The sequence below is a fragment of the Mesorhizobium tamadayense genome (assembly GCF_003863365.1).
GTDB lineage: Bacteria > Pseudomonadota > Alphaproteobacteria > Rhizobiales > Rhizobiaceae > Mesorhizobium > Mesorhizobium tamadayense.
Genome location: NZ_RQXT01000039.1, coordinates 1 through 52,304, shown reverse-complemented (window position 1 = coordinate 52,304; position 52,304 = coordinate 1). Strand labels below are relative to the sequence as shown.

General features: G+C 64.7%; 63 protein-coding genes and 1 pseudogene. 26 read left to right on the top strand and 38 right to left on the bottom strand.

The annotated features are described in order from the left end of the window. Window positions 1–86: 86 nt before the first annotated feature. On the bottom strand, window positions 87–839 hold the full coding sequence (locus EH240_RS26010; RefSeq protein ID WP_125003972.1) for a tryptophan 2,3-dioxygenase family protein: 753 nt from the start codon (window positions 837–839) through the stop codon (window positions 87–89). Between the two features lie 136 nt (window positions 840–975). On the opposite strand from EH240_RS26010, the gene EH240_RS26005 reads away from it, so the two are divergent. Continuing rightward, on the top strand, window positions 976–1,443 hold the full coding sequence (locus EH240_RS26005; RefSeq protein WP_125003970.1) for an Lrp/AsnC family transcriptional regulator: 468 nt from the start codon (window positions 976–978) through the stop codon (window positions 1,441–1,443). A 393-nt stretch (window positions 1,444–1,836) separates the two neighbouring features. On the opposite strand, the gene EH240_RS26000 is transcribed toward EH240_RS26005, so the two are convergent. The 3 genes and pseudogenes from EH240_RS26000 to EH240_RS25990 form a co-directional block, all read right to left on the bottom strand. After that, entirely contained in the window at window positions 1,837–2,196 is a 360-nt protein-coding gene (locus EH240_RS26000; RefSeq protein WP_125003968.1) for an SPW repeat protein, read from the bottom strand. 356 nt (window positions 2,197–2,552) lie between these two features. Further along, window positions 2,553–3,611: a sensor histidine kinase gene (locus tag EH240_RS25995; RefSeq protein WP_245436374.1), complete on the bottom strand. Its 1,059-nt coding sequence runs from the start codon at window positions 3,609–3,611 to the stop codon at window positions 2,553–2,555. A 213-nt stretch (window positions 3,612–3,824) separates the two neighbouring features. After that, window positions 3,825–4,235 (bottom strand): annotated as a pseudogene (locus tag EH240_RS25990) (HD domain-containing protein). A gap of 249 nt (window positions 4,236–4,484) precedes the next feature. Here EH240_RS25990 and EH240_RS25985 point away from each other — a divergent pair. The 4 genes from EH240_RS25985 to EH240_RS25970 all read left to right on the top strand — a co-directional run bounded on the left by EH240_RS25985 (window position 4,485) and on the right by EH240_RS25970 (window position 5,811). Beyond that, window positions 4,485–4,688 (top strand): CsbD family protein, encoded by a 204-nt coding sequence (locus EH240_RS25985; protein WP_125003966.1) that lies wholly within the window; start codon window positions 4,485–4,487, stop codon window positions 4,686–4,688. Between the two features lie 177 nt (window positions 4,689–4,865). Beyond that, window positions 4,866–5,051: a hypothetical protein gene (locus EH240_RS25980; protein ID WP_125003964.1), complete on the top strand. Its 186-nt coding sequence runs from the start codon at window positions 4,866–4,868 to the stop codon at window positions 5,049–5,051. Between the two features lie 225 nt (window positions 5,052–5,276). Next, a complete protein-coding gene (locus EH240_RS25975) occupies window positions 5,277–5,519 on the top strand; it encodes a hypothetical protein (protein ID WP_125003963.1) in 243 nt (80 codons plus the stop codon). A 64-nt stretch (window positions 5,520–5,583) separates the two neighbouring features. Beyond that, window positions 5,584–5,811, top strand: coding sequence for a hypothetical protein (locus EH240_RS25970; protein ID WP_125003961.1), 228 nt, complete (start codon window positions 5,584–5,586; stop codon window positions 5,809–5,811). A 9-nt stretch (window positions 5,812–5,820) separates the two neighbouring features. On the opposite strand, the gene EH240_RS25965 is transcribed toward EH240_RS25970, so the two are convergent. Further along, entirely contained in the window at window positions 5,821–6,021 is a 201-nt protein-coding gene (locus EH240_RS25965) for a hypothetical protein (RefSeq protein ID WP_125003959.1), read from the bottom strand. Between the two features lie 241 nt (window positions 6,022–6,262). On the opposite strand from EH240_RS25965, the gene EH240_RS25960 reads away from it, so the two are divergent. Then, window positions 6,263–6,775: a YciE/YciF ferroxidase family protein gene (locus tag EH240_RS25960; RefSeq protein ID WP_125003957.1), complete on the top strand. Its 513-nt coding sequence runs from the start codon at window positions 6,263–6,265 to the stop codon at window positions 6,773–6,775. An 88-nt stretch (window positions 6,776–6,863) separates the two neighbouring features. After that, entirely contained in the window at window positions 6,864–7,229 is a 366-nt protein-coding gene (locus EH240_RS25955) for a low affinity iron permease family protein (RefSeq protein ID WP_125003955.1), read from the top strand. On the opposite strand, the gene EH240_RS25950 is transcribed toward EH240_RS25955, so the two are convergent. Next, a complete protein-coding gene (locus EH240_RS25950; RefSeq protein ID WP_245436372.1) occupies window positions 7,226–7,564 on the bottom strand; it encodes a low affinity iron permease family protein in 339 nt (112 codons plus the stop codon). The genes EH240_RS25955 and EH240_RS25950 overlap by 4 nt on opposite strands. 219 nt (window positions 7,565–7,783) lie before the next feature. Between EH240_RS25950 and EH240_RS25945 the strand changes: the two genes are divergently transcribed. Then, window positions 7,784–7,993 (top strand): hypothetical protein, encoded by a 210-nt coding sequence (locus tag EH240_RS25945; protein ID WP_125003943.1) that lies wholly within the window; start codon window positions 7,784–7,786, stop codon window positions 7,991–7,993. Window positions 7,994–8,121: 128 nt separating this feature from the next. Here the strand turns inward: EH240_RS25945 and EH240_RS25940 are convergent, their stop codons facing one another. From EH240_RS25940 to EH240_RS25930, 3 genes are all read right to left on the bottom strand, one after another. Beyond that, complete coding sequence (locus EH240_RS25940; RefSeq protein ID WP_125003941.1) at window positions 8,122–9,174, bottom strand: YihY/virulence factor BrkB family protein; 1,053 nt, start codon at window positions 9,172–9,174, stop codon at window positions 8,122–8,124. A 394-nt stretch (window positions 9,175–9,568) separates the two neighbouring features. Beyond that, a complete protein-coding gene (locus EH240_RS25935; RefSeq protein ID WP_245436371.1) occupies window positions 9,569–9,898 on the bottom strand; it encodes a hypothetical protein in 330 nt (109 codons plus the stop codon). A gap of 18 nt (window positions 9,899–9,916) precedes the next feature. After that, complete coding sequence (locus tag EH240_RS25930; protein WP_125003939.1) at window positions 9,917–10,906, bottom strand: SDR family oxidoreductase; 990 nt, start codon at window positions 10,904–10,906, stop codon at window positions 9,917–9,919. Window positions 10,907–11,444: 538 nt separating this feature from the next. Here EH240_RS25930 and EH240_RS25925 point away from each other — a divergent pair. Further along, a complete protein-coding gene (locus tag EH240_RS25925) occupies window positions 11,445–11,747 on the top strand; it encodes a DUF982 domain-containing protein (RefSeq protein ID WP_125003937.1) in 303 nt (100 codons plus the stop codon). Window positions 11,748–11,754: 7 nt separating this feature from the next. On the opposite strand, the gene EH240_RS25920 is transcribed toward EH240_RS25925, so the two are convergent. Next, on the bottom strand, window positions 11,755–12,474 hold the full coding sequence (locus EH240_RS25920; RefSeq protein ID WP_125003935.1) for a Crp/Fnr family transcriptional regulator: 720 nt from the start codon (window positions 12,472–12,474) through the stop codon (window positions 11,755–11,757). Window positions 12,475–12,831: 357 nt separating this feature from the next. Here EH240_RS25920 and EH240_RS25915 point away from each other — a divergent pair, with 357 nt between their 5' ends. Beyond that, window positions 12,832–13,743, top strand: a complete 912-nt coding sequence (locus EH240_RS25915) for an alpha/beta fold hydrolase (protein WP_125003933.1) — start codon at window positions 12,832–12,834, stop codon at window positions 13,741–13,743. Here EH240_RS25915 and EH240_RS25910 read toward each other — a convergent pair. Continuing rightward, window positions 13,721–13,954 carry a hypothetical protein gene (locus EH240_RS25910; protein ID WP_125003931.1) on the bottom strand — a complete coding sequence of 78 codons (234 nt, stop codon included), beginning with the start codon at window positions 13,952–13,954 and terminating at the stop codon, window positions 13,721–13,723. The genes EH240_RS25915 and EH240_RS25910 overlap by 23 nt on opposite strands. 399 nt (window positions 13,955–14,353) lie before the next feature. Here EH240_RS25910 and EH240_RS25905 point away from each other — a divergent pair, with 399 nt between their 5' ends. From EH240_RS25905 to EH240_RS25895, 3 genes are all read left to right on the top strand, one after another. Next, window positions 14,354–14,869, top strand: coding sequence for a hypothetical protein (locus tag EH240_RS25905; RefSeq protein WP_125003929.1), 516 nt, complete (start codon window positions 14,354–14,356; stop codon window positions 14,867–14,869). Between the two features lie 187 nt (window positions 14,870–15,056). Then, a complete protein-coding gene (locus EH240_RS25900) occupies window positions 15,057–15,266 on the top strand; it encodes a hypothetical protein (RefSeq protein WP_125003927.1) in 210 nt (69 codons plus the stop codon). A gap of 82 nt (window positions 15,267–15,348) precedes the next feature. Next, the gene (locus tag EH240_RS25895; protein ID WP_125003925.1) at window positions 15,349–15,666 is read left to right on the top strand and encodes a plasmid stabilization protein; all 318 of its coding nucleotides are present in this window, start codon (window positions 15,349–15,351) and stop codon (window positions 15,664–15,666) included. 38 nt (window positions 15,667–15,704) lie between these two features. Here EH240_RS25895 and EH240_RS25890 read toward each other — a convergent pair whose 3' ends face one another. From EH240_RS25890 to EH240_RS25875, 4 genes are all read right to left on the bottom strand, one after another. Next, window positions 15,705–16,208 (bottom strand): hypothetical protein, encoded by a 504-nt coding sequence (locus EH240_RS25890; protein ID WP_125003923.1) that lies wholly within the window; start codon window positions 16,206–16,208, stop codon window positions 15,705–15,707. A gap of 154 nt (window positions 16,209–16,362) precedes the next feature. Further along, window positions 16,363–18,453, bottom strand: coding sequence for an EAL domain-containing protein (locus EH240_RS25885; protein ID WP_125003921.1), 2,091 nt, complete (start codon window positions 18,451–18,453; stop codon window positions 16,363–16,365). A gap of 312 nt (window positions 18,454–18,765) precedes the next feature. Further along, window positions 18,766–19,923 (bottom strand): M20 aminoacylase family protein, encoded by a 1,158-nt coding sequence (locus tag EH240_RS25880; RefSeq protein ID WP_125003919.1) that lies wholly within the window; start codon window positions 19,921–19,923, stop codon window positions 18,766–18,768. Window positions 19,924–19,935: 12 nt separating this feature from the next. Continuing rightward, window positions 19,936–21,132 (bottom strand): diaminopropionate ammonia-lyase, encoded by a 1,197-nt coding sequence (locus tag EH240_RS25875; RefSeq protein ID WP_125003917.1) that lies wholly within the window; start codon window positions 21,130–21,132, stop codon window positions 19,936–19,938. Window positions 21,133–21,233: 101 nt separating this feature from the next. On the opposite strand from EH240_RS25875, the gene EH240_RS25870 reads away from it, so the two are divergent. Beyond that, window positions 21,234–21,707: an Lrp/AsnC family transcriptional regulator gene (locus EH240_RS25870; RefSeq protein WP_125003915.1), complete on the top strand. Its 474-nt coding sequence runs from the start codon at window positions 21,234–21,236 to the stop codon at window positions 21,705–21,707. A 237-nt stretch (window positions 21,708–21,944) separates the two neighbouring features. On the opposite strand, the gene EH240_RS25865 is transcribed toward EH240_RS25870, so the two are convergent. Together EH240_RS25865 and EH240_RS25860 are read right to left on the bottom strand one after the other, a co-directional pair. Continuing rightward, the gene (locus EH240_RS25865; RefSeq protein WP_125003913.1) at window positions 21,945–22,481 is read right to left on the bottom strand and encodes a hypothetical protein; all 537 of its coding nucleotides are present in this window, start codon (window positions 22,479–22,481) and stop codon (window positions 21,945–21,947) included. A 103-nt stretch (window positions 22,482–22,584) separates the two neighbouring features. Further along, window positions 22,585–22,911, bottom strand: coding sequence for a DUF1330 domain-containing protein (locus tag EH240_RS25860; protein WP_125003911.1), 327 nt, complete (start codon window positions 22,909–22,911; stop codon window positions 22,585–22,587). Between the two features lie 177 nt (window positions 22,912–23,088). On the opposite strand from EH240_RS25860, the gene EH240_RS25855 reads away from it, so the two are divergent. Continuing rightward, window positions 23,089–23,781 (top strand): winged helix-turn-helix transcriptional regulator, encoded by a 693-nt coding sequence (locus EH240_RS25855; protein WP_125003909.1) that lies wholly within the window; start codon window positions 23,089–23,091, stop codon window positions 23,779–23,781. Window positions 23,782–24,000: 219 nt separating this feature from the next. Here the strand turns inward: EH240_RS25855 and EH240_RS25850 are convergent, their stop codons facing one another. The 7 genes from EH240_RS25850 to EH240_RS25820 form a co-directional block, all read right to left on the bottom strand. Then, a complete protein-coding gene (locus EH240_RS25850) occupies window positions 24,001–24,987 on the bottom strand; it encodes a branched-chain amino acid ABC transporter permease (protein WP_125003907.1) in 987 nt (328 codons plus the stop codon). A 1-nt stretch (window position 24,988) separates the two neighbouring features. Further along, window positions 24,989–25,876, bottom strand: coding sequence for a branched-chain amino acid ABC transporter permease (locus EH240_RS25845; RefSeq protein WP_125003905.1), 888 nt, complete (start codon window positions 25,874–25,876; stop codon window positions 24,989–24,991). A gap of 7 nt (window positions 25,877–25,883) precedes the next feature. Further along, window positions 25,884–26,588, bottom strand: coding sequence for an ABC transporter ATP-binding protein (locus EH240_RS25840; RefSeq protein ID WP_125003903.1), 705 nt, complete (start codon window positions 26,586–26,588; stop codon window positions 25,884–25,886). Continuing rightward, window positions 26,581–27,333, bottom strand: a complete 753-nt coding sequence (locus tag EH240_RS25835; RefSeq protein ID WP_125004014.1) for an ABC transporter ATP-binding protein — start codon at window positions 27,331–27,333, stop codon at window positions 26,581–26,583. Before EH240_RS25835 ends, EH240_RS25840 begins: the two co-directional genes overlap by 8 nt. A gap of 44 nt (window positions 27,334–27,377) precedes the next feature. After that, window positions 27,378–28,586: an ABC transporter substrate-binding protein gene (locus EH240_RS25830; RefSeq protein WP_125003901.1), complete on the bottom strand. Its 1,209-nt coding sequence runs from the start codon at window positions 28,584–28,586 to the stop codon at window positions 27,378–27,380. A gap of 346 nt (window positions 28,587–28,932) precedes the next feature. Beyond that, the gene (locus EH240_RS25825; protein WP_125003899.1) at window positions 28,933–29,637 is read right to left on the bottom strand and encodes an SDR family NAD(P)-dependent oxidoreductase; all 705 of its coding nucleotides are present in this window, start codon (window positions 29,635–29,637) and stop codon (window positions 28,933–28,935) included. Between the two features lie 147 nt (window positions 29,638–29,784). Beyond that, a complete protein-coding gene (locus EH240_RS25820) occupies window positions 29,785–30,381 on the bottom strand; it encodes a YdeI/OmpD-associated family protein (protein ID WP_125003897.1) in 597 nt (198 codons plus the stop codon). A 387-nt stretch (window positions 30,382–30,768) separates the two neighbouring features. Here EH240_RS25820 and EH240_RS25810 point away from each other — a divergent pair, with 387 nt between their 5' ends. Together EH240_RS25810 and EH240_RS25805 are read left to right on the top strand one after the other, a co-directional pair. Beyond that, window positions 30,769–31,203, top strand: a complete 435-nt coding sequence (locus tag EH240_RS25810) for a type II toxin-antitoxin system HicB family antitoxin (protein ID WP_125003895.1) — start codon at window positions 30,769–30,771, stop codon at window positions 31,201–31,203. 123 nt (window positions 31,204–31,326) lie between these two features. After that, window positions 31,327–32,055, top strand: coding sequence for an SDR family oxidoreductase (locus EH240_RS25805; protein ID WP_125003893.1), 729 nt, complete (start codon window positions 31,327–31,329; stop codon window positions 32,053–32,055). Here the strand turns inward: EH240_RS25805 and EH240_RS25800 are convergent. After that, window positions 32,006–32,947: a LysR family transcriptional regulator gene (locus tag EH240_RS25800; protein ID WP_125003891.1), complete on the bottom strand. Its 942-nt coding sequence runs from the start codon at window positions 32,945–32,947 to the stop codon at window positions 32,006–32,008. The genes EH240_RS25805 and EH240_RS25800 overlap by 50 nt on opposite strands. A gap of 6 nt (window positions 32,948–32,953) precedes the next feature. Beyond that, window positions 32,954–33,856 (bottom strand): S1C family serine protease, encoded by a 903-nt coding sequence (locus EH240_RS25795; RefSeq protein WP_125003889.1) that lies wholly within the window; start codon window positions 33,854–33,856, stop codon window positions 32,954–32,956. A 238-nt stretch (window positions 33,857–34,094) separates the two neighbouring features. On the opposite strand from EH240_RS25795, the gene yghU reads away from it, so the two are divergent. Next, window positions 34,095–34,964, top strand: coding sequence for a glutathione-dependent disulfide-bond oxidoreductase (gene yghU, locus EH240_RS25790; RefSeq protein ID WP_125003887.1), 870 nt, complete (start codon window positions 34,095–34,097; stop codon window positions 34,962–34,964). 160 nt (window positions 34,965–35,124) lie between these two features. Here the strand turns inward: yghU and EH240_RS25785 are convergent, their stop codons facing one another. After that, window positions 35,125–35,670 (bottom strand): YbhB/YbcL family Raf kinase inhibitor-like protein, encoded by a 546-nt coding sequence (locus EH240_RS25785; RefSeq protein WP_167484160.1) that lies wholly within the window; start codon window positions 35,668–35,670, stop codon window positions 35,125–35,127. Between the two features lie 110 nt (window positions 35,671–35,780). Beyond that, window positions 35,781–36,569, bottom strand: a complete 789-nt coding sequence (locus tag EH240_RS25780) for a hypothetical protein (protein WP_125003883.1) — start codon at window positions 36,567–36,569, stop codon at window positions 35,781–35,783. A gap of 192 nt (window positions 36,570–36,761) precedes the next feature. Here EH240_RS25780 and EH240_RS25775 point away from each other — a divergent pair, with 192 nt between their 5' ends. Continuing rightward, entirely contained in the window at window positions 36,762–37,070 is a 309-nt protein-coding gene (locus EH240_RS25775; RefSeq protein WP_125003881.1) for a hypothetical protein, read from the top strand. Window positions 37,071–37,461: 391 nt separating this feature from the next. Here the strand turns inward: EH240_RS25775 and EH240_RS25770 are convergent, their stop codons facing one another. Further along, a complete protein-coding gene (locus tag EH240_RS25770; protein WP_167484162.1) occupies window positions 37,462–38,649 on the bottom strand; it encodes an aminotransferase-like domain-containing protein in 1,188 nt (395 codons plus the stop codon). A 273-nt stretch (window positions 38,650–38,922) separates the two neighbouring features. Here EH240_RS25770 and EH240_RS25765 point away from each other — a divergent pair, with 273 nt between their 5' ends. The 3 genes from EH240_RS25765 to EH240_RS25755 all read left to right on the top strand — a co-directional run bounded on the left by EH240_RS25765 (window position 38,923) and on the right by EH240_RS25755 (window position 40,569). Continuing rightward, the gene (locus EH240_RS25765) at window positions 38,923–39,663 is read left to right on the top strand and encodes a sulfotransferase family protein (RefSeq protein WP_125003877.1); all 741 of its coding nucleotides are present in this window, start codon (window positions 38,923–38,925) and stop codon (window positions 39,661–39,663) included. Between the two features lie 271 nt (window positions 39,664–39,934). Beyond that, a complete protein-coding gene (locus EH240_RS25760; protein WP_125003875.1) occupies window positions 39,935–40,249 on the top strand; it encodes a GYD domain-containing protein in 315 nt (104 codons plus the stop codon). 23 nt (window positions 40,250–40,272) lie between these two features. Continuing rightward, window positions 40,273–40,569 (top strand): antibiotic biosynthesis monooxygenase family protein, encoded by a 297-nt coding sequence (locus tag EH240_RS25755; RefSeq protein WP_125003873.1) that lies wholly within the window; start codon window positions 40,273–40,275, stop codon window positions 40,567–40,569. A 216-nt stretch (window positions 40,570–40,785) separates the two neighbouring features. Here the strand turns inward: EH240_RS25755 and EH240_RS25750 are convergent, their stop codons facing one another. From EH240_RS25750 to EH240_RS25730, 4 genes are all read right to left on the bottom strand, one after another. Next, window positions 40,786–40,941, bottom strand: a complete 156-nt coding sequence (locus EH240_RS25750) for a DUF1127 domain-containing protein (RefSeq protein ID WP_125003871.1) — start codon at window positions 40,939–40,941, stop codon at window positions 40,786–40,788. Between the two features lie 413 nt (window positions 40,942–41,354). Then, window positions 41,355–42,578, bottom strand: a complete 1,224-nt coding sequence (locus EH240_RS25740) for an amidohydrolase family protein (RefSeq protein WP_425374835.1) — start codon at window positions 42,576–42,578, stop codon at window positions 41,355–41,357. 353 nt (window positions 42,579–42,931) lie between these two features. Next, window positions 42,932–43,387, bottom strand: coding sequence for a GFA family protein (locus EH240_RS25735; protein WP_125003867.1), 456 nt, complete (start codon window positions 43,385–43,387; stop codon window positions 42,932–42,934). 205 nt (window positions 43,388–43,592) lie between these two features. Beyond that, window positions 43,593–44,144 (bottom strand): isochorismatase family protein, encoded by a 552-nt coding sequence (locus EH240_RS25730; protein ID WP_125003865.1) that lies wholly within the window; start codon window positions 44,142–44,144, stop codon window positions 43,593–43,595. A gap of 142 nt (window positions 44,145–44,286) precedes the next feature. Between EH240_RS25730 and EH240_RS39195 the strand changes: the two genes are divergently transcribed. Together EH240_RS39195 and EH240_RS25720 are read left to right on the top strand one after the other, a co-directional pair. Then, window positions 44,287–44,487, top strand: coding sequence for a hypothetical protein (locus EH240_RS39195; protein WP_245436369.1), 201 nt, complete (start codon window positions 44,287–44,289; stop codon window positions 44,485–44,487). Window positions 44,488–44,654: 167 nt separating this feature from the next. Next, window positions 44,655–44,951 carry a hypothetical protein gene (locus EH240_RS25720; RefSeq protein ID WP_125003863.1) on the top strand — a complete coding sequence of 99 codons (297 nt, stop codon included), beginning with the start codon at window positions 44,655–44,657 and terminating at the stop codon, window positions 44,949–44,951. A gap of 41 nt (window positions 44,952–44,992) precedes the next feature. Here EH240_RS25720 and EH240_RS25715 read toward each other — a convergent pair whose 3' ends face one another. The 3 genes from EH240_RS25715 to EH240_RS25710 all read right to left on the bottom strand — a co-directional run bounded on the left by EH240_RS25715 (window position 44,993) and on the right by EH240_RS25710 (window position 48,740). After that, window positions 44,993–47,023, bottom strand: coding sequence for an amidase (locus EH240_RS25715; protein ID WP_125003861.1), 2,031 nt, complete (start codon window positions 47,021–47,023; stop codon window positions 44,993–44,995). Between the two features lie 143 nt (window positions 47,024–47,166). Continuing rightward, window positions 47,167–47,700, bottom strand: a complete 534-nt coding sequence (locus tag EH240_RS39190) for a WD40 repeat domain-containing protein (protein ID WP_245436368.1) — start codon at window positions 47,698–47,700, stop codon at window positions 47,167–47,169. After that, the gene (locus EH240_RS25710) at window positions 47,601–48,740 is read right to left on the bottom strand and encodes a WD40 repeat domain-containing protein (protein ID WP_245436366.1); all 1,140 of its coding nucleotides are present in this window, start codon (window positions 48,738–48,740) and stop codon (window positions 47,601–47,603) included. The genes EH240_RS39190 and EH240_RS25710 overlap by 100 nt, the downstream gene beginning before the upstream one ends. Before the next feature lie 334 nt (window positions 48,741–49,074). Between EH240_RS25710 and EH240_RS25705 the strand changes: the two genes are divergently transcribed. Both EH240_RS25705 and EH240_RS25695 read left to right on the top strand, forming a co-directional pair. After that, a complete protein-coding gene (locus EH240_RS25705; protein WP_125003859.1) occupies window positions 49,075–49,179 on the top strand; it encodes a putative RiPP precursor in 105 nt (34 codons plus the stop codon). A 226-nt stretch (window positions 49,180–49,405) separates the two neighbouring features. Beyond that, a complete protein-coding gene (locus EH240_RS25695) occupies window positions 49,406–49,513 on the top strand; it encodes a putative RiPP precursor (protein ID WP_125003855.1) in 108 nt (35 codons plus the stop codon). Between the two features lie 236 nt (window positions 49,514–49,749). Here EH240_RS25695 and EH240_RS25690 read toward each other — a convergent pair whose 3' ends face one another. Together EH240_RS25690 and EH240_RS25680 are read right to left on the bottom strand one after the other, a co-directional pair. Continuing rightward, complete coding sequence (locus EH240_RS25690; RefSeq protein WP_125003853.1) at window positions 49,750–50,931, bottom strand: hypothetical protein; 1,182 nt, start codon at window positions 50,929–50,931, stop codon at window positions 49,750–49,752. Window positions 50,932–51,297: 366 nt separating this feature from the next. Continuing rightward, complete coding sequence (locus tag EH240_RS25680; RefSeq protein WP_125003851.1) at window positions 51,298–52,071, bottom strand: exodeoxyribonuclease III; 774 nt, start codon at window positions 52,069–52,071, stop codon at window positions 51,298–51,300. Window positions 52,072–52,304: the final 233 nt, after the last annotated feature.

The window sequence follows — 52,304 nt, the reverse complement described above, 5'->3', positions numbered from 1 at the left end:
CTGGCGGGACAGCGCCCCCTCTGGCCTGCAGGCCAGAGGGGGCGCGAAGGAACTCGGCATGCGATTGTCCAGCGCGCCGTGCGCCCCTACCCTGCCTTCGCCTGCGGATGGCTGATCGACTCCCGCACGGTGCCGTAGGCGGCGCCCCAGCGGTCGGTCATGTCGCAGCGTATGTCCCAGAGCTCGGGGAAGAAGCGGTGGCGGGCGCCGCCTTCGAGGATCTCCACCGGCCGGCCCTTCAGCGACTTCGCGCCAAGCCCGATCGAGCGGTGGATGAGATAGAGGTGGTTGGCGCGGAACTTCTGGAACAGCTCATCGAACTCGATCAGCGCCTCGGCCACGACGTAGGCATCGCCATGATCGTAATGGGCATCGTAGATATCCTCGACCGAGAGCCCGCGGCCGTCGAGGTAGGCGTGCTTGAAGGCGCGCCAGAGGTCCGGCGGCAAGCGCAGGATCAGCTTGAAGCCCGGCGATTCCTGGCCGCTGCCGTTGCCGAGCTCGAGGCGGATCTGCTGGTATTCCTTGGGCGACATGGTCTCCAGGAGGTCGAGCTGCGACGTCATCATGCGCACCAGCCGGTGCACGCGGCCCATCAGCGTGACGATGCGGTGCGTGTCCTGCTTTTCCAGATAATCGAGGACATCGACCAGCGTGTAGGCGATGAGCTTCATCCACAGCTCCTCGACCTGGTGCACGATCTGGAACTGCAGCTCGTCGGCATTGACCATGTCGGCGAGCGGCTTCTGGCAGGAAAGCAGCTGGTCGCATTTGAGGTAAACGCCGTAGTCGCGCATTTCGGGCGCCTCGATGCGGGCGTGATAATCCGACTTGTCCATGGCTCATCTCCTCGCGCGGGCGTGGTTCGAGCCCAAGGATAGCGTCTTTGGCTTGAACATTGTTCCTTTCTGTTATCCAATTGGTCGAAATTGGAGGACGATTATCGTCCTTTTCCGCAACATTGGAGAACGGAATATGCTGGATGCGCTCGACCGCAAGATCGTGGCCGCGCTGGAGCGCGACGCGCGCGTCTCCTTCGGCGAGCTCGCCGAGGCGGTGGGCCTGAGCAAGACGCCGTGCTGGAAACGGGTCAAGGCACTAGAAGACGCCGGCGTCATCCGCGGCTATTCCACCCGCATCGATCCGGCGGCGATCGGCTTCGGCATCGAGGCCTTCATCCAGGTGTCGATCGACTTCGAGGTGTCGGACGCCTTCGAGGCGGCGGTGAAGAAGCACCCGCTGATCCGCCGCTGCTACGCCACGACCGGCGAGGCCGACTATCTCTTGCAGATCGTCACCGTCGACATGAGGGCGCTGGACAGGATGCTGCGCGAGGAACTCAGCCGGCTGCCCGGCGTGCGCCGCACCGTGACCTCCATGGCGATGCGCGAGATCAAGGGCGACATCTCGTTCGCGGAAGCGGCGGCGCATGCGCTGAGGTAGTTTCGGAGCGGAACGATCGAGACGTCGGCGTGGAGAAGGAACGCGGCGGCACGGTGTTCACGTCAACAGAGGCTGGCTCTTCACGGCCGCGCGCCGCCTCTTCCCTCTCGGCATCCGCCTTGCGCTTGGGGCACGCCTCGAAATCATGGTCGCGGCCGCCGCAATAGGAGCAGCATTTGGCGGGGGTATCCTGGTGGAGCATCGAGGCCATCCCCAAGAATGCACGAAAAGCTTGCCGGTTGCAGCATTTCGTGAAGTCGCCGCAACCGCTGCTTAGCCCCGATGCCCACGCAATTCCCGGCGGAAATCCTGACGGAAAACCGCGCACACTTTCCTGGAATTGCTTTCAAAGGAGCTCGCCGCTTGCGCGGCGGGCTCCCGTTCAATCACCGCTCACGCGTGTGCGTGCGGATGACGGACGTCCCAGACGGCCCAGGCCGACGCCGCGACCACCAGCACGCCGAGGACGACATGCGTGATCATTACATTCCTGTCGGCGGCGAAGCCCAGCAACCAGGGCGAGGCGATCAGCCAGAGCCCGAGGACCAGATTTACCCATTCTTCCCATTCAGCGAACACCGAAAGCGTTGCCAAGGCCAGAGCGCCGAGCGCAACGCCTACAATCCAGGCGTTCCACGCGGGCACCATTGCCGCGGTAAATCCGATGACCCAAGGTGAGATGAACAGGCAGATCGCGAGGACCAGAGTAATCCAGTCCTTGCTCTTCCGTTCTTCCATCAGTTTGCTTGCCATGACAACCTCCATTGATGAAGCTTGGCCAAGAGCAACTGCAGTCGCGTGCGATACGCACGCTCTGTTAAAAGATGTAATACACTTTTACGAACCTGCAAGGGGAGGCGCTCGGCGGCAGCCGCGCTTGCGCGCTGCCCGGTGCAGACGGCAATACCCCGCCGCCTGCCTCTCAAACGCTGAAGTCGCTGTCGGTCTCGGCGCCGAGCTGCGGCACGACGATGGCCTCGAGCGGCGCCGTCAGCGTCCATTTCATCTCGCCGGGCGATCGTTTTTACGGACCTGCAAGGGAGGGGCCTGCAGCAGCCACGGCTTGCGCGCTGCCCGGTGCCGACGGCAAATATCCCGTCGCCTGCCTCTCAAACGCTGAAGTCGCTTGCGCCCTCGGTGCCGAACAGAGGCACGATGATGGCCTCGAGCGGCGCCGTCAGCGTCCATTTCACCGCGCTGGGCGATCGTTCGAGGCTGGAGGAGCCGCCAAGCGATTGCGGCGCCACCCGCTGCAGCACCACGGTGCCGAAGCCCTTGCGCGCGGTCTCATTAGCCTCGCCGCCAGCATGAGCATTCGACGTCTCGCGCCAGACAAGATGAAACAGGCGCTGCGCCTCGGGCCCGGCCTCGACCGTCCAGGTGATCTCAATGCTGCCGCCCTCGCCCGCCAGCGCGCCGTATTTCGACGAGTTGGTGCCAAGCTCGTGGAAGGCCATGCCGAGATTTTGCACGGCGTTCGACTGCAGCGTCAAAAGCGGGCCGGAAAGCGAGATGCGCTCCTCATGGCCGAACGGTTTCAGATGTTCCTGGATGAGGTCGAAGAGACTGGCGCCTGCCCACTCCGATGTGACCAGAAGATCGTGCGAGCGCGACAGCGCCATGATGCGCGAGCGGATCAGCTCCTCGAATTCGCCGGGGTGGGTGGAGCGCTTGCTGGTCTCCCTGATCATGGATAGGATCACCGCGAACTGGTTCTTCACGCGGTGGTTCACCTCGCGCATCAAGAGCCGGATGCGGCGCTCGCTTTCCTTGGCCGCGCTGATGTCGCGGGCGATCGTGGAAGCGCCGATGATCTTGCCGGAATGGTTCCTGATCGGCGACACCGTTATCGAAACGGCGACCAGGGAGCCGTCCTTGCGCTTCCGAGTCGTGTCGAAGCTTGCCACGCCCTCGCCCCTGCGGATACGGCCGATGATGTCGGTTTCCTCGTCGTGCAGATGCTCGGGGATGAGGATCAGCATCGACCGGCCGATGGCCTCCTCGGCGCTGTAGCCGAACATGCGCTCGGCCGCATGGTTCCAACTGGCGATGATGCTGTTCAGATTCTTGCTGATGATGGCGTCATAGGAGGAATCGACGATGGCGGCCAGCCGCGCATCGGCGCTAGCGTCCTGTCGAAATGTTCCCCCTGTGGTCGTCATGGGCATCAGTTAGAGCGCGATTGAATCAAGGCAACGGCCTAAGCCTTGGAATTATCAGTACTTCCTTCGGCCTTGTGTGTCGACAAGCCGCAGCACGCGGCTTTGATTTGACGCAGTTCCGGGCGGAAAACCGTTTCACACTTTTCCTGGAATTGCTCATCTCTTTGTTTTGACGCAATTCCGGACGGAAAACCGTTTCACACTTTTCCTGGAATCGCGCTAGTTGCGGGCGAGCCCATCCAGCAACTGCAGCCCGATCTCATATTTCGCCGGCGAAACCCCTGCCTGGTGCGCCTGCCAAAGGTTGTCCTTGAGGTCCGCCTCCTTGACGCGCAGCGCGACCTCGTTGGACGCCGCACGGTAGACGAAACCCTGCTCGCTTTCGTCCAGTCTTCTCGTCAGCGCGTCGACAGCTGCGACAACCGAAAAGCCGAAGCCCGCCGCCTCGAGCCGATCGAACGTCCACCCCTCGCCTTTCTCGACCACGTCATGCAGGTAGGCGACGGTTTTCTCATCCAGCGTTTCGACCGCGTCGGCGACGCGTCTCAGATGTTCGATCTAGGGGCGGCCGGTCTTGTCTTTCTGGCCGCGATGGGCCTCCTCAGCGATCTTCGCCGCCTGGTAAAGCATGATCTCTTTCGATCTCTCAATTTGGAAGCCCGCCCCGGCGGGGACATCCGGAGCGGGCTGGATCGGGCTCTGGATACCCAGTCCATCAGCGCGCCCGCGCGGGGGGTGTGCGGGGACTGCGCGCCATGGGAAGAACATCGGCAGCGTCCAAATGTTCCCTCGCCATGTCGCGATTCCAGGGTCCGGCCGAAACAGGAACCTCCAGTGAGTGCCGCCGTTAGCCCTCTACAAGATCAAGGAGGTGACACCATGGATTGGAACCGCGTTGAAGGAAACTGGAAGCAGGTGAAGGGCAAGGTCAAGGAACAGTGGGGCAAGCTCACCGACGACGACCTCGACCGTATCGCCGGCAAGCGCGAGCAGCTCGAAGGCAAGATCCAGGAACGCTACGGCATCGAGAAGGATCGCGTCCGCCGCGACGTCGACGACTGGGCGCGCCGCCAAGGTTGGTAGGCCCGGTTTCCACGATCGATGAAGAGGGACTGGGTCGCAACCCCTCTTCCAGCTCGAAGTCGGTATAAGACTGCTCACACCAACGTCGCGCTGCCCGGTGCTTCAAAGTCGGAAATTTGGATTTTCGAACAAAGCTATTATATTAGTTGACTAAGTGATTCATGGCACGATGAACCGATGGCCAAGAAGAAATCGAAACCGGCCTTGTCCGTCATAGCGACAGCCTCCCGGTCGGAGGCCACCGAAGCCGATTATTTTGCCCGCAAGTGCGGTCTCACCCCTGACGAAGCGCTGCGGATTATGCGCGAGGCGTATGAGGCGTCGGGGAACAAGGTTGCAGACAGCGGAAAGCCGAAGCGCTAGCCTTAGCCTAGCCTTCGCTTGAAAGCTCCGCCAAGCTGGCGAGCTTGGATTTCGCCATTCCCTCTCTCCACCTCTTTCGATTCGGACAGGAAGGCCCGAGGTCTCGACCGATGGCATGGTGATACAATAAGTGACCCGCCGCCCCGGTTCGCCCGCAACTCCACAACATAAACCAGCGTTTAAAAAAGCGGACCACGCTTTCGCCTGTGAAAAGGAGAGAGAGCAATGGTTTTATCAAATATCCTTTATCCGGAGGACTTGGCGATCCTCGTAGCCGCCCTCGATGACTACTGCCGCATATTTCATATTCAAATGGAAAGCGACGAGCGGCTTGAGGCTGCAAGGTGCGCGCTAATTTGGTTTGAGAATGGCTGTCGCGATCCAGCGGCTTTGAGTGAGAGGCTTGCGGCCAGGCGCAAGCAGTCGCCAGAGCCCGCCAGCACCTGCGTGGCCGGCTTTGATGACTAGCAGCCTCCGCGTTCGCGCTAAACTGGAGCACCGAGCCGACCAACCGGCTGTCAGTGCATGGCCGATGAAACATATCGCCGCCTTGACGGTTTCCCGACAAAGGAAGCGTCACATGGCTGGAGACGATCGAAAAGCAGTCTCGCAGATGGAACCCGATGTTGAACTGCACGCCCACCGACCGGCGAGGGATACGGACATCTCGGAGGGCGAGGCTCGCGAGCTGATCAAGCTGATCGGCACCGACTGGCTTTCGCTGCTGCGCGAGGCTCGGTTCCTCAAAAGCCGACACTGAGCCAGCCCGTTAGCCAGGCGACCGATTTTCGCGATTCTTCGCGAGATCCTTCAATGCCTTGAGAAAGATCGGCGCCGCCAGATCGCATTTGTATTTGGACGGTCCATTGGTGTGGATGACGGTCTCGGCCTGCTTCAGAGTCAAGCCGTGCTTTTGGGCGAATTCGAGCGGTTCATAGGCCCGCTCCCAGCCTGGCCCTGTCTTCAGCATCGTGACGGCTTCCTCCCGCGATCGGTTGATACGTGAGGCAACGCATTCGGCTGCACAAGGTTTCAATGGCTTGCAGCTGGCTTTGAGAGCGCTCGTTTCCATATCCTCAGCCTGCGACCGGCACCAATAACGAGGGTCAATAACAAATGATCGTTTTCGGCTTTGTCACGGCTGAAATTCTTTTTGGAACAAGTCGTTTCGGGGCGAATTGAGGCTGACCAACCATCAGGAGATCCAAGGCATGGCAACGACCAAATCGGCCTCGAAGAAAGGCCTGAACGAACTTTTCCACGACACGCTGAAGGACATCTATTTTGCCGAGAAGAAGATTCTCGCGACGCTTCCCAAGATGGCCAAGGCGGCGCAAAGCGACGATCTGAAGGCTGCTTTCGAAAAGCATCGCGACCAGACCGAGGAGCATGTCGCGCGGCTCGAGGAAGTGTTCGACGTGATCGACAAGAAGCCGGTCGGCAAGACCTGCGCCGCGATCGTGGGCATCACCGAGGAGGGTGCCGAGATCATGGAGGAATACAAGGGATCGCCCTCACTCGACGCCGGCCTGCTGGCGGCGGCGCAGGCGGTCGAGCACTACGAGATCTCGCGCTATGGCACGCTCAGAACCTGGGCCTCTGAACTCGGGCTGACCGAGGCGGTCAACCTTCTCGACAAGACACTCGGCGAGGAGAAGGAGACCGACGCCGCGCTCACTGAACTTGCCGAATCCGCCGTCAACGTCGCCGCCGAGGCGGCGTAGCGGAAGGCAGGATCTTCCCTCAATCCTGTTCTTCTCCCGAGCCCTGGCAATATTTCACCGGGGCTCGTGACATCGCTCAGATCGACATATGGAAAAGTCATTCAATCGAATGGCCGGGGCCGTCGCGCACGCCACCGGCAGGCCATGGGCTTTTGCCCTTTGCCTGGCGTCGGTTTTGCTCTGGGGAGCAACCGGGCCGTTATTCCACTACTCGGAAACGTGGCAGCTCATCATCAACACCGGCACCACGATCATCACCTTCCTGATGGTGTTCCTGATCCAGAACACGCAAAATCGCGACGGCGCGGCCATCCAGGCAAAACTCGACGAGTTGATCCGCGCTGGCCGCGCCAAGAACGACTTCATCGGCATCGAGCATCTCACCGAAGCCGAGGTCGAGGAGTTCCGTGCCCGGTGCGCCGAAGCCAAGAGAAAGCAGATGGCCGACGCCTAGAGAAAGTTCAAAGCTTCGACGACTCCGCCAATCGTTCGGGTCTTCCCCGGGACGCAGGCCCGCAAGCGCTCACGCCCGCCGCGGCGGCGGCATGCGATATTCTCCAGTTCCTTGTTTATGTGCTCCGGCGATTCATGCTCGAGGCCGACGACCTCGTTGCGGGCGGCCTCCAGCGCAATGATGATCTCGTTGAGCTTGGCCTGCATGGCTGCCGTGTCGCGGGCATTCTGGATCAACACGACGCCGGTCAGCGCCAATGCCGAAATCGAGACGATGTAGGTGCCGAGAGAGGCGCTGGCGACGACGGCACAAATCAGCGCGGCCGTCAGCAGCACATAGAATCCCGGCGGTTTGGAGAAAAACTCGGCAAGGAAGTAAAGTGGTCGATGCATGGAAGCCCTGTCACTCCGCGGCGCCAAGGCCTGCGCCTTTTGCAAAGCGCAGGCCCGGCCGGACGTGTCCGCCGGCCGGCAGCTACCTTGGAGGGACACTGCGGAGATGGAACTTCAGTCGCGGCTGATTGTTCCCCATGGGCGAAAGGGCGGCTGTCCGAGATGACCACATCGACGCTGCATCTGCTCAAGGGCATGGGCTATCTTGTCTCGACGATCAGCGTGGCCTTGCTGGCCGTCGTCAGTTGGTCGAGCGCATCCCAAAGCCCGGTGCTGACTGCCTGCCTGCTCGGCGGCGCCGCGACATCGATCGTCGGCATGTTCTGCCGCTGGCTTTCCTATGAAATCGAAAAGCGTCAGGAGGAGCGCTAGGGCCGGATCTTGCGACGAACGAGGTTCGGGCGCGTCGGCCGCCCTCTTGAGCCCGAGCGCCAGCCGATATGCAGCACCGTAGAGGCGGTGCTGCTGATTCCGGAACACTATAAACCGCCTGGGCAACGTCAATTCCCGCGCCGTCCCCACTGGGAAATCAAAAGCGTGATCAAGCTGCTGATGACAATCCAGACCCCGACTTCGCCGGCGGATTTTGCAGCGCGCGGCGCCGTAACGTTCGCCGCCGGGGCGCTCTCCGCGACTGTGGACTTGTAGCTGGCGACGGCTTCCCGCTGCTCCTGCCCTTTCCTGGCGGCAACCACCGGAGCAAGGTCCGGCCGGCTGCCGCTTCGCACCGAATAGGCGCGGGTGATCTCGGCGCCGAAGAGAAATATCTGGGCCGAGTAGTAGACCCAGACCAGCACGACCATCAGCGCGCCGGCGGCGCCATAGGACGTCGCGATGGCGCTGGTGCCGATGTACCAGCCGATCAGCGACTTGCCGATGGTGAACAGCAGCGCGGTGACGACCGAGCCGATGGCGACGTCGCGCCACTTCAGCGTGCGGTCCGGCAGAACCTTGTAGATCGCGGCAAAGAGCAGCGCGATCAGCACGAAGGAAACGATGGTGTTGATGGCGCTCACGATCAGCTCGCCAAATGGCAGGTGCTGGTTGATGTATTCGCCCAGCGCTGAGATCGCCGTGCTTGCCGCGAGCGACACCAGAAGCAGAAAGCCGAGCGCGGCCACCAGGCCGAGGCTCGCCGCCCTCGCCCGCACCAGGCGCGACAGCGAGACGCCATCGGGCTTGACCTTCCAGATCTCATTCAACGACTGCTGCATCTCGCCGAAGACGCCGGAGGCGGTGACGAGGAGAGTGACCAGCCCGATGATGGCTGCCAGCGTGCTGGACTCGCGATGCGAGGCGGTCTCGATCGTTGCCTTGAGGAGATCGGCGCTTTGCGGGCCCATCACGCCTGAGAACTCGACCGAAAGCGCGAGCTGCGCGGCGTCGTTGCCGATGACGATGCCGGCGATCGCCACGACGATCAAGAGGATCGGCGCCAGCGAGGTCGTGGCGTAGAAGGCCATCGCCGCGCCATGGCTCAGCGCATTGTCGTTGAAGTAGCCGGTGGCGCTCTCCTTCAGCAGAATCCAGGCTTCCCGAAACCAGCGCGACATCTTTCCTCCGGCCGTCTTCGGAACCGAATCCTCAAGCGCGGCTCCGACGGTCTGAAGACGATCGGGCTCGGCGCTTTTCAACGACTGGGCGGGCCGGGTGGGACAAGAGCTCGACTGCCGTTTCGTTGGCCAGGGTGTGAAGCCGGAGAAACCAAACCCTGTTCTCTTTACCACCAGGTCCGGCTGACGCGGCCCGCTGAGGTCAATTCGGCGCGGGCCTGATGGTTCCGTGCCACGGGCCAGGCTTCGACAGCGGCTGGGAGCGTTCGTTCCGCATGGGGAGCAAAAACCGCCCCGGTTGGGAGAAACCGGAGCGGCAGTTGTGGGAGTAGTCCCGGGGACTACACGCCGTCAACTCGGGCGAACTGGAAAGGTTTCACGCGAGGCCGACTTTTTACTTCGGCGGCTGCGGCGGAACCTCGCCCGGCTTGATCACCGGCATCTGGCTGGTGTCGGCCGGCGGGACGGCGGCGTTCATGTCGCCAGTCGGCGGAGGCTTCAGCACACCGCCGCAAGGCGCCAGGCTGTCGGAAAGGTTGTTGGACAGATCATCGGCCTGGGCTTTCGGCTGCTCGCCGTTCTGCTTCGGCGTCGCGTTGTCGTCCGGTTTGACCTGGCAGTCCTCGATCTGCGGATTCGTCGGCTGCGTCTGGGCCGCGGCGGTAAATCCCGACATCTGGCCCGACATCAGGACAATGGCGAAGCCAAGAAGTGTTTTCTTCATTGGATCCTCCTCATGGGTTCAGTAACCCCCGATGATAGGCAGGATCTCGCCGGTGATGTAGCTCGAGCATTGCGGCGAGGCTAGAAACACATAGGCCGGTGCGATCTCCTCCGGCTGGGCCGGCCGCTTCATCGGCGTCTTGGCGCCGAATTGCGCCACGTCCCCGGCCTCCTTCTCCGACGGGTTGAGCGGCGTCCATACCGGGCCCGGCGCTACCGCGTTGACGCGGATGCCCCTGGCGATGAGGTTGCCGGAGAGCGCCCGGGTGAAGGCGTGGATGCCGCCCTTGGTCATCGAATAATCGACCAGTTCCTTCGACCCCTCTATGCCGGTGACGGAGCCCGTGTTGATGATCGCCGAGCCCGGCTTCATGTGCGGAACCGCTTCCTGCGCCATGTGGAAATAGCCGTAGAGATTGGTCTTCAGCGTGGTGTCGAAATGCTCTTCGGTAAGGTCGGCGAAATCGGCCGAATGCACCTGGAAGGCGGCGTTGTTGACGAGAACGTCGATCCCGCCCAAGGCCTTCACCGTCTGCTCCACCGCCTTGCGGCAAAAGGCGCGTTTGGCGACGTCGCCGCGGAGCGTGACACAGCGCCTGCCTTCGGCCTCGACCGCGGCTTTTGTCGTTTTGGCGTCACGATCTTCGCTGAGATAGACGATGGCGACATCGGCGCCTTCGCGCGCAAAGAGCACCGCAACAGCGCGGCCGATGCCGGAATCGCCGCCGGTGATCAGCGCCACCTTGCCGGCCAGCTTGCCGGAACCCTGCCAGAACGGCGCGTCATAGTGTGGAGCCGGCTCGATCGCCCATTCCTCGCCCGGCTTCGGATGGTGCTGCTTCGGGAAAGGCGGCGCTGGATATTGCCTGGCGCCCACCTGCATCGGGCCTTGCGATTTGGATTTGCCGCTTGGCTTGGCGCGGTCGGTGGCATCGACCTTGCGCTGCACGTTCCGCTGCCGGATCGCCATATTCGAGCTATCGGTTTTGGATCTGGTGCCGGTCGGCATTCGTCATCTCCTTCTCGATAGACAACGCATGCCGGTGGAAAAGGTTGGCCTTCACCGGATCTGCCGGCATGGCGCACTGTGCATCAAAGTTAAATGCGGGCGGTCGCCGCAAGTGCTAGTCGATCGTTGTTTGGGGAGACTCTTAGGAGGAGAGTTCCATGGACATTCGAAATCTTATCGGCAGGCTGTCGGACGCATTTCTGCGCCAGCGCGCCGCCGCGCCAACCATTCTTTTCAGGCCGATCCGGGCCTCGCTCGCCGACGTCCCGCTAAGGCCGCGGCCGCGCCCCGCCCCATCGTCCGCCTCCGCCCATCCGGCCAGCGAGCAATATGTAGCTCGGCCCTCTGTAACCCGCCTTGGCCGATAGTGTGCAACCGGCAGGCGGAATCTTTGTTTATGGCGATCTCAATCCTGGCTGGTGGCAACATGAAATCCATTCGAACAGTCCCCTTTTCATGCTGGCGGCGCCGGTGGTGACCGCGGCGCCCTTCGTCGGCCTCGCCTGGCGCGCGTGAATTGCTTGGACGGTGACGGGCGATGAGCCGATTCCTGCCGCTCCCCATCCGCTTCGTCAACGGCGGCTCGATGGTGGTTTGCTCGGTCGCCGACGCAAAGAAGGCGTTGGGCGGAACATGGAAGGACAAGGAGGCGCCGGACTATCTCGCGGCGGCGCGGCTGGTGGACGACGCCATGGCGGGCATCTGCCGCCCGGCCGTCGCCTTCGCCGCCTTCAAGAAGGCCGCCGCCCAGCAGGGTCTCCTGAAGCAGGCTGGCCCAAGCGCGGCGCTCTCAATGCTCGACGCCCTGTGGTCACGCAACGGCAAGGGCCCGCCGGGCTGAAGCGTCCTCACCTCGGCTCGTTGCTCATGCTGAGATAGGTCGGGTCGAATTCCGCGATCGCGACGAGGCGATTCCAGTCGAGGATCGTGACCGTGTGGTTCACCCAGCCGATCACGTTCATGCGCCGCAGCGCGCCGATCACCCTGTTCATGTGCACGACCGAGAGGCCGAGCACATCGGCGAGTTCAGCCTGTGACAGCGGCAGATTGAAGCTCATGCCGCGGGTCTTCTTCACGACCTGAAGCCTGACGAACAACTCGCAGATGAGATGCGCCAGATGCGAAGTCTTGGAGCGCCGGCCCATGGCCACGATCCACTCGCGGTGGATGGCACCGTCGACAAGCGTGTCCAGCCACAACAGCCTGGTGAGGTGAGGCGCCTGCTCGGTTATCACGCGCAGCGTGCTGTGCTGGGCCGCAACGACGCGGCACGGCGAGAGCGCGATGATGCCATGGTCCATGGTCTTCAGGAGAAAGGCATGCAGGTCGACGAAGTCGCCGGCCACCTGCAGAGAAGTGAACTGCCGCCCGCCATCCTCAAGCACCTTGTAGCGAGCGGCGAGCCCGTCGACGATCAACGTGCTGACAGTCGGCCTTGATCCTTCCGGAACGATATCCTCGCCGATGGCGAAATACTTCTCGACCGACATGGCGTCGGCCAGCAACGCCTTCTCGTTTTCGGAGAGGGCATCGTGCTGACCCAGTTTGAGATAAAGCGATTCCAGCATCCGGCCCGCCTGTTGTGCATTCGCAATAGCTAACGTTGGAGAGCCAGGCGGGTTGCGATGAACAGCCGCGCAACGAGCTGTCGGCAAGCGGATTCACGCTACCGACCAGCCGCTTGGAACCATGACCGCGCGCCTGGATTGAACGTTGAAGTTGCAGCGGATGCTCTCAAAGATGGAACGCTTCTACTTCGATTTGGACAACACCGAACACATTCAGACGGACAGCGAGGGGGCTTCCCTTACACTCGAGTCCGCCTGGAGCTGAACATCGGAAGGCGCCGGCCGAGAGAACCCATTCGGCCCGCGGCCGCGGCAACCATCCCCGCCCTCGGCCGTTCCGCCTGCCGGAGGCATAGCATGTTCGGCGATTTCGAAAGCGCGGAAGTCGATACGGGCGCGGCACGGATATTCATCCGGACTGCCGGCAGCGGCCCGGCGCTGCTCCTGCTGCATGGCTTCCCCGAGACGCATCTGATGTGGCGCGACGTGGCGCCGAAGCTCGCCGACCGTTTCAGCGTCGTCTGCGCCGACCTGCGCGGCTACGGGAAAAGCTCGTGTCCGCCGTCCGATCCGGATCACGCGCCTTACGCCAAGCGCGCCATGGCCGCCGACCTTGCGGCGCTGATGACGAAGCTCGGCTTTCAACGCTTCATGGTTGCCGGCCACGATCGCGGCGGGCGCGTGGCCTATCGCCTGGCGCTGGACCGCCCCGACCGCGTCGAAAAGCTTGCCGTGCTCGACATCGTACCCACTGCCGATGCCTGGGACCGGGCCGACGCCCGGCTGGCGCTGGGCTATTGGCCCTGGTCGCTGCTGGCGCAACCCGCGCCGCTGCCGGAGGCGATCATGGCGACGGCCGCGGATGCGATCGTCGACAATGCGCTGGGAAGCTGGGGCTCCTCGCCTGCCGCCTTTCCCGCCGAGGTGCGGCAGGCTTATGCCGAGGTCTTGCGCGATCCGGTCCATGCGCACGCCATCTGCGAGGAATACCGTGCGGCGGCGACACTCGACCGCGAGCACGATCATGCGGACCGGGCAGCCGGCCGCCGCATTACCTGCCCGGTGCTGGCGCTATGGAGCGGACAGGGCGCGCTCGCCGAATGGTACGTGCGAGAAGGCGGGCCGCTGGCGCTGTGGCGGGAGTGGGCCGACGATGTCAGCGGCGGAGCGATGCCCGGCGGGCATTTCTTTCCCGAGGAGGCGGCGGCCGAGACAGCCGCCACGCTCAGCGATTTTCTTCCGCCGGCTACAGGCCGTAGACCAGGGTGAGATAGATCGCAGGCGCAACGATCAGGCCGAGCGCCATCGCGATCACCACGGCATTGCCCAGCCGTTCGGCGCGCCTGGCAATGTCGGCGACATCGTCATCGTCATTGATGAATTCGAGAATCGAGGTGTCGCCGAGGGCGGAGAGGTGATTGTCGTTTGCAGGTTGGCTTTCAGTGTCCCGCAGCTTGGGCTTGGCAGAAATAAAGGTCAAAACGTCGTCTCGCTTTCGAAACCGGCAACGCGGCTTCCTTGTTCCGATGGTTTGTTGGATTCCGACAGTATGGGTGCCCGCCTTTGCGCGGAAATGGCGGGCACCCAAAGCGCCGACGACGGAGGGGGGTCCATCGACGACCGCCCACCAACTCCAAGCCATCGCTTTGGTTGCCGCCGACGGCCCAATGCGCGGGCCGTTCGGACCTCAGTCGTAGGCACGGTTCGGACCGTGGCCCCTCGATCATCAAGCCCTCGACGGCGGCTGGGGGCGCGGGCGCAGCCTCCCGGATATCGCTGCTCTCCGCGCCTGCCGTGATTGGAACTTCTTCGCCTTCCCCCGGTTCCTCAGAAACATGCCGTGGCTCGCCGCCGGCAGGACGTTTCAAGGGAGGCATCAATGTCCGTGCGCGCACTTCACCCCGATCGCGTCGACGAGGCACGCGTGCATGCCTATTCGACCTTCGCTCCGCTGCTGATCCATTCGCTGGCCCAGAGGCTGGCGCGCTGCCAGGGCATGAAGGAGCTGGACAAGCTCGAGACGTCGCTCGTGCGCCTCGTCGAGGAAACCGCCGTCGCTGCGCCGGACGGCGACGCGATGAAGGAGTTCGCGGTCGAGCTCGTGGTGTCGACGCTGCGCAATGTGCGCGAGCATCCCGATGCCAAGCACGACCTGGAAGAGATTGACGACCGCCGCACGGCAGGGCGCTCCGAGAACCCGGAGACGCTGGAAGAGCAGTTGCAGTCCGGCCTGGAGGACAGTTTCCCGGCCAGCGATCCGCCTGCGGTCGTCTCGACCGCCATCACCGGTGGCTCGAAAGACATCGTCGGAACCGACGAGGTGCTGCGCCGCAAGAAGGAGGCCTCGGGGCGCAGGCAAGAACAGGGGCGCAAGCAAGAGCGGAACACAAATTAGATTGCCGATGAAGTCCATGCCATGCTCATCGATGGCGCCGACGAACGGTTCTCGACAGTCACGCGCCGCTGATCCTGCCCTCGGCGCCTGATGCGCTGACCGCCCGAAGCCTGCCTGGACACGAACCCACAGCGAAAGGAACCAGTCCCTTCGCCAAGGGTTGGTCCACCATCGGAAGGAGAAAACGATGCACAAAAGCGAGCTTCCACGTCGTCCGGGCGCCGGCCGTCCGGCGGACGGGCAGTTGCCGACCAAGGGCGGCGAGGATCCGGACGTGCGGTTCCTGGCGGAGAACACCGACCTCTCGCCAAGGCAGGCGCGCGAGTTGATCCGCGAGCACGGGCACGATCGCGACAAGCTGCTTGAGATCGCACGCACCATGAAGGCCGAGGGCTGATCGGCCCCGCCTCTAAGATGACCATCCCCGCATCTGAGAAGAGCGGCGGACCGTCGGACTCCGACCACCAGGGAGAACAAGAATGCCACGTGGAGACAAATCGAAATACACCGACAGGCAGGAGCGCAAGGCCGACCATATCGCCGAGGGCTATGAGAAGCGCGGCGTTTCAGAGAAGGAAGCCGAACGGCGCGCCTGGGCGACCGTCAACAAGGACGATGCCGGCGGCAAGATGGAAGGCGGCTCCGGCCGCGGCAAGCACACCGGCAATCCGGCGGCGCACAAGGGCGGCCGGATGGGCGGCAAGGCTTCCGGCGAGCGCCCGGCGGCGGAGCGGTCGGCTTCGGCCAAGAAGGCCGCGGCCACGCGCAAGAGCAACGAGAGCCACGCCCATCATTGAGCAGATGTAGTCTCCCCTCGAGGGGGGAGATCAGCCATTCAGCCGCCGTAGAGTCCGATCTCGTCAGACTGTGTCGAGGCGGGCTCGGCGATCTCGCCCAGGTGCATCTCAAGCGCCGCGTCCAGGCGATCGCCGTCGCTGCCAGCCGGATCGACGATCGCATCGACCAGCATATCGAGCGAAATGCCGAGCTGGTCCAGGCCGAGCTGCTTTTCGATCCCGGCAATCGCCGAGGGAGATTGCCGCTTCAACGCCTCGACCGCATTCCTGACGGCCGAACCGTAGGAAAACACGGACTCGTAGTCGGCCTGGTCGACGCCGAACTCCTTGCCCGCGCGCTCCATCAGCCAGACTTTCGTTGCCGTGATGTTGAGGCTGTTCACGCTGAATATGGATTGAGACATCTCGGCCGGCGCCTGCAACGGCGGCGAGCCGGCGCCGGATCCGGCGCGGCTGTCCGTGGCCGATCTGGCCGGCGCCGACGAGCGTTGCTGCTGCAGGATCAGCAAGGCAGGATTGTTCAACACGGGCGGTGAAGACATTGCCGGTCTCGAGGCCGCCCGTCCGTCATGGTGCGGGCGCCGAATATACGAGCCAAGACCTCATGTCTCGAGCGGGCGATCAACACGCCAGCAATAGCCGGCCTGGCTTAAGAATTTCCTAGTTGGGATCTCCTCATCAAGGGCGAGATCGCTCTCAGCCGAAACGCTTCTCCGCCCCACCTGTCGCCCGCGCCATGATCGCCTCCAGCGGCTCCGGGCGGTGCAAGAAATAGCCCTGGCCATAGGCGACGCCCATGCCGATCAGGACCTCCAGCGCGCTTTTCTCCTCGATCTTCTCGGCGACGACCGCGCAGCCCATCGAGCGGGCTATGCCGGTGATCGCCGAGACGATCTCGCGGTCGAAGCGGCTGTCGGCGATGTGCTCTATGAAGGAGCCGTCGATTTTGATCGCATCGACAGGGAAGCGCCGCAGATATTCGAACGAACTCATGCCGGCGCCGAAATCGTCGAGGCTGACGCGGCAATGGCGCAGCCTGGCCTTGCGCACGAATTCTTCCGCGGCGTCGAAATTGGTGACGGCGGCGGTCTCGGTGATCTCGAAGCCGATTGCCGAGGGCGGCGCGCCGTTCTGCGCGATCGCCGCGTCGACGAAATCCCAGAGCTGCGGATCGGAGAGCGTCTGCGCCGACAGGTTGAAGCCGAGCGAGATGGCGCCGGAGAGCATCGCCTTGCCATGGCGCGACAGCGCCGTGCGGATAATCCAGCGGTCGAGCCGGGCGGCGAGGCCGAAGCGTTCAGCCACCGGTATGAACTCACCCGGCGGGATCAGCTTGCCGTTGCGCGCCGCGAGCCTCGCCAGCAGCTCGACATGGCGGCTGTCTTCCCAGGGCCTGCCCAGCCGATGGATCTCCTGGCCGAAGAGCTTCAGCCTGCCGTCCTCCATGGCGTCGACCAGATCGGCGGCGAGCCGAGCGGCATTGAGGCCGCCGGCTCCGGAAGCCGTTTCGGCCGAGAACACGGCGAAGCGGTCGCGCCCGCCGGCCTTGGCGGCGTAGCAGGCATCGTCGGCGCAGGCGAGCGCATCGGCCACCGTGGTCCTGGGATCGCGCACGAAGGCGATGCCGATGCTGGCGGCGAGCCGGCGAGAGGTGACGGCAGGGCCAAGATCGGCGTCGCGCACGGCGGCGAGCACGGCGCGCGCGAGCCGCTCGGCGCAGGCGTCCTCGCAATTCGGCACCAGCAGCGCGAACTCGTCGCCGCCGAGGCGCGCGGCATGCGCCGAGGGCGGCAGGCTGGCGACGATACCTGCCGCCACGCTCTTCAGCGCGAGGTCGCCCGCGGCGTGGCCGGCATAGTCGTTGAGCGCCTTGAAGTAGTCGAGGTCGACATAGAAGACGGCGAGCGGCAGCCGGTTCGTGGCGCCGATGTGTTCGGCCAGCAGCCGGTCGAAGGCCGAGCGGTTCAACAGTCCGGTCAACGCATCGTGGCGCGCGGCGTAGGCGAGCTCCTCGGCGCGCTTCTTCTCGTCGGTGATGTCGCGCACGGTGCCGAGGATCTGGCCGGCCGAGCCGGCGGCGATGAAGCGCACCAGCGACTCGACGTGGCGGACGACGCCGTCGCGCCGCACGATGCGGTATTGCGTGGCGGTAACGCCCTCCGAGCCCGGCGGCGGCAAGTGTGCCCGTTCGGTAGTTTCCTTGTCGTCAGGGTGCAGATAGGTGTGCCAGAGGTCGGCGGTCACTTCGTCGGTATCGCTGACCAGGCCGAAGATCTCCCTGGTGCGTGTGTCCCAATAGCTCTTGTTGGTGCCGATGTCGTAGTGCCAGATGCCAGTGCCGCTGGCGGCGAGCGCAAGCCGGATGCGGATGTTGACCTGCTCCAGCGCGGCTTCGGCTTCCTTCTGCCTTGTGATGTCGGTCTGCACCCCCATCATGCGCAGCGGCTTGCCTTCGTCATCACGCTCGACGATGCCACCACGGTCGAGTACCCAGACCCAGTGGCCGTCCTTGTGCTTCAGGCGCAGCTCGGTCTCGATCGACGGGGTAAGGCCGGCGATATGGCGCTCGCCGCTTGCCATCGCCCGCTCGCGGTCGTCGGGATGGGTGAGCGTCAGCCAGAGATCGGAGGTGTTGGCGAGCTCGCCCTCGGCATAGCCCAGCATCTTCGACCAGGTCGGCGAATAGTAGCAGTCGCCGGTGGCGAGGTTCGAGTCCCAAACGCCGAGCTGAGCGCGATCAAGCGCCAGCGCCCAGAATTCGCCGTTGCGTTTGTTGTCGTCAGCCATGCCCTGGTTTGCCTGCTCCCCGTCGGGACATTGTGCATGGAAGCAGAGAAGAAAGGGTTACCGGGGGGAAGAGGCAGGAGGTTCGTTCACGCACGCCGCGCTCCGTCCCACCCCCCTCTGGCCTGCCGGCCATCTCCCCCGCAAGGGTCCCGCAAGGGGGTGTTTGGCGATTTCATCGCCGGCGCTCATCCTGCGACGCCGAAGATTGGCGAAAGCAGGCGTGAGATCCGATCTCCCCCCTCTTGCGGGGGAGATGTCCGGCAGGACAGAGGGGGGTGCCTCGCGCCAACGTCTTTGATTGTCTCGCAGCCCTCACCCCACCGCCAGCCGTCTCCTCACCACCGCCGCATGATAGCGCGCGCCGTGGAGCAGGGCTTCGTCGTTGAAGTCGTAAGCCGGGTTGTGCAGCGGCGCGGAGTTGCCGTTGCCGAGGAAGACGAAGCAGCCGGGCACTTCGGTCAGGAAGCGCGCGAAATCTTCCGAGGCAGTCATCGGCTCAGCCGCGACGCCAACGGCATCGTCGGCCAGCACGGTGCGGGCTGCCGCAAGCGCCTCGTCGGAGAGGGTCGCGTCGTTGATCAAAGGTATGAACTCGCGCGTGTAAGTGACTTGCGCCGCGACATTATAGGCCTGCGCCGTGCCTTCCGCGATGCGGCGCATCTCTTTTTCGATGGTGGCGCTCACTTCCGGCCGGAAACTGCGGCAGTCGCCGAGGATGCGCGCCAGTCCCGGCAGCGCGTTGCGGGTGCCGTCCGTGATGAGCTCGGTGACCGAGACGACGCCGATATCGGCGGGGCTCAAGCGCCGCGAGACGATAGTCTGCAGGTTGACGACCAGCGCGCAGGCGGCGACCAGCGTCTCGCGCCCCGCATGCGGCCGCGCGGCATGTCCGCCCAGGCCCTTCAGCACGATCTCGAAATTGTCTTCCGCCGACATGACAGGCCCGGCACGGGTCTCGAAATGGCCGATCGCCAGGCCCGGCATGTTGTGCAGCCCGAAGATTTCCTCGAAGGGGAAGCGTTCGAGCAGGCCGTCCGCGAGCATCGCAAGCGCGCCCCTGCCCCATTCCTCGGCCGGCTGGAAGATGAACCGCACCGTGCCGTCGAAGCCACCCTCTTCGGCGAGCAACTTGGCGGCGCCCAGCAGCATGGCGGTGTGGCCGTCATGGCCGCAGGCATGCATGGTGCCGGGCGTCCGCGAACTATAAGGCTGAGCACCCTGCTCGGCGATGCGCAGCGCATCCATGTCGGCGCGCAGCGCAATCGCCCGATTGCCGCTGCCCCTGGTCAGCGTGCCGACGACGCCGGTGCCGCCGACGCCCTCCGCGACCTCCAGCCCGAATGCGCGGAGCTTGTCCGCGACGAAGGCTGCGGTGCGCTTTTCCTCGAAGCCGAATTCGGGATGGGCATGGAGGTCGTGCCGCCACGAAGTCATCTCGCGATGCAGTGTATCGAGGTCCAGTTCAGCCATCGTGATCCCTCTTCAGGCAGTTTGCAGCAGCACGTCTTGCGGCGCTATGCTGACCAGCTCGCTATAACGGCCGGGGTCGGTGGCGCCTTCGGAATTGATGATGAGCACGCGCGAGCTGGCACCGAGGCCGAGCGCCGCCCGCGTGCCCATGTCGCCGGCGGCGCGGATCAGCCCGGCGAGCCCCGCCCCGCCGCTCTCGCCGGAGACGATCGCCGGGTCGTTGCCGGCGGGGCGCGCCAGCCGGTTCATCACCGCGACCGCGTCCTCCTCGTCGACCGTCATGAAGGCGTCGCCGACGCGCGCCAGCACCCGCCAGGCAACCAGCGAGGGCTCGTGGCATTCGAGCATCGCCATCACCGTCGGCTGCTCATGCGGGATCTTCACCGGTCGCCCGGCCTCGGCCGTTGCGTAGATGCAAGCCGCGCGCGCGGGCTCGACCACCACGACCTTCGGCCGCTCTGCGCCGAGCACGATCGCTAGATGGCCGGCAATCGCCGCCGCGAAGCCACCGACGCCCGCCTGCAGGAAGACATGGGTGGGCGGCTCATGCAGGCGCGTCAACACCTCGCGCACGATCACAGTGTAGCCTTGCATCACTAGGCCGGGGATGCGCTCATAGCCCGGCCAGGAGGTGTCGGAGACGACCGTCCAGCCGCGCTCGGCGGCGACACGGGCGGCCTCGCGCACGGAATGATCGTAGCCGCCCTCGACGCGCACCATCTCGGCGCCGTAGCGGGCGATGGCCGCCACGCGCTCGCGGCTCACGCCGGAGTGCACATAGACCACCGAACGCGCGCCGACGAGGCTGGCGCCCTGCGCCACCGAGCGGCCGTGATTGCCGTCGGTCGCACAGCAGAAGGTCATCTGCGCCGCGATCGCGCGCACTGCCGGATCGCCGATCTCGCCGACATCGACGGTGCGGCCGAGCCGCTTGCCGGCCTCTTCCAGCACCAGCCGCATGACGACATAGGCGCCGCCCAGCGCCTTGAAGCTGCCGAGGCCGAGGCGCTTGCCCTCGTCCTTGACATGCAGCGAGCCGACGCCAAGCTCGCCGGCCAGCGCCGGCAAGGCCTGCAGTGGCGTCTCGGCATGGCTGTCGCGGACCTTGAGATAATGCTCGGCATGGTCGGCGCCGGCGATGCCGAGCGCGGCGGCATCGGCCGCGACCAGCGGCTGGTCGTGTTCGGGACGTTGGTTGAGCAGCATCATGGCGTTTTTTCTCCGAGGCGCTGAACTCTATTGCGGAGCGAGCGAGAATTGCGCTCTGTTTCGGCCAGCTGATTGCAAGTTTGTTTCATCCGGATGTCGCCATGACCGCCCCACCCAATCTCGACGCCTTCGACCGCGCCATCCTTTCCATCCTGCAGAAGGACAACACCACGCCGCAGCGGGCGATCGGCGAGAGGGTGAATCTCTCGGCGCCGGCCGTGCAGCGGCGCATCCGGCGCATGGAGGAGCATGGCGTCATCCGCGCCAATGTCGCGCTGGTCGATCCGGCCAAGATCGGCCATCCGATCACGATCTTCGTCGAGGTGGAGGTCGAAAGCGAACGGGCCGAGCTGATCGACGCCGCCAAGCGCGGCTTCGCAGAAGTGCCCGAGGTGCAGCAATGCTACTACGTGACCGGCGAGGCCGATTTCATCCTCTTTGTCACCGTGGCGACGATGGCAGACTACGAGGCGCTGACCAGGCGGCTCTTCTTCGCGAACAACAACGTCAAGCGCTTCCGGACGTTCGTCGCGATGGACCGGGTGAAGGTCGGGCTGGAAGTGCCGGTGGGGTGATGGCAGGGCGCTGGAGCTGCCAATCTCCCCCCTCGTGGGGGAGATGGCCGGCAGGCCAGAGGGGGCGCGAAGGAACGCCAGCTTTTCTGATTTAGCCCGTCAGCCGATACTTGCCGGGCGACGGGATTGCGAAAAGCTGATAGGTCGGCGGGACAGCGCCCCCCTCTGTCCTGCCGGACATCTCCCCCACAAGGGGGGAGATCGGCTGTCACCTCGGCTTTCGCCAATCCTCAACCTTTACTGCGTCGGCGCCGTCGCGTGCTCGCACGACACCTTCGGGTTCATGTCGGCGAAGATGCCGGTCGGGTTGCCTTTCCAGGCCCAGACATGCAACTCGTAGAACGGACCCAGGCCGTAGCGGTTGGGCGCGCTGTTGAAGTTGAAGAGCTGACCGTCGAGCGATGCGGGTCCCTTCGAGGTGATGTACTCGACCGCCACCAGCTTCAGCGTGCCGTCGGCCATCGGCTCGTACATCACCGCTTCGGGCTTGGCGACGTCGATCGCGTCGTCTTTCAGATACTGCCCGTTGACGTAGTGGATGCCCATGGCGCCGCCGGTGATGCCGCTGGCGCAGGGAATGGGCGCATAGCCTTCGGCCGTCGCGGCCTTGACGTCGAGAAAGCGACTGTTGGCCGCCTGCACCTTGCCGGCCAGCGGACTGTCGCCGGAGACGGCAGCTGCGTCTTCCTGATGGGCCCGCGCGAAGGTGGTGCAGGCCGCCAGCACGGCCGCAGCCGTGAGGAGCCGGATGCAAAAGTTCGATGTCATGTTCATTCCGTTCTTCTTGAAAATGCATAGCCGGCCGGCCGCCGGAAATATGGCGGCGCGACAGGCAAGCGCTGTTGTTGCTTGGCGATCCCGATGCGGCGACCGCCGATCATCCCTTCGGCAGATACGAAATCGTTCCGGCCAGATCGGTGTTGTCGATCAGCTGGAAACGGCTGTCGCTGCCGCCCTGACGGGCCGACACGAAGGGCGCGTAGGCCGGATCATTGGTGAAGGCGCGTGCGGCTGCTTCCGACGGGAAGGCCATCAGCGCGATCAGCGTGGTGTCGAGCGGCTTGCCTTCCAGCGTCTTCACATTGCCGCTGCGCGACAGGTATTTGCCGCCGTGCTTGTGAACGAGATCGTGCACGGCGGCAGCGTAGTCCGGGATCCATTTCGGGTCTTTCACCTTGATGTCCGCGATAAGGTAAGCGGTCATGATCAGTCTCCTGGTTGCGGCGCACAGGGGTATCCCGTGCATCGACCAAAGGGCTCGCATGGCAGGGCCGCCGCCAGCCAGTCCGCGATCTGTACTGGGCCGATACAGTTTCTGTACTCGCCGCCTCATCCATGAAGGTCTAATGTTCGGTCCAGCTTCGAGGGAGAGACGCCGATCATGGCCCAGCACGGATACAAGCAGTTCTGCCCGCTATCGATGGCCGCGGAGGTGCTGTGCACCCGCTGGACGATGGTGCTGATGCGCGAGCTGGTGGCGGGCTCGACCCGCTTCAACGACCTGCGCCGCGGCGTGCCGAAAATGTCGCCGACCCTTCTGTCGCAACGGCTGAAGGAGCTCGAGCTGGCGGGAATCGTCGAGCGCAAGGAAGTTCCCGGCGAGAAGGGCATCTTCGACTATCGGCTGACCGAGGCGGGCCGCGATCTGCGGCCTGTGGTCGAGGCGATGGGCTTTTGGGGACAGAAATGGGTCGAGTCGCGGCTGTCGCTGAAGAACCTCGATCCGTCGCTGCTAATGTGGGACATGCGGCGCAACCTGAACCCCACGCCGCTGCCCGACGGGCGCACCGTGATACAATTTCTGTATCAGGAGCTCCCGGCGTCGAAACGCTCCTGGTGGCTGATCGTCGAGAAGCATGGCGAGGTCGATCTGTGCTGGTACGATCCGGGCTTCGAGGTCGACCTCTACGTCTCGACCGACCTGCACACGATGACGGCGATCTGGATGGGGGTGCTCACCGTCGAGAAGGCCGGCGCCAAGGTCGTCCTGACCGGCGACCAGGCCATCGGCAGGAAAATGCAGAGCTGGCTCGGGCTCAGCCCGTTCGCCGTCGAACCCAAGCGCGCGGCTTAGGACTTCGCCCGTCACTTCGTCATCCTATGGCGGAGCAAGGAGCGAAGCGACGCGGCGCAGACCATAGGATCCTGCCGTGACGTCGAGGTGTTGCGACGGTGCAGAATTCTGCTCCGTTGCATTGCTCGGCCGAGGTTACGGCATGGATCCCAGAGTCTCCGCGACGGAGCTGCGCTCCTGCTTCGCCCTGGGATGACGAAGTTGGGGAGGCCCGCCAACTCAGCCCTTGCCGCCCTCGCCGCCCGCAGCCGGCGCCAGCCACCGCGCGTAAATCTCCCCTACAATGCCGCGGCGGAAGATCAGCACGCAGATCATGAAGATCAGGCCGGTGGCGATGGTGACCGGAAAACCGGAGGTGGCAAGGGTGTTTTCGAGCCCAACGACCAGACCCGCGCCGACCACCGGGCCGACCATGGTGCCGATGCCGCCGAGCAGCGTCATCAGGATCACCTCGCCCGACATCTGCCAGGTGACGTCGGTGAGCGTGGCGAACTGGAAGACGATCGCCTTCAGCGCGCCTGCGAGCCCGGCAAGAGCTGCCGACATGACGAAGGCGACGAGCTTGTAGCGGTCGACGGAATAGCCCAGCGAAATGGCGCGGTTCTCGTTCTCTCTTATCGAGCGCAGGATCATGCCGAAGGGCGAGTTGACGATGCGCCAGATGGCGAAGATACCGATGAGGAAGACAGCGAGCACGAAGAAGTACATGTTCATCGCGATGCTCAAATCGACGACGCCGAAGAGATGGCCGCGCGCAACGCCCTGGATGCCGTCCTCGCCCTCGGTGAAGGGCGCCTGCACGCAGAAGAAATAGAACATCTGCGCCATCGCCAGCGTGATCATCGAGAAATAGATGCCCTGGCGGCGGATGGCGAGGAAGCCGACGACGAGCCCCATGCCCGCGGCGCCCACGGTGCCGAGCAGGATGGCGGCCTCGGGCGGCCAGCCCCAGGCCTTCACCGCGTAGGCGCAGAAATAGGCGGCGCCGCCGAAGAAGGCGGCGTGGCCGAAGGAGAGCAGGCCGGTGTAGCCGAGCAAAAGGTTGAAGGCGCAGGCGAAGAGCGCGAAGCACAGCATCTTCATCACGAAGATCGGATAGACGAAGAAGGGCGCGGCGATCAGCGCCAGGATCGCCAGCACGACGAGGCCCCGCTCCAGCCGCAGCGAGGCGGCAGCGCGCTCTGCGTGAAGGGTCGCCTCGCTCATCTCAGGCGTCCCTTCCGAACAGCCCTGCCGGGCGCAAGAGCAGCACGATCGCCATGATGACGAAGACGACGAGGTTCGAGGCCTCGGGATAAAACACCTTGGTCAGGCCTTCGGCCAGGCCGAGCATATAGCCGGTCACGATGGCGCCCAGGATCGAGCCCATGCCGCCGACCACGACGACGGCGAAGACGACGATGATTAGGTCCGAGCCCATCAGCGGGCTGACCTGGTAGACGGGCGCGGCTAGGATACCGGCCAGCCCGGCAAGTGCTGCCCCCAACCCGTAGGTGAGCGTGAGCAGCAGCGGCACGTTGACGCCGAAGGCCTGGACCAGTTCCGGATTCTCGGTCGCGGCCCGCAGATACGAGCCGAGCCTGGTCTTCTCGATCAGCAGCCAGGTGCCGATGCAGACGATGAGCGAGGCTACCACCACCCAGCCGCGATAATTGGGCAGGAACATGAAGCCGAGATTGGTGCCGCCGGCAAGCAGCGGCGGCACGGCATAGGGGTTGCCGGAGACGCCGTAATAGAAGCGGAAGACGCCCTCGATGACCAAGGCGAGGCCGAAGGTGAAGAGAAGGCCGTAGAGCGGATCGATGCGATAGAGTCGCGACAGCGCCAGACGCTCGACGACGATGCCGAACAGGCCGACGGCAAGCGGCACCAGGACCAGCGCCGGCCAGTATCCGATGCCTAAGTGGACAAGCAGCAGATAGCCGATGAAGGCGCCGAGCATATAGAGCGCGCCATGGGCGAAATTGATGATGCGCAAGAGCCCGAAGATGACGGCCAGCCCGAGGCTCAGCATGGCGTAGAAGGAGCCGTTGATCAGCCCGACCAAGAGCTGCCCGAGGAAGGCCTGGACGGGGATGCCGAAGATCATGGTCATTTGGCCATCATACCCCCAGCACCTCGTGCAGCTTGTCGGTGTGCGCGGAAAGCTGCCCGACGGCAAAACCCTCCACCACCTTGCCGTGATCCATCAGGTAGAAGCGGTCGGCGATGCGGGCGGCGAAGCGAAAGTTCTGCTCGACCAGCAGGATCGTCATGCCGCGCTTCTTCAGCGTCGCCAGCAGTTCGCCGATGCGCTGCACGATCACCGGCGCCAGGCCCTCGGTCGGCTCGTCGAGCAGCAGCATCTCGACGCCGGTCCTCAAGATGCGGGCGATCGCCAGCATCTGCTGCTCGCCGCCGGACAGTTTTGTGCCCTGGCTGTTGCGGCGTTCCTTGAGGTTGGGAAAGAGCTCGAAGATCTCCTCCACGCTCATGCCGCCCTTGGCCACCACCGGCGGCAGGATGAGGTTCTCGTCGACGGTCAGCGTCGCGAAGATGCCGCGCTCCTCCGGTACGAAGCCTATGCCCTGATGGGCGACGCGGTGCAGCGGCAGGCGGATGATGTCCTTGCCGTTGAAAGTGACGGAGCCGGTGCGCTTGCGGATCAGGCCCATGATGGCGCGCAGCGTCGTCGTCTTGCCGACGCCGTTGCGGCCAAGCAGCGTCACCGTCTCGCCGCGCAAGACGTCGAGGTTGACGCCATGCAGCGCATGGCCCTCGCCGTACCAGGCGTGGAGGTCGCGCACGGCAAGCAGGGGCTCACTCATGCTCCGTCCCCATGTAAGCGACGCGCACGCGCTCGTCCTGGCTCACCATCTGGTAGTCGCCGGCGGCAAGCACCTGGCCGCGTTGCATGACGGTGATCCAGTCGCAGAGATCGGCGACGACGGTGAGGTTGTGCTCGACCATCAGCACGGCGCGGTCCCTGGCGAGCGAGCGGATGATGCCGGAGATCACGCCGACATCCTCATGCCCCATGCCGGCCATCGGCTCATCGAGCAGAAGCACCTTGGGATCGAGCGCCAGCGTGGTGGCGATCTCCAGCACGCGCTTGCGGCCATAGGAGAGATCGCCGGCCAGACGGTGCGCGGCGTCGTCGAGGCCGACGATGGCGAGCAGCTCGCGCGCCCGGGGCGTCAGCCGGTCCAGCGCCGAGACAGGACGCCAGAACTGGTAGCCCAGTCCGCCTGGACGCTGCAGCGCCACACGCACATTGTCGAGGACGCTGAGATGCGGGAAGGTCGCCGATATCTGGAAGGAGCGCACGAGGCCCATGCGCGCCACTTTCGCCGGCGGCGTGCGGGTGATGTCGGTGCCGAGCAGCTCGATCCTGCCGCTGGTCGGCTGCAGGAATTTGGTCAACAGGTTGAAGATGGTGGTCTTGCCGGCGCCGTTCGGGCCGATGAGCGCATGGATCCTGGCGTGATGGACGTCGAGGTCGACATCCTTCACCGCGACGAAGCCGGCGAAATCACGCCTCAGGCCGCGGGCGGAAAGCACCACCCGCGGCATCTCTTCCGTGCCGTCCGGCCGGACGGCGGTGGCGGTTTCGAGCGTCACTTGCCGACGAGCGGGCAGCCGCTGTCCTCGGCCTTCATAAAGGCCTTGTCGCCGGGAATGGTCGCCAGATAGGTGTAGTAGTCCCAATCCTTCTTGCTCTCTTCCGGCTTCTTGACCTGGTAGAGATACATGTCGTGCACCATCGAGCCGTCGGCCTGCACCTTGCCGTTCACAGTAAACACGTCGTTGACCGGCATCTCATGCAATTGCTTGGCCACCGCCTCGGTCTCGTCGGTACCGGCCTTGTCGATGGCCTTGAGATATTGCGTCACCGCCGAATAGGTGCCGGCCTGGATCATGTTCGGCATGCGGTTGGTGCGCTTGAAGAAGCGATTGGCGAAATCGCGGCTCATGTCGTCGCGGTCCCAGTAATAGCCTTCCGTCAGCACCACGCCCTGCGCGGCCTGCAGGCCGAGGCCGTGCACTTCGGCGAGCGTGAAAAGAAGCGCGGCCAGCCGCTGGCCGCCAGCGACGATGCCGAACTCGGCCGCCTGCTTGATCGAGTTGGAGGTGTCGAGGCCGGCATTGGCAAGCCCGATGATCTTGGCGCCGGAGGACTGCGCCTGCAGCAGGAAGGAGGAGTAGTCGGTCGAGCCCAGCGGATAGCGCACCTCGCCCAGCACCTTGCCGCCGCCGGATTCGACCAGCTTGGCGGTCTGGTCCTTCAGCGAATAGCCGAAGGCATAGTCGACGGTGATGAAGTACCAGCTGTCGCCGCCCTGCTCGACCAGCGCCCCGCCAGTGCCGACGGCCTGGGAGTGCGTGTCATAGGCCCAATGGAAACCGTAAGGCGAGCACTGCTTGCCGGTGAGGTCGGTGGAAGCAGCGCCGGTGACGATGTCGATCTTCTTCTTTTCCTTGGAAAGCCCCTGGACGGCGAGCGCCACGGAAGATGTGGTGAGCTCCATGATGGCGTCGACCTGCTCGGTGTCGTACCACTGGCGCGCGATGTTGGAGGCGATGTCCGGCTTGTTCTGGTGGTCGGCGCTGACGATCTCGATCGGCGCACCCTGCACCTTGCCGCCGAAATCCTCGACAGCCATCTTGGCGGCCTCGACCGACCATTTGCCGCCGAAATCGGCATAGACGCCCGACTGGTCGTTGAGGATGCCGATCTTGACCTTGCCGTCGGAGATTTCGCCGGCCGCAGCAGGCAGCGCGGTCGCCGCAAGCAGCGCGGCAGAGACGAGATAGGATGCTTTCACTGGTGGTTCCTCCCTTGTGGCCAACCACGGAAAACGCGGCCGCCTCGCAATGGTTCAACAGTTCCGTCCGATATCGCAGGAATTGCGGGCTCGCGCCTCGCTCGCTATCCCTCCTCCGCCCGCTCGCGCCGCCGCCCTGGGTGCACGGACCCTAGCATCACACTTCGCGGGCGGAGAATGCTATTTTCGTAGCATGGCGGACGGGCGGCAGGTGAATCCGGTTCTGGGCTGTTTGCTGGCTAAAGCATTGAATCGGCTGCTTTTCCACTCTTGCCACGATTTCGCGACGACCGAGTGGAAAAACCATCTTTTTTTCAATAGTTTACCCCGAAAATCTGGACTTCGCTCACCACGGCAGCTTTCTGCCATCGCGAAAAAATCCGCCGGTCGGGCCGTCGTCCGGCAAGGTCGCGGCCCAGACGACGCCGGCCGCACCTTGCGCGAGCGGGCGGCCGCCCGGGCCGCCCATGTCAGTCGCTACCCAGCCGGGGCAGACGGCGTTGACCAGCACGCCAGCGCCGCGCAGTTCGGCGGAGAGGATGCGGGTCAGCGCGTTGAGCGTGGCCTTGGTGGTCGAATAGGCCGGCGCACCGGCGCCCATGGAGGCGAGCGAGCCGCCCTCGGACGAGACATTGACCAGCCGGCCGTGACCGGAGGCGCTGAGCAGCGGCGCGAAGGCTACCGCCACGCGCCAGGCGCCGAAGACATTGGTTTCGAAAGCCTCGCGGATCATCGTCCAGTCTGGCTTCAGTGCCCGCGCGGACGGATCGTAGTGGATGGCGGCGTTGTTGACCAAAACGTCGAGCCGGCCGAAGCGGCGCTCGACCTCCGCCGCGGCACGGGCTGCCGCATCGGGCGCGGCGACATCCAGCGCGATGGCCTCGACATTGCCGCCGAGCTCCCTCGCCGCCGCCTCGCCCTTGGCAAGGTTGCGCACGCCGATGAGCACGGTAAAGCCGAGTTCGGCCAGTTGCCGCCCGGTCTCCAGACCGATGCCGCGATTGCCGCCTGTGACGAGGGCCACCTTGCCGGAATGAGTTGTGGTATTCATCGCCTGCTCCTTGGTTTCCATATCAACCGCAGAAGGCTTTTGCGCGAGGCCGAGTTCCTTCGCACCCCCCTCTGGCCTGCCGGGGGGAGATTACGCGCTCCGCCGCCTAGGCGAGAGCGGCGAAGGCTCTGCCAAACCCGACCCACCTCACCTCTTCTGCGGGTAGATGGTCTCGCCGCGCTTCAGCATCTCGACGAAGGTTTCGATCTTCTTCTTGCGCCCGGCCTCGGTCTTCATGTTGTGGGTGCGGAAGGCAAGCGCGAAGCGGTTCTGGGCGGAGAGCTTTGCCAGCATCGCCCGAGCTTTCGGCTCGGCGTCGATCGCCGCCTGCAGGTCGGGCGGGATGGTCATTTCCCTGGATCCGCCATAGGCGCGGTCCCAGCGACCATCGGCCTTCGCCGCATCGACCTGCTTTAGGCCATGCTCCGTCATGCGGCCCTCCTCGATCAGGCGGGCGACATTGTCGATGTTGATCCTGCTCCAGATGCTCCTCTTGCCGCGCGGCGTGTAGCGCTGCAGAAAGCTCTTCTCGTCGAGCGACTTGCGCACCGCGTCGATCCAGCCGAAGCAGAGCGCGACATCGATCGCCTCCTTCGGCCTGATCGAGGCAAGGCCAGAGCCCACCTTGTGGAGCTTGATCCAGACCTCGCTCTCGCCGGCGTGGTTGTCGGCCAGCCAGGCGTAGAAGGTTTCGGCATCGGGGAATTCGCGAACCTTGTCCGGATCGACCTTGATCGGGGGCATCGGTGTTTTCTCCTTGCGCGGCGCCGAAGCTGCCATTTCCCCCATGGGGGAGAGCGGTTTGCATCATCGACGCCGTTCGTGCCATCCACAGACTGCCAAAAACCTAGAATTTTTCGTTTTTTCAACCGCTTAGATAGACTCCACACTTCTGTTGACTTCCACAGATGTGTGGAGTATGGTATCTTGATGAACGCGAACGAACCACGGCGCTGGCTCGCCAAGTAGGGATGCACCTTCGAAACCCACCGCGGTGGAAGCGGTCACCTGACTGTCCGTCTCAAAGATAAGGTTTCCCAGCTGCCAATGCATGGCGGCGGCAAGGAACTTGGAACGCGCTTGGTCGAGAAGATCAAGAAGGATCTGGGCCTGAAATAGAGGAGGTTGTGCATGTGGTATGAACTCACTCTCACGCCCGACGACAACGATACCTGGTTTGTTATGGCACCTCAGTTCGATGAGGTCGTGTCCTATGGCGATACCGAGGAAGAAGCTTGCCGGAATGGGCGCAATGCAATCGAAGAGGCCATCGCCGCGCGCATCGCGAATGGCGACGATATCCCCTTCCCGCTTAAGGAAACCAAGGGCAAGGGATGGTTTGTGGAGGTTCCGGCGCTCATCTTCCTGAAGTCTGCGCTCTACATGGCCCTAAGGGAGAAGGACTGGAGCCGCGCGGACCTGATGCGCGAGCTGAAATGCCAGCGCGAGCATGTCGACCGGTTGTTCCGGCTCGACCACAACTCGCGACTCGACTCGCTCGAGGAAGCGTTTAAGGCGCTCGGCCACCCCCTGCGCTTTGACATGGAGTTCCATAAGGCCGCCTGACTTTCATACAGAAAGTCGGGCGGCCGCTCATCTCTCATCGGAATCTCCGATAGCATTATCGGTTTCTTCCGTTTCCGCTCCGCCCGCCGGCCTGCCACATCATCGTCCATGCAAAGGAAAGGCATGGACATGGACAACCGAAAAATCCTGATCGTCGGCGGCAGTTCGGGCATGGGGCTGGCGCTTGCCAGGCGCTGCCTCGATGAGGGCGCGGTCGTCATCATCGCCGGGCGCGGCGAAGCCAAGCTCGCCAAGGCACGGGACGAGTTAGGCCGGCCGGCCGCGCTCGAGACGGCGGCGGTCGACATCGCCCGCGAGGACGAGGTCGCGGCGCTGTTTCAGCGCATCGGCCGGCTCGACCATATCGTCAGTACCGCCGCCGATATCGAAGGCGCCTACCGGCTGTTGCCTGAGATCGAGCTTTCAGCGGCGCAAAGGCTGGTGGAAAGCAAGGTCTATGGCCCGCTGCTGCTTGCCAAGCACGGCGCACCGCGGCTTCCGGCCACCGGCTCGCTCATCTTCGTCTCCGGTATCGCCGCCTACCGTCCGGCGGCACGTGGCGCGGTCGTCGCCGCCGTCAATGCCGCGCTCGAAGGGCTGGTGCGGGCTCTGGCCGTCGAGCTGGCGCCGATTCGCGTCAATGCCGTCTCGCCCGGCTGGGTCGACACGCCGATCTGGCAGTCCGTCGCCGGCGAGAAGAAGGACGACACGCTCGCCGCGATGGCCAAGCGCCTGCCGGCGGGCCGGGTCGGACGACCGGAGGACATTGCGGACGCGCTTCGCTTCGTGATGGGCAACGGCTTCACGACGGGAACGACACTGCATGTCGAGGGCGGGCACCGGCTGGTCTGACGGATGCAAGATCGTCGCCCACCGCGGCGAGCAGCAGCTTCAGCGCCGGCGGCTGGACGCGCCGGCGGCGCCAGATCATGACGAGGTCCGCCGAGCGGGCCGGACCCGGCCAAGCGAGTTCGGCGACCTCGCCGCGATCGAGCGCGGCAGCGACCGCAAGGCGCGGCACGACGCCGAGGCCGGCGCCGGCCGCCACCATGCCAGCGATGGCGTCGATGCTGCCGACCTCGGCCGCGAGCTTCGGCCCGCCAAGGCCCGCTTCGGCGAAAGCCCTGTCGACCATGGCGCGGTAGACGCATCCGGTTGCGGTGGCAACGAAGCGTTTCTCGGCAAGCGTCGCCAGATCGACATCCGTCCGGTTCTCGCCCGGCGGCGCGATCAGGACCAGCGGCTCGGCCGCGACGGTGCGCCTGGCGAAGCGCTCATCGGGCTCGCGCGCACCGGGCCCGTCGAAGCAGAAGGCGACGTCGATCTCGCCGTCGCCGAGCCTGCGCAGCAACTCGCCGCTGCCGGCGATCTTCAGCTTGATGTCGATGCCGGGATGAACGGCCTGCAAATCGGCGAGCCAGCCGGCGAGCTTTACGGCAGCAATCGTCTCCAGCGCGCCGATCGAGAGGCTGCCGGCCCTCTGTCCGATAGCTCCCTCGACAGCCGCCCGCGCCTCGTCGGCGAGCGCCAGAAGCTCCTCGGCATAGGGCTTCAGCGCCTCGCCGGCCGGCGTCAATTCCAGCCCCTGCCGCGAGCGTGTGAACAGGCTCGCGCCAAGCTCGGCTTCCAGCGCTTGGATCTGGTCGCTGACGCTCGACTGCGCGAGATTGACCCCCGCCGCCGCGCGCGTGACGTTGCGCGTGCGCGCGACCGCGAGAAAAGTCTTCAGCAACCTTGGATGCATGCGGTGTTACTGCAACTGCGGCTTCTTGAGGAAGGAGTTGCGGTCGGCGGATTTCACGCGCAGCCAGGTCTCGCGGCCGTCGCGCACCACACGCAGCGGAATCTCCGATCCGGCCGGGTTCTCCCAGAGCTTGCGGTAGAAGTCGGCGAGACCGTCGACCTCGCCGTCGCGCACGTCGGAGATTATGTCGCCCTGGCGCAGCCCGGCCTTGGCGGCGGGCCCGCCCTCGGCGACGCTCATCACCACCACCATGCCATTCGACTCGGCCGAGAAGGCGCCGAGCCACGGATGCGGCGGCTTGGCCACCCGGCCGCGCTTCACCAGGTCGTCGAGGATCGGCGTCAGAAGGTCGATCGGCACGACCATGTTGATGTCGGCGACCTCGCCGGCGCGGCTCATCTGCAGGCGCAGCGAGCCTAGGCCGAGCAGCTTGCCGGTGAGGTCGAACAGTGCCGCGCCGCCCCAGGAGGGATGCGCCGGTGCGGTGAAGATCGCCTCGTCGATGAGATATTCCCAGTAGCCGGCGAATTCCTGCTTGGTAACGATGTGGGCGGCGACCTGCTGGCCGATGCCGTCGGTCAGCACCACGGCGTCGCCGATCTTCGCCTTCTTCGGGTTGCCGAAGGCGACAGGCGGCAGGTCGAGCGGCGACAGCGCCTGCACCAGGCCAAAGCCGGTCTCCTGGTCGTAGGCCAGCGCATGCGCCGGCACCACGCGGCCGTTCTGGTCGGTAAGCCACACCTCCTCGGCCTCGGTGATGAGGTAGCCGATGGTAAGCACCAGCCCGTTGTCGCGGATCACCACGCCGCTGCCTTCGCGGCGCGTGCCAAGCGCATTGGCGGTGAAGGCATCGTCCGGAACCATGGCGCGCACGGCCACGACGGAGCGCGAGACTTTTTCGATGGTCATCGGTCGATCCTGAATTGCGGGTCTTGTTCTATAGGTATGGCGAATGGGCAAAGGCGCAAGGGCGGACCTTATTGACCTCCCTTCTCCCTTGTGGACCCCTTGGAGGGAGACGGGAGAGCCCGCGCTGGCCCAGTCATTAGTTCAACGAAATTTGAACTTTTTCTTTGACGGACGCGCGGCCGTACCTAAATCTTGCCCCAAGAACCCGCATCCGCCCCGCAGGAACAAGGCCCACGAGATGAACCAGTATATCCCGCCGAAAGTCTGGACATGGAACAAGCCGAATGGCGGCGCCTTCGCCTCGATCAACCGGCCGGTCGCCGGTCCAACGCATGAAAAGGAACTGCCGGTCGGCAAGCATCCGCTGCAGCTCTATTCGCTGGCCACGCCCAACGGCCAGAAGGTCACGATCATGCTGGAGGAGCTTCTGGCGCGCGGCCACAAGGGCGCCGAATACGACGCCTGGCTGATCCGCATCAATGACGGCGACCAGTTCGGCAGCGGCTTCGTCGAGGTCAATCCGAACTCCAAGATCCCGGCGCTGATGGACCGCAGCGAACGCAAGCCGGTGCGCGTGTTCGAGTCCGGCTCGATCCTGACCTATCTGGCGGAAAAGTTTGGCGAATTCCTGCCGACGGAGCGTGCCGCCCGCGCGGAAACCTTCTCGTGGCTGTTCTGGCAGATGGGCTCGGCGCCCTATCTCGGCGGCGGCTTCGGCCATTTTTATGCCTATGCGCCGGAAAAGATCGAATACGCCATCGACCGCTTCGCCATGGAGACCAAGCGGCAGATGGACGTGCTGGACCGGCGGCTGGCGGAAAGCGAATATCTTGCCGGCCCCGACTACACCATCGCCGACATGGCGGTCTGGCCCTGGTATGGCGGGCTCGCCAAGGGGCGCAACTACAACGATGCCGCGCAGTTCCTCTCGGTGCATGAGTACAAGCACGTGCAGCGCTGGGCCGACGCGATCGACGCCAGGCCGGCGGTCAAGCGCGGCCGCATGGTCAACCGCATCTCCGGCGACCCGGCCTACCAGTTGCACGAGCGCCACGACGCCAGCGACTTCGAGACGAAGACGCAGGACAAGCTGGAAGCGGCGGAGTGAGGCTAATCTCCCCCCTCGAGGGGGAGATGTCGCCGAAGGCGACGGGGGGGGGTCGCTGCGCGTGAAGCGCCAACCTCCTTTTCGGCCGAGGGCGTCGGCGCCCTACGCGAGACGACCCCCTCTGGCCTGCCGGCCATCTCCCCGCAAGGGTGGAGATTAGCTACCTCCCATAGGTATACGTCACACTGGCCTCGCCCAGCGCCTGGCTCTTCGCCGCGACCGACACCATCTCCGGCGACGGATTTTCCGGCGTGCGCAGCTTCGCTTCGCCCAGCGCATAAAGCGTGAAGACATAGTGGTGCGCGCCGCTGCCGGGCGGCGGGCATGGCCCGAAATAGCCGGCGCGGCCGACGCCGCCCTCGCCGGACACCGTGCCCTTGGGCAAGCGCTTGCCGCCTTTCGAGCCGGCGCCTTCGGCCAGGCCCTTGGCGCTTGGCGGGATGTTCCAGGCCAGCCAATGCCAGAAGCCCTTGCCGCCATTGGCATCGGGATCGAACATGGTGAGCGCGTAGCTCTTGGTGCCAGCCGGCGGGTTCTTCCAGGCAAGCGCGATCGAGACGCTCTTGCCACCGCATCCGGCCTCGTCGCCGAGATATTTTGCGGCCCATTTGCCGTTGGAGACCGACGGGCTGGAGATTTCAAAGGCAGATGCCTGGGTGGCGAAGGCCGCGAAGGCAAGCGCCACAAGGCCAAAGCGCGAAGTCATGGCTTCACTCCTTCTGCTTGGATTGCCCGGGAGTTTAGCCGAAAGCCCGCGCCGCACCCAGCAACTTTGCGTGACGGCGTCCGCCAATCTCCCCCCTCGAGGGGGGAGATTCACTCCGCGGCGTTGCATTCCTGCAGCGGCGGAGCCACCAGATCCGCGACAGCCACTATCCAAAGCCGGTCGACGCGGGCAAGCTTGGCCCCGTCGATCTCGTCGAGGTGGTTCCAATACATCCCGTCCTCGTAGAAATAGCCGAACTCGCGCTCCAGCGCCTCGGCCGCCTCAACCGCCCCGATATCAATGCCGGCGCGCAATTCGGCCCGCATGGCTGTGAGGCGCGACAGCGACAGGTTGCGAACGTCCTCGAAGGTGAGTTTCGGGAAAACCAGCCGGCTGCGCGGCAGGTCCGACAGGTTGACGCAGAGCGTGCCGCGCCGCAGCGCATGGATGAGCAGGCGTGCGGACTTGGCCTCCAGGCTCTGCAGCGTGATGTCGTCGCGCAGCGGGTCGGCCCGGCCTGTGCCGTAGAAATGGCTGTTGCCGGGGCGATCATAGATCATATCGCAGCCGAGGAAGGCGAGCACGTCCGGCCGCCGGCTATGGACGGCCCAGTATGCCGCCGTCATCGACATGGTGCCGCCGGCATAGACGAAGCCGCCGAAAGTGTTCTGCGCCGGCACGTAGTCGGCGGCGCTGAAAATCTGCCGCGACGGGCCAGGCTGCGGCATGCGATCGGGCGGGAAATCGCCGGCATGCACCAGCGCGTCCCAATCGGGGCGCACGCGCCAGGCATTGTTGATGGCAACGATGCCGGCGAAGGCATGCTTCGGCCAGGCGGCGCAGCGCATGACGTCGGGAGCGCTGCCGATGAGCAGCGTCACGCGCGGCGATGCATCCATACCCGTCCTCTCTCGCGAACCCGGACGACACATTTGACCTTGCCGGCCCACCCCTACAAGTGCCGGCACGCGACCTGCCCGTTAGGCCAGCAAGGGGCGATGCAAACTCTTCACGAATTCTTTCAGCCGGAACATCCCCTGCGACGCTCCGTTGGAACTTGAACAACGATGGAAACTAAAGGAGAATTCCTCATGATGAAGAAAATCCTCGCAGCTTCCATGCTCACCATCGCGCTCGCCGCGTCGGGCGCGTTGGCGCAATCGACCGGGGCAACCGGCGGCGCGAATGCGTCGGGCGGCGTGTCCAGTGGCACGAGTGGTGGCGGAACGGTGACCACAACCTCGCCGAACCCGACGACGGATACCACCACGACGGGCTCCACCACCCAGTCGCAGCCGAACGGCATGGAAGACCGCTGCAAGGACAGTGGCGCCAACGACACCGACAACAACACCCCCAGCGGCGCCATGACGTCCAACATGCAGAACTGCAACAAGTAGCGCCGGTTGTCTGTCCCACTTCTCCGCGTCGGTTACCCGAAGGTTTATGAAAAAAGCCCCGCCGGTGGAGGCCGTCGGGGCTCTTTTGTTCGGTCAGTGGAGGTGGGACCCCGCGGCCGGATGATCCAGGGGGTGTTGGATCGGGCGTGACCCTAGCCGAAGAATCGGCCGCGCCGATAATCACGCCTGCGCGAGCGGCAGGTGATGGGCTGCGATGAAGCCGCTGATCTCCCCCCTCGACGGGGAGATGGCCGGCAGGCTAGAGGGGTCCTTGCGCGTGGAGCGCCAACCTCCATCGGCGCAGGAGGTCGCGCCCAGTCGAACCGACCCCCTCTGTCGCCTTCGGCTACATCTCCCCCTCGAGGGACCCTCGAGGGGGAGATTTGGCGCCCTACCCCCTCAGCAGCTTCGCCAGCCTCGGCACGCCCTCGCCAACCGCGCGATCGTCGGCAAGCGTGAACGACATGCGCAGCGTGTTGCGGCCGGTGCCGTCGGCGTAGAAGGCGTTGCCCGGCACGAAGGCGACGCGCGCCTCCTTCACCGAACGCGCCAGGAGGTCGCTGGCGTCGGCGCCGTCGGGCAGCGTCAGCCAGACGAACATGCCGCCGTCCGGCCGGCTCCATGAGATGCCCTTCGGCATGCTGGCTTCCAGCGCGCCGAGCAGGGCGTCGCGGCGCCGGCGGTAGGCGCCGATCAGCTTCTCCACCTGGTCGTCGAAAATGGTCTCGGCGACGCGGTGCATGACCATCTGGTTGATCGAGGGGCTGTGCAGGTCGGAGGCCTGCTTCATCAGCACCAGCTTTTCCACGACATGGCGCGGCGCGCAGACCCAGCCGACGCGCATGCCCGGCGAGAGAATTTTCGAGAAGGAGCCGCAATAAAGCGTGCGGGCGTTGTCGATGCCGCCCGAACGGGCGCAATCCAGCGCCAGGATCGGCGGCACCGCCTCACCGTCATAGCGCAGGGCGCGGTAGGCGGCGTCCTCGATGACGGCAATGTCGAGCTCGCCGGCGAGGTCGAGCACCGCCTCGCGTTGCCCGGCATCGAGCGTGTTGCCGGTCGGATTGGCGAAGTCCGGCACCAGATAGGCGAATTTCACCTTGCCGCCCCCTTTTGAAAAAGCGGTGGGGGCTGCGGCGGCCGCGCGATAGGCCTCCGGCGTCATGTTGCCCCCGGCCGGGGTCAGCTGGTCGTAACGCGGCTCGTAGGCGTTGAAGGCCTGCAGCGCGCCGAGATAGGTCGGCCAGGTCACCAGCGCGGTGTCGCCGGGCGACAGAAACAGCTTGCCGAGATAGTCGAGCGCCTGCTGCGAGCCGGAGGTGATGAAGATGTTTGCCTCGTCGCACTGGACGCCGAGCCTGCCCATTTGGCCGGCCAGCCATTTGCGGAGCGGCAGGAACCCTTCGCTGACCTGGTACTGCAGCGCAGCCCCCGCTTCCGCGCCGCCGAGCACCGCCTGGTAGGCGTCGCCGATGGCCTCGGCCGGAAACAGCGAGGGGTCCGGAATGCCGCCGGCAAAGGAGATGATGTCGGGCTGGTCGAGCAGCTTCAGCAACTCGCGGATTTCCGAGGCCTTCATGCGCGAGGAGCGCGAGGCCAGAAGATTCAACAGGGTCAAGGCGCACCTCCCGCGGGCGAGTTTCGTATTTAGGTCAACCTAGCTGACCTATTATCAGCCTGCGCCTTCGGCGTGAATAGCCAAAACGGCCATGGCGCATCGTCCAGGCGACATTTGGCCTAGATATTTTCACGAATGCTAACGGAATGTTGCGAGCTTTGCGACTTCAGCGCAGCATGGACCCCATAAGCCGGCATTTAAGAGAAAATCAATCCGGCCAAACGGGATGGGGCAATGACGCTCGAACTGATCGGGGCCGGATTCGGCCGTACCGGCACGTGGTCTACTTTCGCTGCGCTGAACAGGCTTGGCTTCCCGAGCTACCACATGCAGGAAGTCATCATCAACAAGGCCAACAAGAGCCATCTCGACTTCTGGCGCAAGGTGGCGAACAGCCCGCCCGGCACCCAGCACGACTGGAACCGCGTGTTTGCGAATTACCGCGCGACCGTCGACAATCCTGGTTGCTGCGTGTGGCGCGAGCTGATGGCGGCCTACCCCAACGCCAGAGTGCTTCTGACATTGCATCCGCGCGGCGCCGAGGCCTGGTACGAAAGCACCATGGACACGATCTACTTCACCGAGAATGTCTGGCAGTTCAGGGTGCTCGAATGGCTGACGCCTTTCGGCCGCAAGTTCGGCGACATGTCGAGGAAGCTAGTCTGGGGCCGTACGCTGAAAGGCGTGATGAACGACCGCGACCAGGCGGTGGCGCGCTACAACGCCTATATCGACGAAGTGAAAGCGGCGGTGTCGCCGGAAAGGCTCCTGGTCTTCAAGGTCACCGACGGCTGGGCGCCGCTCTGCGATTTCCTCGGCGTTCCGCTTCCGAACGAGCCCTTCCCCAACCTCAACGACCGCGCCAGCATCAAGAAGATCATCAACGGCATGATCATAGGATCCTATGTGATGCTGGCGGCCTGCGCAGCGGCCGCCGCGCTGGTGGTCGGCGGGCTGTGGTGGTGGCTGGGCTAGTGGGTGGAATGGGGCTCAGCTATAGCCGTCCTGCCACGGTCCGTAAGGCCGGCCAAGCGGACAAGCCTCGGGTTTCGGCGCATGACGGGATTGTCGTCATATTAGAATAGGCGCATATTGTCGCAAGCCGAAGCCATGCTCCGGCTGAACCGCCCGTTGGCCATGATTTCCCAGGCGGTCCAAAGACCACGTCAAATGTCAGGGAAGAGACACTACCGCGTGCTGCTCGGCAATCGAGCGGCCGAGAACATGATATTTGGAGGAGATAGCCATGAAGGTTACCATATTGGCGAATTACGAACCCCAAGCCGCCAAAGGGCTGATGCAGGGATCGAACCGCGAAGCTGCAATCCAGGCGCTCTTTGAAAGCGTCGGCGGCAGGATGAGCAGCCTAATGTTCACGCGCGGCATGTACGACGTCGTCGTCAATGGTGAGGTGCCGGATCAGGTTGCCGGGATGGGCATGGCCCTTGCGGTGCGAGCAAGCGGCTCGGTGCGCGACATGGTCGTCCTCGAAGAACTCGACATGAAGGCGGTGCTTGCGGCCGCCAACAAGGCTGCCAGCGTCTACAAGCCAGCCGGCTGACCTCAAACCGATCGGAGAAAGCTATGACCGCCTACAACGTAGTCCGCTTTCGCACCAAGCCAGGCCAGGAAAAGGCCTTCGTCGAGGCACATCAGAAGATCGCGCTGGACGCCAAGGGCTTTCGCAAAGGCGCCCTGATCAAGACCGGCGAGCGCACATTCTGCTTTGTCGGCGAGTGGAACGACATGGACAGCCTCGCCGCAGCGCGCCCGTCGATGATCGGCATACTCGACACGTTCCGCGATATGCTTGAAGACCTCGGCGGTGATCTCGGCGTCACGGACCCGGTGTCGGGGACAGTCGTGGCGGAAATAAGCTGAGGGATCTGCCAAATGGGCGCTGGCCGGGCCATCAGGTGCGCTCGGCCGACGCCGTTCGGCTGGAAGCTCGTCGACATCCCGGCTGAGCCGGCCTCGCATCTCCGTCAGCCACTTAAAGCGCGTCGCGCAGAAACGGATCCAGGCGACGCGCTTTAAGTCTTTGTTTTGATGCATGTCGTTCTCCCAAAACCGCTGCGCACTTTTGGGCGACATGCATTAGAACGGCAGCCGTATCTCGTCGACCTCGCCCGACTCCGGCCAGCCGATGTCCTTGCGCGTCTCCGGCGGCAGTTCGTTCAGCTCGCGCATCGTCCGGCGGCGCTTGCTCGCCTGCGCGAACGCGGCGCGGATTCGGTTAAGGCTCTTGAACATCGCAACCTCCACAAAGCAGCGGCAGAAAGATCGGTGCTGCCCCCTCACCCAGGACGCCGCTTTTGAGATGCGTGTGTAACCAGCCGATTGCGCGAGAACGGTGAAATGCTTCACGAAGCCGGAGCAGCCTGAAACATTTGTGTGCAAATTAACTTATGGTCTTGAAGGCGCGGCAGCCACAGTGCGTCGCCACTGGCTCGCGCAGCGCGCGATATCAGGCGTTTAGCCTTGACGGTTGAGGTTCTGATTCAGCTAGCCGCCAGTGCGAGAAGCTCGTTAGTCCGTCGAAGGAAGCTGCTGCGCGGTCTGCGCCGAGAGCCGGCCTTTGCGAACGAGCGTCGGCTTCGAATATTCTTTCTTCATGGCGAAATCTCCCCTGCCTCGCCGGAAAATGAGGTAAGACTAGCGGACTGTCAAGCAGATCGCAGACCGGTCAAGCCTACGCTATCGACCACCTCCCCGTTCCGCGCCACTTCCCTGCCGGCCCGGTAGACCGTGCGCTCCTTCGGCACCGCCACAACCGCTTCGGGCACGTGCTCGGCCCTAAGCGCGACGAAATCGGCCTTGGTGCCGACGGCGATGCCATAGCCTTCCAGCCCCAGCGCCCTGGCGCCGGCATGGCTCACCACGTCATAGGCAGCTTCCAGTTCGGAATCCTCGTAGAAGCCGGAGCGGTAGCCGATCATTTTGGCGCGGTTGAGCATGTCGCCATCGCCATAGGGCCACCAGGAATCGCGAATGTTGTCGGAGCCGGCAAAGACCGTGACGCCCGCCTTGCGCAACGCCGCAACCGGCGGGAAAGGATGGTTGCCGGGCGCGTTGGTCATGATGGAAACGCCGGAGGCGGCGAGCATCTCGCCGGCCTTGGCCAGCGCTTCGGCGGAAATGTCGCCAAGCGCATAGGCGTGGCTGACGGCGACTTTGCCGCCCATGCCGAGCGCCTTGGTCCGCGCGCATATCTCCTCGATCTCGAACAGGCCGAGCGTGCCGCCGTCATGCAGGTGGATATCGACGGGGGCCCCGCGCTTTTCGGCGAGGCCGAAGACGACGTCGAGATGGCCCTTCACATCGCGGTCGAAGCTCGCCGGGTCGAGCCCGCCGATCAAGTCGCAGCCGAGTCTCAGCGCCTCGTCCAGAAGCTCGGCCGTGCCGGGCGAGGACAGGATGCCGCTCTGCGGGAAGGCGACGAGCTGGATGTCGATGAGGTCGCGGTATTTCTCGCGCACGGCAAGGATCGTCTCGACATGCTTCAGCCCGACCGCGGCGTCGACCATGACATGGCTGCGCATGGCGAGACTGCCGTTGCCGATGCAAAGCTCTAGCTGGTTTCTCGCGCGTTCCTCCATCGGCGCGGCCTGCTCAAGGTTTTGCATCTGGAAGGCGACGCGCTCGCGCACGTCGAAGCCGTTGGTGCAGGGAATGTGCGGACGCCAGGCATCGCCATAGAAGGAGGTGTCGAGATGGATGTGGCCCTCGACGAAGGCCGGCAGCACGAGCTGGCCGGCGAGGTCGATGGCACCGGCCCCCAGGCTGGCGGGATTGTTGGCGGCGGGAGCGATGGCGCTGAAGCGGCCGTCGGTAACGGTCAGGTCGGCCAGTGAGCCGTCGGCGAGCTTGGCGTTGAGAAACTGCTGCAAGATGCAATCCGTTGGAAGTGAAAGCGTCAGTCGTCACCGCTCGGGCGGCCGAGGTCAATGCGGCGAAAGGTAGAAAGTCTTTCGCAACCGCCGTTAACCTTAATCTCACGCGCCGGTGGGGAAGTTCCTGCCCTCTGCCTATTCCGCTATCGCGGAAGTTTCCGCGCGCCAAAAATATGCAATAGTACAGTCTGCGGTACGAGGCCGCCGTGGTCGACGCGGACGCCCAAGCACATCCCCAACAATGTCGCCCCCAACGGCCGCGTCGACCATGAACTGAACGGCGATCTGACCCGGGTCGCCGTTTTTGTTTGGGCCGGCCAGGTTGTCTTAGCCCGTCAGGCTTGGGCCCGTCAGGCTTGGGACCTGGCGTATTCCGCGACCAGTCCCTCATATTCCTCGAAGGCCGGCAAGGCCGCGTAGCTGTGCACGGCCGGCGTGTCGGCCCAGGGCAGCTTCTCGCTGGTCCAGGTCTCGATGAAGGGCGTGAACCAGGCGGGGTCGTCCAGCATGGTCGGGGGCAGGTTGACGAACCAGTCGAGCCCTTCCGGCCGGGTGAACATCCAGCTCATGCAGTAGCCGCAGAAATAATGCTTCGAGGCGCCGTGCAGCCCGCCGATCACCGGCTCGCCCTTGGTGATCTCGAAACCTTCCGCAGGAATGGCGGCGCTCAGCGAATAGGCGCTGGACGACATCTGCTGGCAGCCGGTGCAGTGGCAGGCCATGGTGAGCAACGGTCTTGCCGAGATTCTCAGGCGCGCACGGCCGCAGCGGCAGCCTCCTTCGGCGGGCAGGGTCAGGTTGAGCAAGGCGGGGCTCCTTGGGTTGGGTTCTCCCTACTCCCCTTGTGGGAGAAGGTGGATCGGCGCGGAGCGCTGAGACGGATGAGGGTGTTGGAAGAAACGAGGCGTGGGTGATTTCAGCGCCTGACCTCCATCGTCCCACTCCGTCCAGCACCCTGTCGCCTTCGGCGGTACCTTCTCCCTACAAGGGGAGAAGGGGGAGCCAAGCCGCTCAGCCCCCGACCAGCGCCGCCGTCGTCGTCAGCTGCGCGCCCTGCTCCTCAAACGCCGCATTGTGCCGTGCGATGATAGCCGGCGCCTTCTCCTCCATAGAATCCAGCGTCGAATGCGCATCCGAGACCACGGTGACGCCGAGCCCTTCGGCAAAGGCGCCCTTGACGGTGGCGGCGACGCAGAAATCGGTCTGGGCGCCGATAAGCACGACCTCTTCGGCACCTTGCCTCGCCACCCACCGGCCGAGCTCGGCGTTGGAGAAGGCATTGCCGACCGTCTTGCCGAAGGTCGGCTCGTCGGCCGCCTGGCCGAGCTGCGGCCAAACCGGCCAGCCGGAAGCACCCGGCGCCAGCGGATCGTCCGCCGGCCCGTCATGGCGCACGAAGGCCACCTTACGGCCGGTTTTGCGCGCCCAGTCGATCAGGGCGCGAGCGCGCTCGGCGATTGCGTCGGCGTCATGGATCGGCGGATCGAAGCGGCCATCGAACATGCCTGTCTGCAGGTCGATGACGATGAGCGGCGCGGCGGCGGAGGGGGCGGTGTTTGGCATGGCGCGAAGATAGCGTGGGTGGAGTATGGGTCAAGAACAAGGCAGCGCTGGGAAGTGCCATCCTCGAGTCAAGATTAACAATCCAGAGTTGAAATCCGAAGATGCCGCAACTACGATCGGCCGAGCAATTGGGGGAGTGACGATGAATGAACAATACACCGTATTCCTGATCGGAGGAGGCACGGGCGGGGACGAGCAGGCAACGTTTGAGCTTCGCGATATAGGCGCAAGATGCCGGCTCACCTGCAAATACCGAGGAAAGGTCATCGAGGCTGAAGAGGACGACTACTTCGAAGCCCTGTGCCAAATCCGCCGGCAGCTCGAAGTGGAAGGAATAGGGTGAAAACGGGGGAGCGTCCCAAGGAGAGCGACTTAGTAAACATATTTGACGAAGGCTATGACGTAGTGCCCGTGTTCGTCTACATGCAGCAGCGGTTTTGGGATTCCTGGCTCGCTTCCCTATCCGATTGAGGATAAATCCTCCCGTTCGCCAGTCGCTGGAGCTGACAGATGGATCCCGATTGGCCGTTTGACGATCCGCCCAATGTCGCGGTCTTCACGACGCGTCAGGTCATGAAGGGCGAACACATCATCGACTATGTCGCTCACGATGACGACGACGGCGCGTGGCAGTTCCTTAATCGCAATGTCGATTTCGAGATGGCCAATGCCATGCTTGTCGGCCTGTCGGAGATGGTAAAGCGCGACAGCTCGCTTCGCGAGCTCGCAGACCTTCCTCTTGGCTGGTGCGCCTGGCGGGAGGGCAAAGGCCAGCCATGGCATAGGAGTAAGAAGGAGCCGGATTGAGCAATCTCCCCCCGGGGGGAGATTGGCAACTTCGACGCGCCTCACTCAATTCCGCCCGTCACCGCATACGCGCCCGCTGCGCGCCCATCCGGCAGCCGCACGATGGCCGTGACGATTGAGCCGTAGGAACCGCGCCAGACGCTGTGGAAGCCCTGGTGCGTCGAGGCCGGCACAATCACCCGCCCGGTATAGCGGCTGCCGCTCGCCTGCATGACGACCGGCTCGCCGTTGACGTGGACCTTCACAATTGCTGCATCTGGTCCCGCCTCGCCTGCCTCGATCTCAAGCGTGACTTCGATCTCATCGGTGTCGCCGGCATGGGTCGTCTCGGCACTCAGCGAAAGCGTGAGCGGCGCATCGCCAGGCTCACCCGACACACCCCTGCGCTCCCCGCCCGCGAACACATCATCCGCCAGCGACGGCGTGCGCGGCGGGACCGTGCGGCGCTGGGTGGCGCGCTCGTAGTCGCCGGCCATCATCAGCAGCGCCACATCGTCATAGGCCTTGCCGGCGAAGGTCAGCCCGACCGGCATGCCGATATCGGCCATGGCGCCCATCGGCACCGTCACCGTCGGGATGCCGAGATGACGCCAGACAAGATTGCCGTTGGCGACCCAGGTGCCGTTGCGCCAGGCAAGATCGGCGGAGGACTCGCTGACATCGGCATCGGCGGGACCTACATCGGCGACTGCCGGCAGCACCACGGCATCGAGCCGGTTCGCCTGCAGCCAGCCCTCGAAATCGATCCGCCGCGTTGCTTCCAATCCCTTCAGTCCATCCTCGATGGTGGGAATGTCTTCCAGCGGCGCCACGCCCTTCTTCGCACGCTCGACATATTCGGCAAGGTCAAAACCGTCGTCGCCATAGCGGTCGGGCAGCGTGCCCGGCGGTTGCGGGAAGATCTTTGGACCATCGACCGAGGCGAGATCGGGAAGCACCGGATCGGCATTGGCGCGCAAAAAATCGTCCCATGACCAGATCGAAAGGTCCCATATCTCGCGCGCCGAGAATTCCTTTGGCACAAGGCCGCGATCGACCATCGACAGCGCGCCCGGCCGGTCGCGCTCGTAATTGGACACGATGGGGAAGTCGACCTCGACCACCTCGGCTCCGAGCGCTTGCAGGTCGCGCGCCGCCTGCCGCCAGAGATCCAGCACCGAAGCGCGGATCTCGATCGGCCGGTTGGCGCCACTATCCTTGCCGATATACATTTTCGGCACGCCGAGCCGCTTGTCCTTGAGCACGCCTTGCAGCGCCAGCCCGGTGTAGCTTGCCGGCCTCAGCGCGGAAGCCTTGGGGATCGATACCCAGGGCTGCACGCGCCAGAAATCGCCGCGTGTCTCGTCATCGTCGGCGACGATGACGTCGAGCAGCTCCAGCATGTCGGGGACGGTACGCGTATGCGGCACCACAACATCCATGGTCGGCACCAGCGGCCAGTTGCCGCGCACCGAGATCACGCCGCGCGACGGCGTGTAGGCGACCAAAGCGTTGTTGGAGGCCGGCGCGCGGCCGGACGACCAGGTCTCCTCACCCAGCCCGAAGGCGGCGAAAGAAGCGGCCGTCGCCGTGCCCGAGCCGTTCGACGAGCCGGAGCCGAAGGCGGCGGTGAGAAAATCCTTGTTGTACGGACTCTCGGCGCGGCCATAGACGCCGCGCTGCATGCCGCCATTGGCCATCGGCGGCATGTTGGTGAGCCCGATCAGCACCGCGCCCGCGGCGCGCAGCCTGGCGATGGTGAAGGCGCCGTCGGTGGCCACCAGATGCTCGAAGGCCGGCGAGCCGGCCGCGACCGTCAGGCCCTTCGCCTTGTAGCTGTCCTTGGCGGTGTAAGGAATGCCGTCGAGCGGCCCGAGGGTCTTGCCCTCGCGCCGGCGGCGGTCTGAAGCTTCCGCCTCCTCGAACAATTTCGGGTTGAGGATGGGCACGGCGTTGAGCGCGATGCCGTGGCGGTCGTAATGCGCGATGCGCCGCAGATACGCGCCGGTGAACTCGACGCTGATGACGGTGCCCGCCTCCAGCGCGCGGCGCAGGTCGGCGATCGAGGCCTCGACGAGGTGGAGTGCGGGCATGTCTCATCCTGTGCTCGGGCGATGGTCCGCAGCCTCCAAAAGCCGGCGCTCCGTCCCACCCCCCTCTGCCCTGCCGGGCATCTCCCCCGCAAGGGGGTCAGATTGGCTGTCACGCGGGCTTTCGCCAATCGCCGACGCGTCACCTACTCCGGTGCCCCCGCAAACAGCACCATCCCGTCCCCGCCTGCCGCCGGCCAGTCGCGGATGGTGCGGTCGATGCCGCCGGTGAGCAGCGTGCCGTCGGCGGCGAAGGCGACTGAATAGAGCGGGCCGGTGCCGGGGTCGAACTCGGCGATCTCAACGCCTGTGTCCATGTTCCATAGCCTGGCGGTGCCGTCGAGCGAGACCGAGCCCAGCCGCTTGCCGTCGGCCGACAGGGCGAGCGCATAGACGGTGCCGGAATGGCCGTCGAAGCGGCGCGCTTCCTTGAAGCTGTCGAGGTCCCAGAGTTTTATCGTGTAGTCGCCGCTGCCGGTCACCGCATGGTGGCCGTCGGCGGTGAAGAGCGCGCCATAGGCGCCGCGGTCGTGGCCGTGCCAGCTGCGCAGCTGCCTGCCGGCGACGATGTCCCACAACTTCAGCTCGCCGTCGATGCTGGCGGCGAGCGCTTTCGTGCCGTCCGGCGAGACCGCGACCGAGCTGACAGACCAGTCATGGCCGGGCAGCACATGCAGCACGGCCCCTTCTCCAGGTCCCAGACGATGATGGAGCCGGTGTCGTGGCCGCTGACGGCGCGCTTGCCGTCCGGGCGGATGGCAAGCTTGTTGACGCCGCCGTTCTGGCCCGCGGAGAAGACGTGCAGCACCGCGCCGTCGGAAAGCTGGCGCAGCACGATCTCGCCGTCGTCGCCGGCGGTCAGCGCGGTTTTGCCGTCGGGCATGAAGAGCGCGGCGCGCGCCATGTCCTTGTGCTGGCCCAGGTCCCGGATCAGCCGCTTGCCGTCGATGTCCCAGAGCTTGATCATGCGGTCGGTGCCGGCGCTCATGATCTCATGGCCGTCGGCCGACACCGCCAGCCAGACGACGGCGTCGCGATGGCCTTCCGGCGCGGTCGGCTGAACCGGCGGTGGCGGCGGAGGCGGCGCCACCGTCTCGGGCGGCATCACGAGCGCCAGCGCGGTCTGCTGAACGGGCGCAGATGGCGGCTGCGTTGGGGCGGCGGGCTGCGTCGATCGTTGGACGGGCGTCGGCGGGGATGGCTCGGCAGGCGCCGATACGGGCGCCGGCGCCGGCGCGAGTTCTGGCGGCGGCGTCGCCAGTAGCGCCGGCGTGGCGGCCGGCTCGGGCGCGGGCGCCGGCGCGAGTTCTCGCGGGGGCGTCGCCAGTAGCGCCGGCGCGGCGGCGACCTTCTTGGATTCGACCGGCGCGGCCGGTTCGACGGGGGACCGCCAGGGCCCCAACTGGTCGGTGACGACCGCGAGCAGGGCTAGCAGCGGCACGGCGAGCGCGATGCGGCGCAGCGTGGGGCGCCCGGCCGGCGCGATCTCGGCTTCGCGGCCGAAGAGCGGAGCCGATGGGTCGTACTCGGCGGCCGCCGGCAGCAGGCCGGCAAACATGAGCAGCCCGGCGAGAATCGAAAGCACGCCCGCCGCGCCGAAGATCTCGGCGCTCGTCGCGGCCGGGGGCTTGCCGCCCAGCGCCAGATAGAGCTTGGCGAAGCAGGCGAAGCCGACGACGAGCATCGCCAGCGCCAGCAGCCTGTCGGTCGATCTTTTCATCGGCGCCCCCGGCGCCTTCCCTGCCGGATAGCGGAAAGCGCGTCAGCCATCCTAGCCGAGCTTTTCGCCGAGGCTAAGTGCAAGACATCACACGAAGAAAGATAAATGTGCTTCGACCAGCCATGTCTTCTGCAAGCCCGCGACCGGCACTACGGATTTACTCGGCCGGCAGGCCAGTATCCTGCGCGGCTGATTGTTGTCTTTTGCATGGTGACCGGCCGCCCTGTGAGCAGAAAGCCACGTTCCCCAAGAATAAAACGGACGACAGGCCCGCTTGGTTGACAGAAAACGTTCTTATGACATTATCCGGCGGGGATTTTCAGGAGAGCTTGGCATGAAGAAGATTTATGAGAAGCCGGACTTCGTCCGCAAGGGCAAGCTTTCGGCGATCACCGCTGTACCATCGTCATCGACGCCGCCGGCGCCTCCAGTGCCCTGATCGAACGCACGCCGGCAAGTCGTGGATATTCCGACAGGCGGGCCAGCGCCGGACGTTATCTGTATTTTTTGCACTCAAACAATCGGGGAATTTGAATCATGAAGAAGACTTACGAGAAGCCGACCTTCGTCCGCAAAGGCAAGCTTTCGGCTGTCACGGCATTGAATGGCTCTTCGGGTATAAGGGGGTAACCCTGCGGGACAGGCTGTAATCTGGGGGTTAAGCTATGAAGAAGATTTACGAGAAGCCGACCTTCGCCCGCAAAGGCAAGCTTTCGGCGATTACGTCGTCGGTCGCCAACGGCGCGGTCGCCATTTCCGGCCCGCTGACGTAGGTGGATTGACGATTTCGAGGCGTCGGGGATTTTTATTTTGTGGGGCAGGAACAATCCGGTGGTCGCCGGATGTGGCTGGGCGCGATTGACGGCGAAGGCTGCTCCGCACTGAGTGATCCGCAGGGAAATCGACAGGCTGGATCATGAACACCTCCGAGAGCTGACCTTCGGCAGGAAGGGCAGCCTTCGGCGGTCACCGCCAACGCCCCGGTCAGCGCCACATAGTTCGGACAGCCTCAGCGCGCCAGCACCAGTTCATCCAGCACAGCCTGCCAATAGTGCTTCGTGGAGACGCGCACGCGCGTCACCGCCTTCAACATCGGCGCGTAGTGGACCGGCGCCAGCGCCGACAGCACGATCTCGTCGCTGGCGACCAGTTCGTCGCCAAGCCAGCTTTCGACCAGCGCCACCTCACCTTCCGAGGAAAGCCAGGCGGCTGTGAGCATCACCGAATGGAAGCCGAAGGGCTCCGCGCGCCAGAACTCGGCTGGATGGCCGCTGCTGGTATAGGCCACGTGGCCGCGCGAGAGATTGCCGTTGACGTAGCCCTCGCTGTTCGCGACGTACTGGCCCGTCAGGGCGTTGAAGTTGCGCCAATCCAGCCCGCCATGGCCGCAGGGGACTTTCTGGAAGGGCAATGCGGTAACACCGCTGAAAGCGACCGTCTCGAGCGCCGCATCGGCGGCGATCGCGCCCGGCCGCAGCAGGCCGAGATCGGTCGCATAGGGCGAGAGCACCAGGCGCCGGTCGATGCCCGGACCTGAAATCGCCAACATGTCGGCCTTGTCGGGCAGATCGATATGGAAGCCGCCGGGCGCAAGCTTTGCGGTCTCCAGCGGCTTGCCCCTGGCGATCAGCGAAAGCGTCGCCTCGGCGGCCGCCGTGCCGCGCACGAAGCGCGCCGGCGAAAGGCCGACCGCCTTGGGCAGATCCTCGCCGGCAAGGCCGGCGGGCGAGCCCGGCACGGCATCGAGGCGCAGCGACTGGTCCTCGTTGCCGGTGCTGACGCGCCAGCCTTTCGGAACCGAGACGGAAAAGCGGTACTTCCCAGGCGCGCGCAACACGGCCCGGTGCTTGCTTGCCGACAAGACGAAATTGGCGAAGCCGCCATTGTTGGTGCGCACCGCGCAGAGGAAAGCGCCCTTGTCGTCATAGGCCCGCACCACGATGCCGCCCATCGGCCGGTCGGCCTTGCCGAACTTGCCGTCGCCGTCGACATCCATGAAGACAAAGGAGGAATAGTTGAGCGCCCCGCGACCGCCGCCCCATTTGGCGCGGGGCGCATAATCGCGGGCAGGATTGGGATTGCCGCGAGCCTTGCGGCACTTGCGCCTCCAGCGCAGCGCGAGCGCGATAAGCGCGACGGCGCCGGCGAGGACGAGGGCGGAGATCAAGAGGACGAGGGCGTTGTCAGCCATGGTGGGCACTACGAGATGGCGGGAGAAAAACGTCTAAGATGAAAAGCATAAAGTGTTACCCCCTACTATCCGCAAACTAGCGTGTGACGCTGTTGCTGCACAGTCAATAGTGGCGGAGGAATGGTCTCGAATTGAGATGTCGGCGGGACAGCACCCCCCTCTGTCCTGCCGGACATCTCCCCCGCAAGGGGGGAGATCAGATGTCGCGCAGGCTTTCGCCAATAGCCAACGCTGCAGGGGTGAGCCGGCAGCGAAACCGCCAATCTCCCCCCTTGCGGGACCCCTTGCGGGGGAGATGTCCGGCAGGACAGAGGGGGGTGGGCGGGAACTCGGCTGTGCTCGTTTGATCGCGTTTGAAATAGCTCCTCACCCCAGTTCCACCCACACCGGCGCGTGGTCGCTGGCGTTGTCCTCGCCCCTCACCTCCCGGTCGATCCCCGCCCCTTTCAGTTTGCGCGCGAGCTTCTTCGACAACAGGATGTGGTCGAGCCTGAGCCCCGCATCGCGCGGCCAGCGGTTCCGGCGGTAGTCCCAGAAGGTGTAGAGCCTCTCCTCCTTCGGGAAGATTTTTCGCAGCGCATCGGTCCAGCCCTGCTCGATCAGCGCGGCGAAGGCGGCGCGGCTTTGCGGCTGCACCAGCGCGTTGTCGTCATAGGAGCGGGTTTGGTAGATGTCGCGCGGCTCGGGCACGATGTTGTAGTCGCCGGCAAGCACCACCGGCAGGCCGGTGTCGAGCAATTGTTCGGCGTGTACCGCGAAGCGCTCATGCCAGGCGAGCTTGTAGTCGAATTTCGGCCCCGGCTGGGGGTTGCCGTTCGGCGCGTAGAGGCAGGCGATGACGACGCCATCGACCGCGGCCTCGATGTAGCGCGCCTGGCGGTCGGCGTCGTCGCCCGGCAGCGCGTCGCGGGTCAGCACGGGTTCTGAACCGCGCGCCAGGATGGCGACGCCGTTCCAGGTCGGCTCGCCCTTCCACACCGCGCCGTAGCCGGCCTTGGCGAGCCGGGTCAGCGGAAACTGCGTGTCGCGGGATTTCAGCTCCTGCAGGCAGACGACATCGGGCTTTGCCTTGGCGAGCCAGGCCAGCAGGTTTTCGAGGCGGCTGTTGATGTTGTTTATGTTGAAGGTGGCGAGTTTCATCGCTGGCATGAAGCAGGAAGGCGGAGAGCGCCGCAAGGGCTGGTCGGTGCGGGCGTTTAGTGCGCAGGTGGCTAATGGCAGGCGTCGGCGCCGTCTGCCGGCGCAATCTCCCCCTTGAGGGAGATGTCGCCGAAGGCGACAGAGGGGGTCGCCGCGCGTAGAGCGCCAGCGCCGTCTCTCGTCGCGGAAGGCGTCGGCGCTTTGCGTCCGGCGACCCCCTCTGGCCTGCCGGC

Excerpts from the sequence above, each read along its gene's own strand:
- EH240_RS26010 (WP_125003972.1), bottom strand. The coding sequence starts at position 839 with ATGGACAAGTCGGATTATCACGCCCGCATCGAGGCGCCCGAAATGCGC.
- EH240_RS26005 (WP_125003970.1), top strand. The coding sequence starts at position 976 with ATGCTGGATGCGCTCGACCGCAAGATCGTGGCCGCGCTGGAGCGCGAC.
- EH240_RS26000 (WP_125003968.1), bottom strand. The coding sequence starts at position 2,196 with ATGGCAAGCAAACTGATGGAAGAACGGAAGAGCAAGGACTGGATTACT.
- EH240_RS25995 (WP_245436374.1), bottom strand. The coding sequence starts at position 3,611 with ATGCCCATGACGACCACAGGGGGAACATTTCGACAGGACGCTAGCGCC.
- EH240_RS25985 (WP_125003966.1), top strand. The coding sequence starts at position 4,485 with ATGGATTGGAACCGCGTTGAAGGAAACTGGAAGCAGGTGAAGGGCAAG.
- EH240_RS25980 (WP_125003964.1), top strand. The coding sequence starts at position 4,866 with ATGGCCAAGAAGAAATCGAAACCGGCCTTGTCCGTCATAGCGACAGCC.
- EH240_RS25975 (WP_125003963.1), top strand. The coding sequence starts at position 5,277 with ATGGTTTTATCAAATATCCTTTATCCGGAGGACTTGGCGATCCTCGTA.
- EH240_RS25970 (WP_125003961.1), top strand. The coding sequence starts at position 5,584 with ATGAAACATATCGCCGCCTTGACGGTTTCCCGACAAAGGAAGCGTCAC.
- EH240_RS25965 (WP_125003959.1), bottom strand. The coding sequence starts at position 6,021 with ATGCTGAAGACAGGGCCAGGCTGGGAGCGGGCCTATGAACCGCTCGAA.
- EH240_RS25960 (WP_125003957.1), top strand. The coding sequence starts at position 6,263 with ATGGCAACGACCAAATCGGCCTCGAAGAAAGGCCTGAACGAACTTTTC.
- EH240_RS25955 (WP_125003955.1), top strand. The coding sequence starts at position 6,864 with ATGGAAAAGTCATTCAATCGAATGGCCGGGGCCGTCGCGCACGCCACC.
- EH240_RS25945 (WP_125003943.1), top strand. The coding sequence starts at position 7,784 with ATGACCACATCGACGCTGCATCTGCTCAAGGGCATGGGCTATCTTGTC.
- EH240_RS25940 (WP_125003941.1), bottom strand. The coding sequence starts at position 9,174 with ATGTCGCGCTGGTTTCGGGAAGCCTGGATTCTGCTGAAGGAGAGCGCC.
- EH240_RS25935 (WP_245436371.1), bottom strand. The coding sequence starts at position 9,898 with ATGAAGAAAACACTTCTTGGCTTCGCCATTGTCCTGATGTCGGGCCAG.
- EH240_RS25930 (WP_125003939.1), bottom strand. The coding sequence starts at position 10,906 with ATGCCGACCGGCACCAGATCCAAAACCGATAGCTCGAATATGGCGATC.
- EH240_RS25925 (WP_125003937.1), top strand. The coding sequence starts at position 11,445 with ATGAGCCGATTCCTGCCGCTCCCCATCCGCTTCGTCAACGGCGGCTCG.
- EH240_RS25920 (WP_125003935.1), bottom strand. The coding sequence starts at position 12,474 with ATGCTGGAATCGCTTTATCTCAAACTGGGTCAGCACGATGCCCTCTCC.
- EH240_RS25915 (WP_125003933.1), top strand. The coding sequence starts at position 12,832 with ATGTTCGGCGATTTCGAAAGCGCGGAAGTCGATACGGGCGCGGCACGG.
- EH240_RS25905 (WP_125003929.1), top strand. The coding sequence starts at position 14,354 with ATGTCCGTGCGCGCACTTCACCCCGATCGCGTCGACGAGGCACGCGTG.
- EH240_RS25900 (WP_125003927.1), top strand. The coding sequence starts at position 15,057 with ATGCACAAAAGCGAGCTTCCACGTCGTCCGGGCGCCGGCCGTCCGGCG.
- EH240_RS25895 (WP_125003925.1), top strand. The coding sequence starts at position 15,349 with ATGCCACGTGGAGACAAATCGAAATACACCGACAGGCAGGAGCGCAAG.
- EH240_RS25890 (WP_125003923.1), bottom strand. The coding sequence starts at position 16,208 with ATGTCTTCACCGCCCGTGTTGAACAATCCTGCCTTGCTGATCCTGCAG.
- EH240_RS25885 (WP_125003921.1), bottom strand. The coding sequence starts at position 18,453 with ATGGCTGACGACAACAAACGCAACGGCGAATTCTGGGCGCTGGCGCTT.
- EH240_RS25880 (WP_125003919.1), bottom strand. The coding sequence starts at position 19,923 with ATGGCTGAACTGGACCTCGATACACTGCATCGCGAGATGACTTCGTGG.
- EH240_RS25875 (WP_125003917.1), bottom strand. The coding sequence starts at position 21,132 with ATGATGCTGCTCAACCAACGTCCCGAACACGACCAGCCGCTGGTCGCG.
- EH240_RS25870 (WP_125003915.1), top strand. The coding sequence starts at position 21,234 with ATGACCGCCCCACCCAATCTCGACGCCTTCGACCGCGCCATCCTTTCC.
- EH240_RS25865 (WP_125003913.1), bottom strand. The coding sequence starts at position 22,481 with ATGAACATGACATCGAACTTTTGCATCCGGCTCCTCACGGCTGCGGCC.
- EH240_RS25860 (WP_125003911.1), bottom strand. The coding sequence starts at position 22,911 with ATGACCGCTTACCTTATCGCGGACATCAAGGTGAAAGACCCGAAATGG.
- EH240_RS25855 (WP_125003909.1), top strand. The coding sequence starts at position 23,089 with ATGGCCCAGCACGGATACAAGCAGTTCTGCCCGCTATCGATGGCCGCG.
- EH240_RS25850 (WP_125003907.1), bottom strand. The coding sequence starts at position 24,987 with ATGAGCGAGGCGACCCTTCACGCAGAGCGCGCTGCCGCCTCGCTGCGG.
- EH240_RS25845 (WP_125003905.1), bottom strand. The coding sequence starts at position 25,876 with ATGACCATGATCTTCGGCATCCCCGTCCAGGCCTTCCTCGGGCAGCTC.
- EH240_RS25840 (WP_125003903.1), bottom strand. The coding sequence starts at position 26,588 with ATGAGTGAGCCCCTGCTTGCCGTGCGCGACCTCCACGCCTGGTACGGC.
- EH240_RS25835 (WP_125004014.1), bottom strand. The coding sequence starts at position 27,333 with ATGCCGCGGGTGGTGCTTTCCGCCCGCGGCCTGAGGCGTGATTTCGCC.
- EH240_RS25825 (WP_125003899.1), bottom strand. The coding sequence starts at position 29,637 with ATGAATACCACAACTCATTCCGGCAAGGTGGCCCTCGTCACAGGCGGC.
- EH240_RS25820 (WP_125003897.1), bottom strand. The coding sequence starts at position 30,381 with ATGCCCCCGATCAAGGTCGATCCGGACAAGGTTCGCGAATTCCCCGAT.
- EH240_RS25810 (WP_125003895.1), top strand. The coding sequence starts at position 30,769 with ATGTGGTATGAACTCACTCTCACGCCCGACGACAACGATACCTGGTTT.
- EH240_RS25805 (WP_125003893.1), top strand. The coding sequence starts at position 31,327 with ATGGACATGGACAACCGAAAAATCCTGATCGTCGGCGGCAGTTCGGGC.
- EH240_RS25800 (WP_125003891.1), bottom strand. The coding sequence starts at position 32,947 with ATGCATCCAAGGTTGCTGAAGACTTTTCTCGCGGTCGCGCGCACGCGC.
- EH240_RS25795 (WP_125003889.1), bottom strand. The coding sequence starts at position 33,856 with ATGACCATCGAAAAAGTCTCGCGCTCCGTCGTGGCCGTGCGCGCCATG.
- yghU (WP_125003887.1), top strand. The coding sequence starts at position 34,095 with ATGAACCAGTATATCCCGCCGAAAGTCTGGACATGGAACAAGCCGAAT.
- EH240_RS25785 (WP_167484160.1), bottom strand. The coding sequence starts at position 35,670 with ATGACTTCGCGCTTTGGCCTTGTGGCGCTTGCCTTCGCGGCCTTCGCC.
- EH240_RS25780 (WP_125003883.1), bottom strand. The coding sequence starts at position 36,569 with ATGGATGCATCGCCGCGCGTGACGCTGCTCATCGGCAGCGCTCCCGAC.
- EH240_RS25775 (WP_125003881.1), top strand. The coding sequence starts at position 36,762 with ATGATGAAGAAAATCCTCGCAGCTTCCATGCTCACCATCGCGCTCGCC.
- EH240_RS25770 (WP_167484162.1), bottom strand. The coding sequence starts at position 38,649 with ATGAAGGCCTCGGAAATCCGCGAGTTGCTGAAGCTGCTCGACCAGCCC.
- EH240_RS25765 (WP_125003877.1), top strand. The coding sequence starts at position 38,923 with ATGACGCTCGAACTGATCGGGGCCGGATTCGGCCGTACCGGCACGTGG.
- EH240_RS25760 (WP_125003875.1), top strand. The coding sequence starts at position 39,935 with ATGAAGGTTACCATATTGGCGAATTACGAACCCCAAGCCGCCAAAGGG.
- EH240_RS25755 (WP_125003873.1), top strand. The coding sequence starts at position 40,273 with ATGACCGCCTACAACGTAGTCCGCTTTCGCACCAAGCCAGGCCAGGAA.
- EH240_RS25750 (WP_125003871.1), bottom strand. The coding sequence starts at position 40,941 with ATGTTCAAGAGCCTTAACCGAATCCGCGCCGCGTTCGCGCAGGCGAGC.
- EH240_RS25730 (WP_125003865.1), bottom strand. The coding sequence starts at position 44,144 with ATGCCAAACACCGCCCCCTCCGCCGCCGCGCCGCTCATCGTCATCGAC.
- EH240_RS39195 (WP_245436369.1), top strand. The coding sequence starts at position 44,287 with ATGAATGAACAATACACCGTATTCCTGATCGGAGGAGGCACGGGCGGG.
- EH240_RS25720 (WP_125003863.1), top strand. The coding sequence starts at position 44,655 with ATGGATCCCGATTGGCCGTTTGACGATCCGCCCAATGTCGCGGTCTTC.
- EH240_RS25715 (WP_125003861.1), bottom strand. The coding sequence starts at position 47,023 with ATGCCCGCACTCCACCTCGTCGAGGCCTCGATCGCCGACCTGCGCCGC.
- EH240_RS25710 (WP_245436366.1), bottom strand. The coding sequence starts at position 48,740 with ATGAAAAGATCGACCGACAGGCTGCTGGCGCTGGCGATGCTCGTCGTC.
- EH240_RS25705 (WP_125003859.1), top strand. The coding sequence starts at position 49,075 with ATGAAGAAGATTTATGAGAAGCCGGACTTCGTCCGCAAGGGCAAGCTT.
- EH240_RS25695 (WP_125003855.1), top strand. The coding sequence starts at position 49,406 with ATGAAGAAGATTTACGAGAAGCCGACCTTCGCCCGCAAAGGCAAGCTT.
- EH240_RS25690 (WP_125003853.1), bottom strand. The coding sequence starts at position 50,931 with ATGGCTGACAACGCCCTCGTCCTCTTGATCTCCGCCCTCGTCCTCGCC.
- EH240_RS25680 (WP_125003851.1), bottom strand. The coding sequence starts at position 52,071 with ATGAAACTCGCCACCTTCAACATAAACAACATCAACAGCCGCCTCGAA.